The organism is Pseudoalteromonas sp. SG45-1 (assembly GCF_014164135.1).
Lineage (GTDB): Bacteria > Pseudomonadota > Gammaproteobacteria > Enterobacterales > Alteromonadaceae > Pseudoalteromonas > Pseudoalteromonas distincta.
The window spans coordinates 1-57671 of the sequence record NZ_JACJEP010000014.1; the positions used below are offsets into that span (position 1 = coordinate 1).

At 39.7% G+C, this 57671-nt stretch carries 52 protein-coding genes, 5 tRNA genes and 1 riboswitch (1 of these 58 running past the window's edge); of the genes, 13 read left to right on the top strand and 44 right to left on the bottom strand.

The window, feature by feature from the left end:
- Window positions 1-252 precede the first annotated feature (252 nt).
- The 15 genes from H5117_RS12595 to xerD form a co-directional block, all read right to left on the bottom strand.
- The gene (locus H5117_RS12595; protein ID WP_182738198.1) at window positions 253-1995 is read right to left on the bottom strand and encodes a potassium/proton antiporter; all 1743 of its coding nucleotides are present in this window, start codon (window positions 1993-1995) and stop codon (window positions 253-255) included.
- A 237-nt stretch (window positions 1996-2232) separates the two neighbouring features.
- Window positions 2233-3609, bottom strand: coding sequence for a Na+/H+ antiporter NhaC family protein (locus tag H5117_RS12600; protein WP_182737298.1), 1377 nt, complete (start codon window positions 3607-3609; stop codon window positions 2233-2235).
- Window positions 3610-3800: 191 nt separating this feature from the next.
- Complete coding sequence (gene pbp4b, locus H5117_RS12605; RefSeq protein ID WP_182738201.1) at window positions 3801-5459, bottom strand: penicillin binding protein PBP4B; 1659 nt, start codon at window positions 5457-5459, stop codon at window positions 3801-3803.
- A 9-nt stretch (window positions 5460-5468) separates the two neighbouring features.
- A complete protein-coding gene (locus tag H5117_RS12610) occupies window positions 5469-6644 on the bottom strand; it encodes an exo-beta-N-acetylmuramidase NamZ domain-containing protein (protein ID WP_182738203.1) in 1176 nt (391 codons plus the stop codon).
- Between the two features lie 1126 nt (window positions 6645-7770).
- Window positions 7771-7847: transfer RNA gene (locus tag H5117_RS12615), tRNA-Arg, on the bottom strand.
- A gap of 115 nt (window positions 7848-7962) precedes the next feature.
- Window positions 7963-8039: transfer RNA gene (locus H5117_RS12620), tRNA-Arg, on the bottom strand.
- A gap of 78 nt (window positions 8040-8117) precedes the next feature.
- Window positions 8118-8194 (bottom strand) — tRNA-Arg (locus H5117_RS12625).
- Window positions 8195-8239: 45 nt separating this feature from the next.
- A tRNA-Arg gene (locus H5117_RS12630) sits at window positions 8240-8316 on the bottom strand.
- A gap of 38 nt (window positions 8317-8354) precedes the next feature.
- A tRNA-Ser gene (locus tag H5117_RS12635) sits at window positions 8355-8447 on the bottom strand.
- Window positions 8448-8575: 128 nt separating this feature from the next.
- Window positions 8576-8758, bottom strand: coding sequence for a hypothetical protein (locus H5117_RS12640; RefSeq protein ID WP_010553261.1), 183 nt, complete (start codon window positions 8756-8758; stop codon window positions 8576-8578).
- A gap of 322 nt (window positions 8759-9080) precedes the next feature.
- The gene (gene lysS / locus H5117_RS12645) at window positions 9081-10616 is read right to left on the bottom strand and encodes a lysine--tRNA ligase (protein ID WP_002961420.1); all 1536 of its coding nucleotides are present in this window, start codon (window positions 10614-10616) and stop codon (window positions 9081-9083) included.
- Window positions 10617-10642: 26 nt separating this feature from the next.
- A protein-coding gene (gene prfB, locus H5117_RS12650; protein WP_100218355.1) for a peptide chain release factor 2 occupies window positions 10643-11741 on the bottom strand; the annotation gives its coding sequence in 2 pieces (ribosomal slippage) (window positions 10643-11665 and window positions 11667-11741; 1098 coding nt in all).
- A gap of 144 nt (window positions 11742-11885) precedes the next feature.
- Window positions 11886-13607 carry a single-stranded-DNA-specific exonuclease RecJ gene (gene recJ, locus H5117_RS12655; protein WP_182738205.1) on the bottom strand — a complete coding sequence of 574 codons (1722 nt, stop codon included), beginning with the start codon at window positions 13605-13607 and terminating at the stop codon, window positions 11886-11888.
- 78 nt (window positions 13608-13685) lie between these two features.
- Window positions 13686-14414 (bottom strand): bifunctional protein-disulfide isomerase/oxidoreductase DsbC, encoded by a 729-nt coding sequence (dsbC, locus tag H5117_RS12660; protein ID WP_002961417.1) that lies wholly within the window; start codon window positions 14412-14414, stop codon window positions 13686-13688.
- 63 nt (window positions 14415-14477) lie between these two features.
- Window positions 14478-15404, bottom strand: a complete 927-nt coding sequence (gene xerD, locus H5117_RS12665; RefSeq protein ID WP_002961416.1) for a site-specific tyrosine recombinase XerD — start codon at window positions 15402-15404, stop codon at window positions 14478-14480.
- A gap of 94 nt (window positions 15405-15498) precedes the next feature.
- On the opposite strand from xerD, the gene fldB reads away from it, so the two are divergent.
- The gene (fldB, locus tag H5117_RS12670) at window positions 15499-16020 is read left to right on the top strand and encodes a flavodoxin FldB (protein ID WP_024605911.1); all 522 of its coding nucleotides are present in this window, start codon (window positions 15499-15501) and stop codon (window positions 16018-16020) included.
- Window positions 16021-16364: 344 nt separating this feature from the next.
- Here fldB and H5117_RS12675 read toward each other — a convergent pair whose 3' ends face one another.
- From H5117_RS12675 to H5117_RS12690, 4 genes are all read right to left on the bottom strand, one after another.
- Window positions 16365-16832, bottom strand: coding sequence for a YHS domain-containing (seleno)protein (locus tag H5117_RS12675; RefSeq protein WP_182738207.1), 468 nt, complete (start codon window positions 16830-16832; stop codon window positions 16365-16367).
- Between the two features lie 137 nt (window positions 16833-16969).
- Window positions 16970-17416 carry a DUF2147 domain-containing protein gene (locus H5117_RS12680; protein ID WP_182738208.1) on the bottom strand — a complete coding sequence of 149 codons (447 nt, stop codon included), beginning with the start codon at window positions 17414-17416 and terminating at the stop codon, window positions 16970-16972.
- A gap of 155 nt (window positions 17417-17571) precedes the next feature.
- Complete coding sequence (locus H5117_RS12685) at window positions 17572-19281, bottom strand: DUF4153 domain-containing protein (protein WP_182738209.1); 1710 nt, start codon at window positions 19279-19281, stop codon at window positions 17572-17574.
- A gap of 60 nt (window positions 19282-19341) precedes the next feature.
- Entirely contained in the window at window positions 19342-20040 is a 699-nt protein-coding gene (locus H5117_RS12690; RefSeq protein WP_182738210.1) for a tRNA1(Val) (adenine(37)-N6)-methyltransferase, read from the bottom strand.
- A gap of 75 nt (window positions 20041-20115) precedes the next feature.
- On the opposite strand from H5117_RS12690, the gene srmB reads away from it, so the two are divergent.
- Window positions 20116-21342: an ATP-dependent RNA helicase SrmB gene (gene srmB, locus H5117_RS12695; protein ID WP_182738211.1), complete on the top strand. Its 1227-nt coding sequence runs from the start codon at window positions 20116-20118 to the stop codon at window positions 21340-21342.
- A 273-nt stretch (window positions 21343-21615) separates the two neighbouring features.
- Window positions 21616-21936 carry a BON domain-containing protein gene (locus H5117_RS12700; RefSeq protein ID WP_002961403.1) on the top strand — a complete coding sequence of 107 codons (321 nt, stop codon included), beginning with the start codon at window positions 21616-21618 and terminating at the stop codon, window positions 21934-21936.
- A 575-nt stretch (window positions 21937-22511) separates the two neighbouring features.
- Here the strand turns inward: H5117_RS12700 and H5117_RS12705 are convergent.
- Both H5117_RS12705 and yaaA read right to left on the bottom strand, forming a co-directional pair.
- Window positions 22512-23468: a mechanosensitive ion channel family protein gene (locus tag H5117_RS12705; RefSeq protein ID WP_024596180.1), complete on the bottom strand. Its 957-nt coding sequence runs from the start codon at window positions 23466-23468 to the stop codon at window positions 22512-22514.
- 120 nt (window positions 23469-23588) lie between these two features.
- The gene (yaaA, locus tag H5117_RS12710; protein ID WP_002961399.1) at window positions 23589-24368 is read right to left on the bottom strand and encodes a peroxide stress protein YaaA; all 780 of its coding nucleotides are present in this window, start codon (window positions 24366-24368) and stop codon (window positions 23589-23591) included.
- Between the two features lie 225 nt (window positions 24369-24593).
- On the opposite strand from yaaA, the gene tal reads away from it, so the two are divergent.
- Together tal and H5117_RS12720 are read left to right on the top strand one after the other, a co-directional pair.
- Window positions 24594-25544, top strand: a complete 951-nt coding sequence (gene tal, locus H5117_RS12715; RefSeq protein ID WP_182738212.1) for a transaldolase — start codon at window positions 24594-24596, stop codon at window positions 25542-25544.
- A gap of 213 nt (window positions 25545-25757) precedes the next feature.
- Window positions 25758-25946, top strand: a complete 189-nt coding sequence (locus tag H5117_RS12720) for a DUF3545 family protein (RefSeq protein WP_002961395.1) — start codon at window positions 25758-25760, stop codon at window positions 25944-25946.
- An 87-nt stretch (window positions 25947-26033) separates the two neighbouring features.
- Here the strand turns inward: H5117_RS12720 and ung are convergent, their stop codons facing one another.
- From ung to H5117_RS12760, 8 genes are all read right to left on the bottom strand, one after another.
- Window positions 26034-26696, bottom strand: a complete 663-nt coding sequence (ung, locus tag H5117_RS12725; RefSeq protein WP_024604200.1) for a uracil-DNA glycosylase — start codon at window positions 26694-26696, stop codon at window positions 26034-26036.
- Complete coding sequence (locus tag H5117_RS12730) at window positions 26693-27553, bottom strand: cobalamin-binding protein (RefSeq protein WP_182738214.1); 861 nt, start codon at window positions 27551-27553, stop codon at window positions 26693-26695. Before H5117_RS12730 ends, ung begins: the two co-directional genes overlap by 4 nt.
- Window positions 27553-28152, bottom strand: a complete 600-nt coding sequence (gene cobO, locus H5117_RS12735; protein WP_024604202.1) for a cob(I)yrinic acid a,c-diamide adenosyltransferase — start codon at window positions 28150-28152, stop codon at window positions 27553-27555. The genes H5117_RS12730 and cobO overlap by 1 nt, the downstream gene beginning before the upstream one ends.
- On the bottom strand, window positions 28145-29629 hold the full coding sequence (locus H5117_RS12740) for a cobyric acid synthase (RefSeq protein ID WP_182738216.1): 1485 nt from the start codon (window positions 29627-29629) through the stop codon (window positions 28145-28147). Before H5117_RS12740 ends, cobO begins: the two co-directional genes overlap by 8 nt.
- Before the next feature lie 4 nt (window positions 29630-29633).
- Window positions 29634-30638 carry an iron ABC transporter permease gene (locus H5117_RS12745; RefSeq protein ID WP_182738218.1) on the bottom strand — a complete coding sequence of 335 codons (1005 nt, stop codon included), beginning with the start codon at window positions 30636-30638 and terminating at the stop codon, window positions 29634-29636.
- A 1-nt stretch (window position 30639) separates the two neighbouring features.
- The gene (locus tag H5117_RS12750; protein WP_182738221.1) at window positions 30640-31452 is read right to left on the bottom strand and encodes an ABC transporter ATP-binding protein; all 813 of its coding nucleotides are present in this window, start codon (window positions 31450-31452) and stop codon (window positions 30640-30642) included.
- Window positions 31453-31698: 246 nt separating this feature from the next.
- Window positions 31699-31833: riboswitch (cobalamin riboswitch) on the bottom strand.
- A 62-nt stretch (window positions 31834-31895) separates the two neighbouring features.
- Window positions 31896-32828, bottom strand: coding sequence for a porin (locus tag H5117_RS12755; RefSeq protein ID WP_002961381.1), 933 nt, complete (start codon window positions 32826-32828; stop codon window positions 31896-31898).
- 166 nt (window positions 32829-32994) lie between these two features.
- On the bottom strand, window positions 32995-33867 hold the full coding sequence (locus H5117_RS12760) for a LysR family transcriptional regulator (protein WP_024596245.1): 873 nt from the start codon (window positions 33865-33867) through the stop codon (window positions 32995-32997).
- A gap of 91 nt (window positions 33868-33958) precedes the next feature.
- On the opposite strand from H5117_RS12760, the gene H5117_RS12765 reads away from it, so the two are divergent.
- The gene (locus H5117_RS12765; RefSeq protein ID WP_024596244.1) at window positions 33959-34333 is read left to right on the top strand and encodes a DUF413 domain-containing protein; all 375 of its coding nucleotides are present in this window, start codon (window positions 33959-33961) and stop codon (window positions 34331-34333) included.
- 86 nt (window positions 34334-34419) lie between these two features.
- A complete protein-coding gene (locus H5117_RS12770; protein ID WP_024605056.1) occupies window positions 34420-35655 on the top strand; it encodes a response regulator in 1236 nt (411 codons plus the stop codon).
- Window positions 35656-35671: 16 nt separating this feature from the next.
- Here the strand turns inward: H5117_RS12770 and rarD are convergent, their stop codons facing one another.
- Window positions 35672-36589: an EamA family transporter RarD gene (rarD, locus tag H5117_RS12775; protein WP_039488332.1), complete on the bottom strand. Its 918-nt coding sequence runs from the start codon at window positions 36587-36589 to the stop codon at window positions 35672-35674.
- 51 nt (window positions 36590-36640) lie between these two features.
- On the bottom strand, window positions 36641-37096 hold the full coding sequence (locus H5117_RS12780) for a thioesterase family protein (RefSeq protein ID WP_024596241.1): 456 nt from the start codon (window positions 37094-37096) through the stop codon (window positions 36641-36643).
- Window positions 37097-37229: 133 nt separating this feature from the next.
- On the opposite strand from H5117_RS12780, the gene recQ reads away from it, so the two are divergent.
- The 4 genes from recQ (at window position 37230) to H5117_RS12800 (ending at window position 41866) form a co-directional block, all read left to right on the top strand.
- The gene (gene recQ / locus H5117_RS12785; protein WP_024605058.1) at window positions 37230-39053 is read left to right on the top strand and encodes a DNA helicase RecQ; all 1824 of its coding nucleotides are present in this window, start codon (window positions 37230-37232) and stop codon (window positions 39051-39053) included.
- Window positions 39054-39060: 7 nt separating this feature from the next.
- A complete protein-coding gene (locus H5117_RS12790; RefSeq protein ID WP_002961372.1) occupies window positions 39061-39345 on the top strand; it encodes a DUF3630 family protein in 285 nt (94 codons plus the stop codon).
- A gap of 169 nt (window positions 39346-39514) precedes the next feature.
- Window positions 39515-41224, top strand: a complete 1710-nt coding sequence (locus H5117_RS12795; protein ID WP_182738223.1) for a BamA/TamA family outer membrane protein — start codon at window positions 39515-39517, stop codon at window positions 41222-41224.
- Window positions 41225-41293: 69 nt separating this feature from the next.
- On the top strand, window positions 41294-41866 hold the full coding sequence (locus H5117_RS12800) for a mechanosensitive ion channel domain-containing protein (protein WP_002961368.1): 573 nt from the start codon (window positions 41294-41296) through the stop codon (window positions 41864-41866).
- 104 nt (window positions 41867-41970) lie between these two features.
- On the opposite strand, the gene H5117_RS12805 is transcribed toward H5117_RS12800, so the two are convergent.
- From H5117_RS12805 to H5117_RS12815, 3 genes are read right to left on the bottom strand one after another with little or no spacing between them, the layout of a single operon-like run.
- Entirely contained in the window at window positions 41971-43029 is a 1059-nt protein-coding gene (locus tag H5117_RS12805; RefSeq protein WP_002961978.1) for a succinylglutamate desuccinylase/aspartoacylase family protein, read from the bottom strand.
- Entirely contained in the window at window positions 43016-43921 is a 906-nt protein-coding gene (gene rimK, locus H5117_RS12810; RefSeq protein WP_002961977.1) for a 30S ribosomal protein S6--L-glutamate ligase, read from the bottom strand. The genes H5117_RS12805 and rimK overlap by 14 nt, the downstream gene beginning before the upstream one ends.
- 2 nt (window positions 43922-43923) lie before the next feature.
- Window positions 43924-44358: an ATP-dependent zinc protease gene (locus tag H5117_RS12815; protein ID WP_002961974.1), complete on the bottom strand. Its 435-nt coding sequence runs from the start codon at window positions 44356-44358 to the stop codon at window positions 43924-43926.
- A gap of 287 nt (window positions 44359-44645) precedes the next feature.
- On the opposite strand from H5117_RS12815, the gene H5117_RS12820 reads away from it, so the two are divergent.
- On the top strand, window positions 44646-45617 hold the full coding sequence (locus H5117_RS12820) for a zinc transporter ZntB (protein ID WP_024605062.1): 972 nt from the start codon (window positions 44646-44648) through the stop codon (window positions 45615-45617).
- Window positions 45618-45674: 57 nt separating this feature from the next.
- Here the strand turns inward: H5117_RS12820 and H5117_RS12825 are convergent, their stop codons facing one another.
- The 10 genes from H5117_RS12825 to H5117_RS12870 all read right to left on the bottom strand — a co-directional run bounded on the left by H5117_RS12825 (window position 45675) and on the right by H5117_RS12870 (window position 56523).
- Entirely contained in the window at window positions 45675-46847 is a 1173-nt protein-coding gene (locus H5117_RS12825) for a polysaccharide lyase family 7 protein (protein WP_182738226.1), read from the bottom strand.
- A 610-nt stretch (window positions 46848-47457) separates the two neighbouring features.
- Window positions 47458-47793, bottom strand: coding sequence for a ribonuclease E inhibitor RraB (rraB, locus tag H5117_RS12830; RefSeq protein ID WP_002961968.1), 336 nt, complete (start codon window positions 47791-47793; stop codon window positions 47458-47460).
- Window positions 47793-48506, bottom strand: coding sequence for a 1-acylglycerol-3-phosphate O-acyltransferase (locus tag H5117_RS12835; RefSeq protein WP_182738228.1), 714 nt, complete (start codon window positions 48504-48506; stop codon window positions 47793-47795). Before H5117_RS12835 ends, rraB begins: the two co-directional genes overlap by 1 nt.
- A 162-nt stretch (window positions 48507-48668) precedes the next feature.
- Window positions 48669-50963, bottom strand: coding sequence for a DNA topoisomerase IV subunit A (gene parC, locus H5117_RS12840; protein WP_182738230.1), 2295 nt, complete (start codon window positions 50961-50963; stop codon window positions 48669-48671).
- Window positions 50964-50973: 10 nt separating this feature from the next.
- A complete protein-coding gene (locus H5117_RS12845; RefSeq protein ID WP_024605067.1) occupies window positions 50974-52068 on the bottom strand; it encodes a sorbosone dehydrogenase family protein in 1095 nt (364 codons plus the stop codon).
- 29 nt (window positions 52069-52097) lie between these two features.
- The gene (parE, locus tag H5117_RS12850; RefSeq protein WP_002961961.1) at window positions 52098-53987 is read right to left on the bottom strand and encodes a DNA topoisomerase IV subunit B; all 1890 of its coding nucleotides are present in this window, start codon (window positions 53985-53987) and stop codon (window positions 52098-52100) included.
- A gap of 107 nt (window positions 53988-54094) precedes the next feature.
- Entirely contained in the window at window positions 54095-54655 is a 561-nt protein-coding gene (locus H5117_RS12855; RefSeq protein ID WP_002961960.1) for a YqiA/YcfP family alpha/beta fold hydrolase, read from the bottom strand.
- Window positions 54640-55425: a metallophosphoesterase gene (locus H5117_RS12860; protein ID WP_002961959.1), complete on the bottom strand. Its 786-nt coding sequence runs from the start codon at window positions 55423-55425 to the stop codon at window positions 54640-54642. Before H5117_RS12860 ends, H5117_RS12855 begins: the two co-directional genes overlap by 16 nt.
- Entirely contained in the window at window positions 55412-55870 is a 459-nt protein-coding gene (locus H5117_RS12865; protein ID WP_002961958.1) for a DUF1249 domain-containing protein, read from the bottom strand. The genes H5117_RS12860 and H5117_RS12865 overlap by 14 nt, the downstream gene beginning before the upstream one ends.
- 26 nt (window positions 55871-55896) lie before the next feature.
- Entirely contained in the window at window positions 55897-56523 is a 627-nt protein-coding gene (locus H5117_RS12870; protein WP_182738232.1) for an NUDIX domain-containing protein, read from the bottom strand.
- 151 nt (window positions 56524-56674) lie between these two features.
- Here H5117_RS12870 and tolC point away from each other — a divergent pair, with 151 nt between their 5' ends.
- On the top strand, window positions 56675-57671 hold the 5' portion of the coding sequence (tolC, locus tag H5117_RS12875) for an outer membrane channel protein TolC (RefSeq protein WP_002961956.1). The gene runs 359 nt beyond the window's last position; 997 of the gene's 1356 nt are visible here — the first part of the coding sequence; it begins with the start codon at window positions 56675-56677; the stop codon falls past the right edge of the window.

Here is a 57671-nt window from a genome sequence, read left to right on the forward strand (position 1 = left end):
CTGTGTGTGCAAATATGCGAAAGCTAATTCATATATGTTTTGGTGTAATAAAAAACCAAGAAGCGTTTAAGCTCCAAGAAAGTTAAATACGACCTTGAAGCTTAAAATGAGAGATGGTATCTACAATAAACACCACATACAACTAGCTTTGGGGTGCTCATTGCATTGGTGGACCGTTGGGTTTCGTGTCACTCAACCCAACCTACGCAGCTATAAACATGAGCCTAGCGCTAAATAAATCATTGTTCATGATTACTGCTTTAAAAGCCGCTTTTCTGGATTGTTTAAGTACTTTAAGCCAATGGTAACTATGCGTGTATGTACCATTGTTATAACGCGTATTTGCACATTACCAATAACAACAATAGCGCCTTTACTGACTTCTCCTGAAAGCTTTTGGTTGATCACTTCTTCCAAGCTTATCTCTTCTGGGGCGTCTATGTGCATGTGATAAGAGTAAAATATATCGCCTACCAACGTTACCCCTTTCACTTTAAGTTCGTTGTGCGCTAAGTGGCTATCTTGATGGTTTGTTTTATCGGTTGCTGTAAAAACTAAATCAACAAAAGGTCTGTTATCTGGTTTTAAAACAACAAATAAGTGGTCATTTGCTTTTAACTTAGTTGAGCCTCGTGGCGGGATGATTGACGGACCTCGTGTGATCATAGCAACAACCACACTCTCAGGAAGTGCCGCATGTGACAAACTGCGCCCAGAAACCCGAGAAACGTCACTTAAGGTGTATTCTACAATTTCTATATCAATATCGTTTAGCGCTGTGATTTCGAGTGTTGCAGCGGCTAGGTCGGGCGGCGGCTCTACTAAATTTAGTTTTTTAGCCATCCACGGCATTGTTGAGCCCTGTAACGTGGCTGAAATTAATACCACGAAAAAAACGACATTAAAAATAAGCTCAGCCCCTGAAAGGCCAAATAATAATGGGAATATAGCTAAAATAATGGGCACTGAGCCTCTAAGGCCAACCCAAGATACAAATAAGGTTTCGCGATTATTAAAGCCAAACAGTTTTAAAATAGGCGCTACAGCTAATGGGCGAGCAACAAAAATGAGTGCCAATGCAATAAGCAGTCCTTCTAACCATACATCAACCAATGACGACGGATTAATAAGGAGGCCTAATACAACAAACATGGTTATTTGCCCAAGCCATGCTAAGCCGTCATGAAACAGAAAAATACCGCGCTTATATACAAATTTACTGTTACCTAAAATAACACCCGTTATAAATACAGCTAAAAATCCACTGCCGCCGAGCGTTGCAGAAAGGCCAAAAGAAAGCAGTCCAAATGCGGTTACCATCACTAAATACAAACCCGATGCATTTAGTTTAATGCGATTAATAAACCAAACCGATATTTTACCAATTAAAAGACCACAAATAGCGCCAACACCCATTTGTTGAGCAAATAACTGTAATAGACCCAGCCCTACTGGCATGTCATTAACGAGCATTTCGAGCAAACCAACCGTTAGAAAAATAGCCATTGGATCGTTCGATGCACTTTCTATTTCAAGGGTCGATTTAAGCTTTTTGTTTAAGTGAATACCCGCACTTCGTAAAAGTGCAAACACGGCTGCGGCATCTGTAGAGCCAACAATGGCGCCCAGTAATACACCTTGTAATATGGGTAGGTCTAAAATATAAGTGGCCACAAGGCCTGTAATTACAGCGGTAAATAACACCCCGATGGTTGCTAAAGCAGACGCGGGTTTCCACACTTGTTTAATTGAACTGGTGGGCGTTTGTAAGCCACCATCAAATAGAATAATAGCAAGCGCTAGAGTACCCAGAGCATGTGCGGCCTCTGCGTTGTCGAATGAAATACCTGCAATACCATCTTCACCTGCGAGCATACCTACAAGTAAAAATAGCACCAGCACCGGTAAGCCAACGCGTGCAGATAACTTGCTCGAGATCACTCCAAGTAAAATTAAAATGGCACTAACGAGAATGATATTATCAATTACAAACATAGTGTGGGTTTACAGCCTTATATGAGTTAAAAAGTAAGAATTTATAGCTACCAAAAAGCTTAAAGATCATGCTATACAATAACCTAAAAAATATAAATACGGGTACTTAAGTCTATATTTAAATAGTTTATTTAATAGCTAGAGCGTCGTTAAGCTTGGTAGTATTAGCCTCGGTCTTAATTTAAAAACAAAAAAGCCTGCAATAAGCAGGCTTTTGACTATTTAAGCAATCGTATTTTATAAAACAATAATGCTTGTTATTAAGTACGCTATAAACGTAAGGCCGCCACCAAATAAGGCATATGGTAGCTGCGTTTTAACGTGGGTGAGTAAGTCACATCCAGATGCAATAGCCGATACAGCGCTGGTGTCGGATATAGGCGAGCAGTGATCGCCAAATATACCACCACCTAAAATAGCACCTACCACAAGCGATGGCGGTAAACCTAGCGCTTGAATAAGTGGCACGCCAATTGGGATTAATATGGCAAACGTGCCCCACGATGTACCCGTAGTAAACGACATAACTGCGCCGGTTAAAAACAGCACCGGTACTATTAAGTAAATAGGTAGGTAGTCGCCAACAAGCGATGCTACAAATACACCAGTACCAAGCTCTTTAAGACTTGCGCCGAGTGTAAGCGAAAGCAGCACAATGGCGACCAATGGCATTAATTCGCCCATGCCTTTAAAGCCTGTATCAACTAATTGATGGTGCGTAAATTTACGCGAGCCAATCATTAAAAAGTAAGCCACAACAATGGCTAAAACCGTTGCATATAATACTGATTTAGAGCCGCTGCCCTCGGCTAGTACACCATTTCCGGTGTAATACATAAAGCCAACCATGCTGGTAATAAGCGTAATAAGCGGGATTAACATGTAACGCGCTTTAGAGCCTTTTACTTCTTCTTTTAAGTCAGTTGTTTGAAGCTCTAGTTTTTCTTCGGCTTCTTTCATTGGGCCATGCACTTTATCAAACGCGATGGTATAAAAAACAATGGTAAGGGTAATTATGGCGTAAAAGTTATACCCAACGCTGCCCCACAACACCGATACAGCCGACTCACCTAGCTCGTAGTTACCTAACAAACCAAGTACAAATGCACCCCAGCCATTAAGTAGTATTAAAATACACACTGGCGCACTGGTGCTATCAATAATGTACGCTAGGCGCGCTCGGCTCATTTTAAATTTGTCGAATAAGCCACGCGATAAAATCCCTGAGGTAAGTACGCTCAAGTTAGATTCTATAAACACCGCAATGCCGGTAAACATGGTTAAAAATCCCACTTGGCGCTTACTTTTTGCAATACCTTTGTTCATTAGCATATTAACCGTTGCTGCAACGCCGCCAGATTCGCGAATGTAGGCAAGCAAGGCACCTATTAAAATACTAAATATTAATATGCGTGTATTACCTGGCGAGCTGGCAACCGAAATAATACGTTCAATGGTATTTAAAAAAGTGTCAAACAAGCTATTACCTTCGCCCTGAAAGGCGAGTAAAAACTCAGAAGAAGCAACAGCAACAAGTAGCGCCATAATCACTTCTTTTCGCCAAAACACGATAGCAATCGCAATTAGCGGCGGTAAAATAGAATACCAATGCATAAAAAGTTAACCTTAATTATTAGCGAGCCACTCTCGCTTTGTACGCGTTTTATCGCTTATTTGTTAAGCCTAGCAGCATAAACTGGCTTAGATTTGTAAACCGCTTAGCTTAATGGATTGCCTTACTCAAGTCACCTGTAAATAAATCACTTAGAGTAATGCTGTTAGTACGTTTTAACCTATACGATAGCTTATTGATTTAGTAGCGCTTCATAAATAAGCGACACTACCGATCCGTACTGCGCGGTTTCAAATTGTTTACCTGTAAATTCGTAACGTTTTAGCGAGCCTTTAATTGCACTATGGCGAGCATTGGTAAGTAAAACAATAGCTAAATCGTAAGCGGGGTCAACTACGGTCACTGTCCCCGTCCAACCTGTGTGGCCATAAGCCTGCGCGCTTGCATAAGGGCCAAAGTGCCAGCGCCTTGCTTGGTTGTTACCAGCAAGCCTAAAGCCAAGCCCGTAGGTTTCATCGCTTGATTGCGGCGTTAAAAATTGCGCTAAGGCGCTTGAACTAAATAATTGTTGGTCGCCGTAGCCACCATTATTTAGTAATAGCTGGCAAAGCACGGCTAAGTCGTGAGCATTACTAAATAATCCTGCATGCCCTGCTACGCCATCAAGAGAATAGTAAGCGCGCTCATCATGCACTTGGCCTTGTAAAACAGTGGTACGAACATTATCAAACTTAATGCGCCCGTCTCGTGTGTTGCCGCTAAGCTCAGTGGCTGCAAATTGCTGTGGCTTAAAGCCTTTTTTAAGTGGATTAAATAACGTGTTAGTTAATTTTAATGGCGCGTACACTTGCTGCTCTAGGTATTCGTCAAGGGGCTGCCCAGTTATGCGCTCAATGAGTACGCCTAAAATCATGTAATCAATATCTGAGTAAACATGCTGCCCAGATGATTTACTACTAAAAGGCACGCTGGTAAGTAATAGCTGTTTGGTGGTTTTACTGTTTTGCGAATAAAACGTGTCGCCGTAGCTGCCATCTTTACGATGAAAGTCAAATACTGGCGGGTATCCAGCGCTGTGTGTGAGTAAGTCTTTTACTGTGCGCTTTGCTCGCCCTTCGCCTTTATATTCGCTTAGGTAGCTTTGCACGGGTTTATTAATATTTAACAGCCCTTCACTTACTAATTTCATAAGTGCAAAGTTTGTGGCAAATATTTTGGTGTTTGAGGCAAGATCAAACAAAGTATTAGTTTGCATGGGCTCTGGGCGTAGTAGCATTAAATCACTTTGCTGGTATTGCTTTGCATCGCCATAGGCGGTTAATTTTATTAGCTCGCCATTTTTAACAACGGCCAGCACAGCCCCAGGAAAACCTGCTTTAACATCGCGTTCAATTAATGTGTCTACTTCACTAAAATCTATATGCTTTTTTGGTTCATCGCTTAAAGTAGGAAATGCAAAACGCAGCGTTAAACTTGCGCCAGCAGGGAGAATATTTTCAACTTTAAAGGTATTAACACCGTTGTGAGTATTTTTTGCCAAACTGTAATTGTATAAGGTGTTGGCGCTTAGTTGGTTAACGTCGAGCTTGTTATTATTAATGTAAATATCGGCGCTTTGTGCGTTATGGTTTTGTATTAATAATTGCCCGCGTCCTTTGTAAGCTTTAAACGTTCCTCGGTTATTTACATAAAACCGGCTACTTGGATTTACCTCAGGAAACGTTACAACCACTTGTGCATTAGGCAGCTCTACAAGCTGGCTTTTTGTAAGTGGTAGCACCGAGCTAATAGGCTCAGGTGGTGTACTACAACCCACAATAATAAAGCTCAATGCCACTATAAAAGCTTGTTTGATATAACCATACCTTTGATTTTTTAAAGCAATAAACATGCTTAGCCCTTATTTATATAACAAGTAAGGCGCTCTTTGCGCTTTAAATTGCGCAAGTCCCGCCTGCCAGCTTTGTTTTATTTGCGCCTCTGATTGCCCTGCTTCAATAGCTAAGCGCAATTTATTAGTACCCGCTAGCTTATCCATAAAGTCAGCGCGCTCAAAAAACGAGATGTTATTTTTACTAAGCTCCGTGTACGCATTTATTAAGTAAGTTAAATTTAGACCTGTGATATTTGCTTGTCTTAAATCGAGCCCTTGTACGGTTTGGTTTTTAAATTTAGGGTTTAAAGCAGCGCCTTTAATTGCACGCGGTGTAAAATTAAAATCACCTAATGCTACTGGCGAATAGCCAATTACTTGAAATGCAAAGTCGGTGCCTCTACCAATACTGATAGGCGTTGCCTCAAAAAAGCAAAGTGATGGGTAAAGCGCAATGGCTTGATCGTTAGGTAAGTTAGGGCTTGGTTTTACAGGCAAGCTATAAGTACTTTTGCGAGTGTAATGATCAACAGGGATCACCGTTAATTTTAAATCGGCCGCTTTATTGATCCAACCCTCGCCCTTGATCATTTTGGCAAGTTCGCCAACGGTCATGCCGTGTAAAACAGGAATTGGGTGCATGCCTACAAACGATTTAAATTCTGACTCTAATATTGGCCCATCAACGTAGGCAATATTTGGATTGGGCCTATCGAGTACTAAAAATTCTATCCCCTGCTCTGCAGCGGCTTCCATCATGTAGTGCATAGAGCTTATGTAGGTATAAAAACGCACTCCCACATCTTGAATGTCAAAAATAATGACATCAACATCGGCTAAAGCAGCTTGGCTTGGTTTTTTATTTTTACCGTAAATAGAAATAAGCGGAATACCAGTTTTACCATCAACAGCATTTTTCACATGGGCGCCCGCATCGTGATCGCCACGAAAGCCATGCTCAGGTGCAAAAATTTTAGTTATGTTTATGTTTTTAGTCAGTAGAGTATCTACTAAGTGAGTTTCCCCTACGCTTGATGTTTGATTGACTACTAGCCCTACACGTTTATTTTTTAACTGCGGTAAATATTTAGCATATTGCTGCGCACCTACTACAAGTGAGTTATTAACTTCGTTGGCTTGCACACTTGCAATAAAAATGGCGCTAAAAATAAAAAACAACGTAATAAATAGGGTTTTAAACATACTGCAATATCCTTTTAAACAAGGCGTTTAAAATAACATAGGTAATAATAAAGAGCAGCTTTAGAAAAGGGTTAAGTGGGCTTGAGTAGATATAGTGATTAGAAGCTGTCGCTTCTCACGCGAGCAGGCTCAGCGTCTACAACGGATAAATAAACTCGGAGTTTAGATTTAAAGATTAGAGATGGTTTTGCTTGAAAATACCACCTCTCATTTTAAGCTTAAAGATCGTATTTAACCTTCTTAGAGCTAAACGCTTCTAGTTATTTAATTTCTTGGTCAATGAACCACTTAAAGATCTATTATACAAAGAGAAGTAAATGAGAAGACATAAACTCGGGTTTATTAGTTTAGCTTAGCTTTATTACTACCTCTAAAAGCGCAGCGCCTCTTAACCTCTTTGTGAATAAATTACTTATTTCTGGCGTTGCCAACAAATAAAATCTTATAAATTATATTTTTGAGGGGGGATTAGAAGCTGTCGCTTCTCACGCGAGCAAGCTCAACGTCTACAACGGATAAATAAACTCGAAGTTTAGATTTAAAGATTAGGGATAGCTTTACTTGAAAATACCACCTCTCATTTTAAGCTTAAAGACCGTATTTAACCTTCTTAGAGCTAAACGCTTCTAGTTATTTAATTTCTTGGTCAATGAACCACTTAAAGATCTATTATACAAAGAGTAGCGAAAGAGAAGTAAATGAGAAGACATAAGCCCGGGTTTATTAGTTTAGCTTTATTACTACCTCTAAAAGCGCGGCGCCTCTTAACCTCTTTGTGAATAAATTACTTATTTCTGGCGTTGCCAACAAATAAAATCTTATAAATTATATTTTTGAGGGGGGAATAGAAGCTGTCGCTTCTCAAGCGAGCAAGCTCTGCGGCTACAACGGATGAATAAGCGCGGAGTTTAGATTTAACGATTAGCACTGGTTTTACTTTTAGGCGTGCAGCTTGCTGACGCGACGAGCGTAGCTCGTAAATAAAGTATCAGTTATATCGGTGGCAAGTAACTAGAAGCTGGCGCTTCTCACGCGAGCAAGCTCTGCGGCTACAGGAGTGGTAGCTTACATTTCACTTTATTTTAGGCACAAAAAAACCGACTTAATGTCGGCTTGTTTATGAAAGTGGTGGGCGCAGGAGGATTCGAACCTCCGACCGCTCGGTTCGTAGCCGAGTACTCTATCCAGCTGAGCTATGCACCCACTTTCATAGATTGCTTATTTAAACTCTAAGCAGAGCGTATTAATTCAGGCATAAAAAAACCGATTTCCATCGGTTTATTTTTCTTACACTTAAAAGTGTATGAAAACATGAAAGTGGTGGGCGCAGGAGGATTCGAACCTCCGACCGCTCGGTTCGTAGCCGAGTACTCTATCCAGCTGAGCTATGCACCCACTTTCATTTTTACTATTACTTGTTTTTACTCTAAGTGAGAGTTTTACTTATTTATACTCTAAGTAGAGTTTATAAAGTGGTGGGCGCAGGAGGATTCGAACCTCCGACCGCTCGGTTCGTAGCCGAGTACTCTATCCAGCTGAGCTATGCACCCACTTTATAGTTTGCTTATTTAGACTCTAAGCGAGTTATTAAAGTATGGTGGGCGCAGGAGGATTCGAACCTCCGACCGCTCGGTTCGTAGCCGAGTACTCTATCCAGCTGAGCTATGCACCCATACTTTAAAATTTTACAAAACACGCCATTAAAAGAAATGGTGGAGAGGGAGGGATTCGAACCCTCGATAGAGCTACAAACTCTATACTCCCTTAGCAGGGGAGCTCCTTCGGCCACTCGGACACCTCTCCGTCTTGTGGGGCGTATAATAAAGATTTCAGAAAATATGTCAAACACTTTTCTACCAAAAACGACTATATGGTTATAGATTGCACATATGCTTGGTTTAAAAGTGTAATTAGTTTGAAATTTAAGCGGGTTACGTATTTTTATTTGAAGGATTAACACCTAGCACGGGAACTAAGTCATCAGTTAACTGAGCCAAATACTGTTCTTGGTAACCTAATTGTTGAAATTCAGCGATACAAGCACGGTAGTAAGCGTTTCGTTCTTGCTCTGATGTGCATTCTTCTGATAAATCATCTACTCGTTTGTCTTTCATACTATTATTCTAAGTCCTTTAAGAATCTATATTTAACTGCTAAATACTAGCAGTGTAAATTTCGTGCGTATTCTAGCTAAAACCTTTGTACAAACACAACATATGTTTAAAAAACAATCATACTAAAAAGTTATAGCACTGTTAGTTTTAATATTAAAAACTTCCAATAACAATAAGTTAGTGAAGCTGAATTGCACATTAATCAGCACTAATAATTACCTTTAATTTTTAGTGTAGTACTTATTAATTAAAACACTAATTATAAATAAAAAAAACGCCGCTATTAAGCGGCGTTTATTAACTTACTTTGTTTTACTAAAGCTTAGTCAGCTTGTGGACGCATATGCGGGAACAAAATAACGTCTTTAATTGTTGATGAATCAGTAAACAACATTACTAAACGGTCAATACCAATACCTTCACCAGCCGTTGGCGGTAAGCCGTACTCTAGTGCGCGTATGTAGTCTTCGTCGTAGTGCATTGCTTCATCATCGCCTGCGTCTTTCTCTTCAACTTGACGAGTAAAGCGCTCAGCTTGATCCTGTGCATCGTTAAGCTCAGAGAAACCATTTGCAAGTTCACGGCCGCCAACAAAAAACTCAAAACGGTCGGTAACAAATGGGTTTTCGTCGTTACGGCGTGCAAGTGGTGATACTTCCCACGGGTAACCAGTAATAAACGTAGGTTGAATAAGCATGTGCTCTGCTGTTTCTTCAAATATTTCACAAAGAAACTTACCTGGACCCCAAACACAGTTTTCAGGAATTTTAACGTGCACTTGTTTAGCGTACGCTTTTAACTCTTCAAAATGGTTTTCTGGGTCGTTAAATACTGCAGCATCAAACTCAGGGTTATATTTTAAGATAGCATCCGCCATACTTAAACGTGTAAACGGTTGACCAAAGTCGTATTCAACTGAATCGATAACTTCGCCGTTTTCGTCCTTAGTTGTATTAACTACAATTGCACTACCTAGTACGTTTTCTGCAACAGTACGTAGCATATCTTCGGTGATGTTCATCAGGTCGATGTAATCAGCGTATGCTTGGTAAAATTCAATCATTGTAAATTCTGGGTTGTGACGTGTAGATAACCCTTCGTTACGGAAGTTACGGTTAATTTCAAATACACGATCAAAACCACCTACCACTAAGCGCTTTAAGTAAAGCTCTGGCGCTATACGTAGGTACATGTCGATATCAAGCGCGTTATGGTGAGTTACAAACGGACGCGCAGATGCACCACCAGGTATAACCTGTAGCATAGGTGTTTCTACTTCCATAAAGTCACGGTCTGCTAAAAAGCGACGAATGCCTTCAACTACTTGTGAGCGAATGCGGAATGTTTCGCGCGTTGCTTCGTTAGTAATTAAGTCAACATAACGTTGGCGGTACTTTGTTTCTTGATCTGATAAGCCATGGAATTTTTCAGGTAACGGACGAAGTGACTTAGTTAGTAATTGATACTCAGTCATTTCTACATATAAATCGCCTTTGCCCGATTTATTTAGCGCGCCTTTAACACCTATAATATCGCCAGTGTCTAGCTGACCATATTTTTCTTTAAGGTCTTTTTGAACATCTTTAGATGCATACGCTTGTACGCGACCTTTCATGTCTTGAATTACAAAAAACGGTCCACGCTTTGCTAAAATACGTCCAGCAATAGACACAACTTCTTGTAGTTCAACTAATTCTTCTTTGCTCTTATCACCAAACTGGGCTTGCAAATCAGCCGTGTAATGCTCACGACGGAATTGGTTTGGATGACCGTTGGCTGGGCAATTTTCGCGTATCGCGTCTAACTTGCCACGACGCTCAGCGATTAACTTGTTTTCGTCTTGGATTTTATCAGTCATTTTTTAGCTCTTTATTAGCTTGGTGGTTATAGGCCAGATTTAAGGCTGGCTTCAATAAATTTATCTAAGTTACCGTCAAGTACCGATTGGGTATTGCGGTTTTCAACGCCTGTGCGTAAATCTTTAATACGTGCGTCATCAAGTACGTATGAACGTATTTGGCTACCCCAACCTATATCAGATTTAGCGTCTTCTTGCGTTTGTTTCTCAGCATTTTGCTGCTGTAGCTCAAGCTCAAATAATTTAGCTTTTAACTGCTTCATCGCTTGGGCTTTATTTTTATGCTGTGAACGCTCGTTTTGACACTGCACTACGGTATTTGTTGGTACGTGAGTAATACGAACCGCCGATTCGGTGGTATTAACGTGCTGACCACCCGCGCCTGATGCACGGTAAACGTCTATACGTAGGTCTGACGGATTAATATCAATTTCAATATTATCGTCAATCTCTGGGTATACAAACGCAGAAGCAAATGAGGTATGACGACGACCACTTGAGTCAAACGGGCTTTTACGCACTAAACGGTGAACGCCTGTTTCTGTACGTAACCAACCGTAAGCGTATTCGCCAACAAAGCGAACTGTTGCGCCTTTAATACCGGCAACATCACCGTCGGTTGCTTCAACTAGCTCAACTTTAAAGCCTTTAGCCTCGCCCCAACGTAAATACATACGAAGTAGAATATTACACCAGTCTTGTGCTTCAGTGCCGCCAGAACCCGATTGTAAATCAAGGTACGCATCGTTTGAGTCATGAGGACCTGAAAACATACGACGAAACTCTAAACCTTCTAACTGCTCGTTTAGATCGCTAAGTTCGCTTTGTGCTTCATCAAAGGTATCTTGATCTTCGGCTTCTACAGCAAGTTCAAGTAGACCTTCAACGTCGTCAGTACCGGCTACAAGGTTGTCGATTGTTTCAACAACAGCCTCTAATGCTGATTTTTCACGGCCAAGCGCTTGTGCGCGTTCAGGCTCATTCCATACGGCTGAATCTTCAAGTTCGGCGTTAACTTCTTCTAGGCGTTCTTGTTTAAGAGCGTAGTCAAAGGTACCCCCGAAGCAATTCAGTACGTTCGCGAATTTCCTTGATTTGGTTAATCACAGGATTCACTTCAAACATGTACATCACTCCAAAATGGCTAGGTAATTGCGCCCCTTTACATGGGATTTTCGCAACAAATTATCGTCAAATGATAAAAACGCCCGATTTTAACAAAAAACCGCGCGCTTTATTAGCCTTTTATGCATGATTTGTGCATATTTTTTAGTGCACTTTTTCAAGCTCTCTAACTATTAATTGCAGCGTAAATTTACCTCTAAACTCATTTATATCGAGTTGATAGGCTACTTTTACAAACTTCGCTTCTGTGTCGGGCCATTCTTTTACATCAATACCAAAGGCAATGGCGTCAACTAATCGCCCTGATTGATGCTTTAATACAAGCTTTAAATGCTTTTCGCCGACTATGCGCTGCTGTATTACTTCAAATGTGTGCTCAAACACCGGCTCAGGAAATTGCTGCCCCCAAGGGCCCGATTGCTTTAATAGCTGGGCAAACTCCATCGTAAAACAGTCGTTTGGCAGCTCGCCGTCGGTAAATACAATGCAGCGTTTACTTTCTTCACTCAGTTGCGCACTCACGGCAGCATCAAATGCTTTTTTAAAGTCATTAAAGTGTTGCTCGTTAATACTTAAACCAGCAGCCATTGCGTGGCCACCAAATTTATTAATTAAGTGTGGCTCAGCAGTATTAAGCCCTTCGAGTAAGTCGCGCATGTGCAACCCTTCTATAGAGCGGCACGAACCTTTTATTTCACCATTTTCGCCACCAGCAAATATAGCGGTTGGTCGGTGGTATTTTTCTTTTAAGCGACCAGCCAAAATGCCAATAACACCTTGATGCCAATCATCTTGAAACAAGCAGATTGCGTCAGGGACGTTATCGTCGCTAAATGCGAGTCTATCAAGCACGGCTTGCGCCTCGGCTTGCATGCCTTGTTCTATTTCGCGCCTTGCAAAGTTTAAGCTATCGAGCTCGCTGGCAATACTACGTGCTTGGTTTATATCGGTGCTAAGTAGGCATGCTATACCCAAACTCATGTCGTCTAATCGCCCTGCTGCATTTAAACGCGGCGCAAGTGAAAAGCCAAAGTCGCTTGCGCTTAAGCGCGCAGCATTGCGGTTAGCCACTTCAATAAGCGCGGTAATGCCTGGGCGTGTTTTACCACTGCGAATACGTGCTAAACCTTGATGTACTAAGGTGCGATTATTTGCATCAAGTGCGACCACGTCAGCAACCGTACCAAGCGCTACAATGTCGAGCAAGTTAGCTAAATTAGGCGGCGGTTGCTGCTCAAAATAACCAAGGTCTCGCATTACGCATCTCAGTGCTATTAGTAAGTAAAAAGCAACGCCAACGCCTGCTATAGATTTAGACGGGAAGTTACATTCGTGCCTATTTGGATTTACTATTGCATCGGCATTTGGCAGCTGCTCACCTTGTAAGTGATGATCTGTTACCAGCACTTTTATACCAACCGCTTTTAAAATATCAATACCAGCAATACACGATATGCCGTTATCTACGGTGATCACTAAATCAGGCTTTATTTGTACTATTTGCTCTGCAAGTGCGGGGCTTAAACCATAACCTAAGCTAAACCGGTCAGGAATTAAGTAATCTAAATGCTTAAAGCCAAACATCTCAAGGCCTTGCATTAATGTTGCAGTGCTTGTTGCGCCATCAGCATCAAAATCGCCGACTATTAATATTTGGCTTTGCGTCTTTAATGCTTCAATTAATAAATCGCTGGCTTTGTCGATATCTTTAAACAACTTAAAGTCGTGAAGCGTAGCTACGCTGTTATTTAGCTCGTCGGCATTAAATACATTGCGGTTAGCATAAATTTGTTTAATTACAGGGTGTAAATTACTCGGTAGATGCGAGTCGTCAACGTTTTCACGCGCAATGATCAATTTTTTCATGCAGAGTTTTAACTTATTGGGTCGTATTAAAAAGACAAAAAAAGGCCATTAAGGCCTTTTTATTAGCTATAAAACGTATTACGACGCTTTGTTAGCATCTAATGCTGCTTTTAGTGCTGCTGCTGGCTGGTAACCTGGGATCATCGTACCATCTTCTAAAATAATGGCAGGTGTGCCGCTAATACCAAAGCTTTGACCTAATTGGTAATGCTCTGCAACCGGTGCGCTACAGCCTGCAACTACTTTAGTGCTTGTACCCGACTTAGCTTCCGTTAGTGCTTCTTGCTGATCGCGTGCACACCATACGTTCATTAAATCGGCGTAGCCTGAACCTTGTAAGCCACCACGTGGAAACGCAAGGTACTTAACGGTAATACCCGCATCAAGTAAATCGTCTAACTCGCGATGTAATTTACGACAGTAACCACAGCTAATGTCGGTAAATACGGTAATACTGTGTTTTTCGTTTGGTGCTTTGTACACAATCATCGAATCTTCGTATTCTTTAATGCCCTCAACACGCACGCCGTTTAATGCTTGCTCTGTTAAGTTGTTACGATTATTTAAATCGATTAACGTGCCTTGCATTAAAAATTGACCATCTGGACTTGCGTAAAGCACGCCCTTATTAGTGATCAACTCTTTTAAACCCGCTACTGGGCTTGGGTTAATTTGCTTTACAGTTACACCAAGCTCGGCAAATTTAGTAATAATAGGATCATTAGCATCTGGTGTTACAGCAACGCCATTTGCAAATGCACTAATACTTGTGCACAACATGGCACCTGCTAACATTAATTTTTTCATAACTTCTCTCTATCCTAAAAACACTTAATATATTGACCGGCTTAATAATATTTACTTTCAAACTTACGCTCGCGGATGATGCTCTGCGTGTACCGACTTTAACCGTTCATTGGCAACATGGGTATAAATTTGCGTCGTTGATAAATCGCTATGGCCCAACATCATTTGTACCACACGTAAATCTGCCCCATGATTTAATAAGTGCGTAGCAAAAGCATGGCGCATGGTATGGGGCGATAATGGAGACTCAACTGATGCCAAAATAGCATAGTGTTTAATTCTATGCCAAAAGGTTTGTCGCGTCATGCCTACTCCGCGCTTAGATGGGAACACAAAATCGGTGGCGTGTTTTATCATTTGTGCACGCCCACCCTTTAAAAACTGCTCCAGCCAATACATGGCTTCTTCACCCAATGGCACTAAGCGCTCTTTGTTACCCTTGCCTTTTACAAACACAACCGCTTGGCGCAAATTAATTTGCTCCATACGAAGCCCAACAAGCTCACTTACACGCAACCCCGTTGCATAAAGTAGCTCTAGCATGGCTTTGTCGCGCAGTCCCATCGCTTCTTCTGTGTTGGGCGCATTTAACAATGCCTCAACTTCAGCTTCTGAGAGTGTTTTAGGTAACGACTGTCCGGCTTTTGGTTGAGCTATGTTTAGCATGGGCGAATCACTAATTATTTTTTCGCGTACAAAGTACTGATAAAAACGCTTTAGCGCACTAATGCTACGTGCTGTACTGCGTGGTTTTAAACCTAAATCAACTCGATGGGCTAAGTAGCTTTCTATGTCTAGCCCCGTTACCGTCATTAAATTTTCGCCCTTTAAAAATAGGCAAAACTTATCTAAATCACTGCGATAAGCGCTTAATGTATTTTCGCTTACGCCTTGTTCTAAGTACAGGCTATCTAAAAAGGTTTCTAGGTAGTCGCTATTACTGCTCATACTGCTGTTATTTTCAAAAGAATCGTCAGATAGCGTTGTCACATTATGCTCTCATGCTTTGCTAAGGTATCAATTAAAAATACCTTACGGTAAACTTGAGCCTATCATATCAGGCAATTACACAGTGATAAATACGATGCAAATTGGTTTATTTTTTGGTTCTACTACGTGCTACACCGAAATGGCAGCAGAAAAGATTCGCGACATTATTGGTGCCGATATAGTTACCCTGCACAATATTAAAGACGAGCCACTAAAAAATGCAGAGCAGTACGACTTTATCATCTTTGGTATTTCAACATGGGATTTTGGTGAAATACAAGAAGACTGGGAGTCAAAGTGGGACGACATAGCCGACGTAAACCTAAATGGTAAAACCATTGCTTTATTTGGCATGGGCGATCAACAAGGTTACGGGCAGTGGTTTCAAGATGCGCTAGGCATGCTACACGACGAAATAAATACGCAAACATTTACTCAACTTGGTTTTTGGCCAAACGACAGTAGTTACGAGTTTGAAGCTTCAAAAGCATTAACGCCTGATGGTAAACAGTTTGTAGGACTCGCGCTCGACGAAGACAGTCAATACGAGCTAAGCGATGAGCGTATTGCAACATGGGTTGAACAGGTAATGACTGAATATAGCGAAACGCTTTAATTAATTAGCTAATAAGTAAAAAGCAAAAAGCCCGCAACTAGTTTAGTTGCGGGCTTTTTAACTAGGGTCTGTTGATCTTTTAAGGTTAAATTTGCAGCAGTCTGTTTGGTATTTAGGCAAGGCAGAGCCTATGCAGTGTGGTTATTCCCCATAAATGGGCGATAACGTAGCATTAATGCCAAACAGGCGCTGCCCAAAGGGTTCTTCCTAGGGACTACTTACTCTTTGTTGCTCGGTTTTTACTTAGCCCACTAGGTTACAAATCTCGCGCCGCGATTAAATAGCCCCTAGTTTGAACAAATTTTAATCAGCAAAGTTCAACAGCCCCTAATAATATGAGTAATTTATTGAAACGTCATAACATTGGTCGTTTGTGGGTAATATCCATTAGCCATTACAATGTACGGCAATAAATTACTTAACCATTTTTGTTGTACGCTTTGGCTGTAATTTAAGTAAAGCTTACCTTCGTGAATATAAAATGCTTCTGGATCTATCCCTACGGCATTCCCCTCATCAGCCATTGCATAAGCGCACCAGCCACCGTATTGCGGTGCATAACGCTTTGGGTTTTCTGCAAATGCCGTTTTGTTTTCTTCACTCGAAAAATGCCAGTCGGCACCTAAATAACTAAACGTATATTTGTCGCTGCCTTTAACGGCTTTATTTTGGGTAAAATAAGCAACACTGTCATACCCTTTAATAGCCGCGTTATTAAACCAGCCCGTGTTTACAGCATCATCCTTTGCGTTTGCCCCACCGCTTATTAACAGTGTGCTAAGCATTATTAAAGCAACTATGTACTTAATCATATTTTACCCTTTTATTTACTCAAAATTTTATGCCAATTAAATATGGCAGGCTTAGTGAGTAAGAAAGGCAAAGCGCAAAAATGATTTCAGTTAATGCTTAATTATTTAACGTTTAGTAATTAAGTAAGTAGTTAAACTTACTCAACTCTTAGCCAATATTGGTTTCGGTAAAAAAAGCCAATGTAACCGCGCACTTCGAGCTTTTTACCTTCATCTTGCGGGGTTAATTGTAAGGTGTAGGTTTTACCATTTGTTGGGTCGAGTATTTCTCCGTCTCCCCATACGCCATCATCTTGTGCTTTTACATCGGTGATTATGGTCATTCCTAAAATAGGCTGATCTTTTAGCTCATCATCACACTTACTGCATATATCATTTTGTTTTGCAGGGTCTAGAATGGTTTCAACTTTGCCGCTTAATACACCGTTGGTTTGGGTAATACGTACATACGACTTAGCTTGGTTTGTATCCTCATCAATCGTTTTCCAAAGGCCTACTGGCGTAATAGCAGCAAGCACACTTTGGCTTGCAAAAATGGTGGCTGCTAACGTGCTAAGTAATGCTATTTTATTTAACTTTTTCATTATGTTGTCTTTAAATCAAGTGACTAATGACTTAATCATAACAGGTGATTTATAAACACACTACCAAAGCGCCCCACCTAAAATAACAACAAACCTAAACTAATAATCATTAGTTTAGGTTTAAGGATCTGTAGCATAAAAAACAAAGCAACGTATTACCTTACTTTAAAAACAACATCCCCTATTTTTAGATTTGAATATTCAGGCTCAACTAAAGATAATTCGTTATTATCAATCATGCTTTTAAGGTATCTAATCTCTTCAGGATTTTCGACATTCATATACTTTGAGCGCCACTTACCCATGTCGAATAACCAGAAATATGCGGATATATTTTCATTACTTTCGTCAATCACTATAAAATCGAGTTCATCATCTTTGTTTAAATCCATGCCAATGAAATAGTAAGTATGTTCTTTTAAAGAGTTACGATCGTAAAAATGTTGTTCAGAAAATACTGCCTCTATTAAACCTTGAGGTATTAGCACTTGTGATGGCCAAAATACACTGCGCTCAATAAAATCATCGACTGTGTGTTCAAGCGTTAAAGCAAACTCATTATTTACATACATCCTATCGATGATAGCGTATTGCTCTGGGTGACTCGTTTCAATTTTCTGTTTTAATAACTGCATAGCTAAATAACCTTGGCGACCTAAGCTGTGCTCAAAATAGTAATAGTCAAACTTTTCTATTGTTACTTTATCTGCATCTAAACGCGCTATTTGGCTGTTTGTAGATAAGCTTTGAAAATTTAATAAAGGGGAGTTAACAGCAAGCATACTAACGAGCACCACCCACCCCATCACAATATTTATTTTGCTAAGCGGCTCTAGCCAATTGTCTCGCTTTGTTATAATTCCAACAAGATAACTAAACGAAAAACACGCCAATAAAAACCAAATCAAAATGCCCCAACAACGATCTACTGTTAGCCCATGCTGCTCTACCCGTAAGTAAATTCCATAGGCAGAAATAACACTATAAACTGGAAGTAACGCAACACTTATAAAAACGAGTCGGTGCAAGAGCATGTGATAAGGGCGAACTGATGAGTCATCTTTATAAACAGTGTTAACAAAAAACAACGTGAGCACCTGCAGCCACATTACTAATAAACTGCCACTTCCGGTCTCCCATAATTTATTGAGTCCGGTAAAAGGAAGTGTTGCTAAAAAACCGAGAGAAATAACTGATAATACAGGCAATAAAAACTTAATTAAAGTTTGTAGTAAAAAAGCGATATTATCTTCAATGTTCAAAAGCTTTCTAAATATGACACTCGCAAAGGCAAATGCGAGCGTTAAGGTTGGGATCCAAAACCATTCATTTCTTAGTAGCTCAGAGAAAAATTCTATATCTAAAATATCAAATAAAGCCGCACCTAAATTTAGAATTCCCCAAAAAATAAGTACAAACAGCCAGCATTCTCCAAATATTATAAAATTACGCCAAGAGAGCTTAAATAAACGACTGTAACTAACATTTTCTGAGCTACCAAATTGTTGTATGTACATAAGGCCTTTAAAGCCAGCTATTAAACTAGTAAAAATAAAAACTGACATTAAAGTGTTATTACTTACGTACTCTTGAGGCTCTTGCTGAAAGCCAACATACGCCCCCAATAAAGATAACAACAAGGAAAAAGGAAGGATTAAAAGCAACGACGTTTTTATATTATTTTTATTAACGGTCATTAGCATTAATAAAGGAAAGCTCATAGAAAATGTAATAAGTGAGACTAACCATGTAGGGCTTGTTGCTGGCCACACATTATTTTCTATACTGCTATACAAAAGGGTAAGAGCAATAGCCTGTAATACGGCAAGTATAATTATAAAAGATTTTGGTAACTGACTATCCATATCTGTTCTCAACAATGGTTTTAGTCAGTTTGCGTTATTCGTTCCTACTTTACAATTGCTTCACATTTTCAAATAAAATGCTTTGCATAGGGCTATATAATCAGCAGTGTAGGTATTATCTAAGTTTCTAATACACAGAATTGATGTTTCTATATCGCTTTTTACGTAGCTAAATGCCATTAAACTGCGGCTAATATCTTTATTGGGCGTGGCTTTTACTTGGCAATGAGTATTTAAATAAAGCCCATTTTGAGTAGCAAGCTCAATAAATAATGCACCTTCAACGCTTGGGAGTATTAAGCTAAAGCGAGAGCGGCTATGGCTTAAACGTTTAAACGCATTTATTAACTCTTCAAAACTTAAGCCGTCGGTATGGCGTGCGTTATTACGCGCAGCATTATCGCCTTTTAAACTGTGATTAAAATACGGTGGATTAGAGATAACAACATCAAACTTAACTTCGCTACTAAAGCTTTGAATAGTTTGGTGCTTAATACTTATTGTTGGCCACGGACTATTAGCTACATTTTGTAATGCTTGGGTATAGGCGCTTTTGTCAATTTCTACCGCAGTTATATCAAGCTCATTACTGCGCTGCTTACACATTAATGCTAGTAAGCCGGTGCCAGTGCCTATATCAAGTAATGACTTTGCACCGCTTAAATTAGCCCATGCGCCAAGCAAAATGCCATCGGTAGAAACTTTCATTGCACAGTGGTCGTGTTCAACTTTAAATTGTTTAAATACAAAACCAGACATTTTTTCACCTTTTCATTCACCAAGCGCAGCATAGCGCGTATAATCAGGGTAATTGTCCCTTATTTTAGACACTCTATGCAATTTTCTGAATTTGATCTTGATAACAAGCTACTCGATGCCATTAATAAAATGGGCTACGAGACGCCAACCAGCATTCAACAACAAGCTATTCCTGAAGCACTACAGGGGCGCGATATTTTAGCATCTGCGCCTACTGGTACAGGTAAAACAGCGGCATTTTTAATTCCGGCTATTCAGTACTTACTGGATTTCCCACGTCGTGATCCTGGTTTTGCGCGCGTCCTCGTTATGACCCCGACTCGTGAGTTGGCTTATCAAATTCATGAACAATGTGAACTGTTAGCTAAACGCACACACCTAAAAATTGGTGTAGTAACAGGCGGTATTAACTACGGCACGCATAAAGAAATTTTCGAAAAAAATAACGATATTTTAATCGCCACACCAGGTCGATTAATGGAATACCTAGAAACCGAAAACTTTCATGCTGAACACGTAGAAATGCTTATTATCGATGAAGCAGATCGCATGTTAGACATGGGTTTCAAAAAAGAAATGAGCCGTATTTGTGACGAAGCTAAAAATCGTCGCCAATGTTTTTTATTCTCAGCAACACTCGAAGGTGACAGCGTAGAAAGGTTTGCTGAAAAAACATTAAACGACCCTGCACTGCTTGAAGCTGAATCGTCACGTAAAGAAAAAGCTAAAATTCACCAGTGGGTACATTTAGCCGATGACTATCATCATAAACTAGAGCTTTTAGTAAATACCTTAAATGGTCCAGACGTGACTAAAGCAATTGTGTTTGTTAAAACCCGTGAGCGTTTAGAAGCACTGATTGGCGAGCTAACCAATAACGGCGTTAAAGCAGCTTGGTTACGCGGCGAAATGCCACAAGACAAACGTATGAAAGCCATGGAAAACTTTCACAGTGGCAAAACACGTATCTTAATTGCTACCGACGTAGCTGCACGTGGTATTGACGTATCTGACATTAGCCACGTGATTAACTTTGATATGCCGCGCACTGCCGACGTATACGTACACCGTATTGGGCGTACTGGCCGTGCTGGTAAAAAAGGGATTGCAATATCGTTAGTTGAAGCACACGACATTGGTATTTTGTATAAAGTAGAGCGCTACGTTGAACAAAAACTAAAACGCCGTGTAATTAAAGGTGTTGAGCCACAGCATAAAGAAGCTAAGCCGCCGGCTAAAAAGCGTAAAGATCCAGTAAAAATGAAAGCCAAGAAAAAGGCCAAGGTTAAAAAGAAAAAGTAACCTAACATATTTTTATTCTAAGCCGACTTTTGTCGGCTTTTTTAATGCAAGCCTTACAGGCTCTGGCGTTTGTACCTGTTACATATGTAACCCAAGCATGTAACTCATACTCATTTAAATGTAATTTTTGCCCACCTTAATTTCCACTTAATAAAATTATCTTATATTTCATAGCGTTAATATTGGCACCGAAATTGTAACTACAAAGATAACCTAGCCGATGGAATTTCCATTTTGTGGCTGCACTATTCACCGTAATGTAAGGATTAAGTTATGAACCGCTTCAAGTTAACTATCGCTTTAGTATCATTTTGTTGTTTATTTTTATTAGCTTGCGCTACAAAGGTAAGTGCAGCAACCAATATGGCCGTAGTAAGCAGTGTAGCCACTCAACCTAACCTACAACAAACTATCACCAACACCCTACGAACTAACCCTAACCTAGCGTTAAGTGATATTCGTGTGCAGGTAAAAAATGGTGAAGTAGATTTATACGGTGAAGCACAAACTGGTTTTCAGCGCGCACTAGCTCAAAAATTTCTAGAAAATATAGATGGGGTTAAAATCATTCGTAACAAAATTAGCGTTATTTAATACGCACCACAAAACCTATTTGTATAACTAATTCATAAGCGCGGCATGTTACTCCAACACAAGCTGCGCTTTTTTATATTCTGTTTTAAGGCAAATTTTGCAGCTGTGAAGAAGATAAAATAAAGCCTAAGCAATACGATTATTCCTCCCCCTAAAACGATAGCTCACACTTATACTTAAGAAGATAGATTTAGAATTGACGCTAGCGTGTTTGTCTTTGCTCTTTTAACCCTTAAGTTAACCCAATTGATACTGAAAAAGCTTACACAGATTCTTAAGCCGACCTAACGGGCTTAAAAAGGATGATTTATTTAGTTATTGAAATAGATGAGAGCGTTTTTCAGAGTGTGCGGCAAGGCAGTAAAAAAATCGCTGGGTAAACACTAATCTTACTTGTTAATACTCCCATGGCCAAACGCAACTAATTAGAATTGATATTCAATAAACACAAAACTAGGTATTTAAACTTTTAGCTAATAATCCGTTTATAAAAAAAGCGCAATTTTACTCTGTAAAAATGCGCTGTTGGTAAGTAACTATTTCCCAATGCTTTTGCCTAATGAGTTTTAACTAAATTACTCACTTTGGCTAGAGTCAGCACCGTCGCTACTGTCTTTATTGGATGACTGCTGGCTTATTTTATCGCTTATCATGGCATCGAGTTTTTCACCCCCTTTAATGCCAAAGTCGAGCGTACGAATTGGGAAAGGAATACTAATATCAGCTTCGTCTAATGCTTGCTTAACGGCAACAACACCTTTGTGGCGTACCGTCATAAAGTCAGGCTCGCCTGGGTATTTAATCCAAAACCACACCAGTAAGTTAATGCTGCTGTCGCCAAAACCTTCAGCGTATACAGCGGTTTCGTCTTTACGTATTACAAAGTCAAATTCGTTAATTTTATCGACTATAACGTCTTTTGCTTTTTCTATGTCGTCACCGTACGAAATACCTACAGGTACTTCTATGCGCCTTATACCTAGCGTAGTGTAATTTTTTAGTACATTTCTAAATAAGACTTTGTTTGGTACAAGTATTAGTTGCCCGTAAAAGCTCTCTATTAGCGTGTTACGTAGGTTTATAGAATGCACCGAACCAAACACATCATCGGTTTCTATTACATCACCTGTTTTAAATGGCTTACGTACACCCATTGCTATACCTGCAATTAGGTTTTCGGTCATGTCTTGAAACGCAAAACCAATGGCTAAACCCACAATACCCGCACCAGCAAGTAGCGAAGTAACAGTGCCTTTTAAGCCAACAAAATCGAGCGCTATAAATAAACCTATGCACAACACAATAACTTTAAATATTGACGCCATTAAGTCGGCAATTTGCGTTGAATCGAGAGAGCGGCGCAACACGTTTTTCATCAGCTTGCCAGCAAAGCGCGCCAATATTGAAAATACTATGGCAATTACAATTGCCACTATAAAATTAGGGATATGGCTGATAACAACATCAAACCACCCTCCGAGCTTTTCCTCTATTAGTTTTTCGGCTTCGCCAACTGACGGAATACTGATCATTTTGTTTGCACCTATTTAATTAATAATCTCATTAATATTAGATATAGTTGCAAATATAACGCCAGTATCAAAAAAGCCATGCAATGCATGGCTTTTCAATTGTTTATTTAAGCTTATGACCTAATTTTGTTCGTCGCGCATAAATACCGGCTCAAGCTCTTTAACTGTTGCCTCAGGGCTAAAGTAATAACCCGCCACAGTAAACTCTTTAAGCTGACTTAATTGCGTTACTTTATTTTCGATAATGTAGCGCGCCATCATGCCGCGTGCTTTTTTAGCGTAAAAGCTAATTACCTTGTATTGACCGTTTTTACAGTCTTTAAAGTGTGGGGTAATAATTTGTGCATTTAATGCTTTTTTATCTACCGCTTTAAAGTATTCGTTTGAAGCAAGGTTAACGAGGTATTGTGCGTCTTGTGCTTTTAATACGTCGTTTAGTTTGTTCGCTATTACGCTGCCCCAAAACTCGTATAAGTTTTTGCCACGCGAGTTTTCAAGCTTAGTGCCCATTTCAAGACGGTAAGCTTGCATTAAATCAAGTGGTTTTAATAAGCCGTATAAGCCAGAAAGGATACGTAAATGGTTTTGTGCGTAATCAAGCTCGCTAGCTTTAAGCGTGCTTGCATCTAAACCGCCGTATACATCGCCATTAAAGGCAAGCACTGCTTGTTTAGCATTACTTTGTGTAAACGGCTGCGCCCACTCGCTAAAGCGTGCTGCGTTAAGCCCAGATAGCTTATCGCTAATTTTCATTAAACTGCCAATTTGCGCTGGTGTTAGTTCACGGCATACTTTCATGAGCTCTTCGCTGTGCTCTAGTAATTCAGGCTGAGTGAACTTGTCTGTTGCGGGTGGCGTTTCGTAATCAAGATTTTTTGCAGGTGAAATAACAGTGATCATAGTTAGCTATTGACTTGTAATTTATTTAGTGTCAATTTCAACATTAAATGAAACGAAAAGCACGTTTTGTTTAAATAAATCCTCTCTTAATAACCCATGCATTGCCGTTTTTCTATTGATAAGGACATAAGACCTATCAAGCATTGTCACACTGTTGCAGTATGGATTGTATATATTAAGAGTGATTAGATTTTTCTTTTAACTTGCTTGGAATGAGGAAAGCAAATGACTTCAGCTCTACATAGGCTAAAACAACATTCATCTATCGTAGCCGACACTGGTGATATTGAAGCTATTAAAAAGCATCAACCAGAAGATGCAACTACAAACCCGTCGCTTTTATTAAAAGCGAGCGAGATTGAAGCATATAAGCCTTACCTAGATAAAGCTTGGAGCTATGCAAAAGAAACCGAGCAAGAGCCAGCTAAACAACTTGAACTAGCATGTGATTACTTTGCCGTGTTACTTGGTAAAGAAATTAGTGAGATTGTTCCTGGTTATATTTCTACTGAAGTAGATGCACGCCTTTCGTTTAATACACAAGCGACTATTGATAAAGCACATACTCTACTTAGCCTTTACGAAAAAGAAGGTGTAAGCAAAGATAAAATTTTAATCAAAGTAGCGTCTACGTGGGAAGGCATTAAAGCCGCTGAGCAGCTAGAAAAAGAAGGTACTAAATGTAACCTTACTTTATTATTTAGCGATGCCCAAGCTCGCGCATGTGCCGATGCAAACGTATTTCTAATTTCGCCATTTGTTGGTCGTATTTTAGATTGGCATGTTGCTAACGGTATGGAAAAACCAACCGATCCGCTACAAGATCCAGGTGTTCAGTCTGTACGCAGCATTTTTGAATTTTACAAACGCCATGACTACAAAACAGTTGTGATGGGTGCAAGTTTCCGTAATACAGGCGAAATTATTGCACTTACAGGTTGTGACAAGCTAACTATTAGCCCTAATCTTTTAGAAGATTTAGGTAACCTTGAAGGCGCACAGGAATACTTGCTAGAAACAGATATTCCTAAAGAGCCAAAACCAGAACCACTTACAGAAGCGCAGTTCCGTTGGTTACATAACCAAGATGCTATGGCTACTGAAAAACTGGCTGAAGGTATTCGCTCTTTTGCTGATGCACAAGAACAACTAGAAGCGCGTTTTAAAGCAATGTAATTTGCTATAATCGTGTTTTAGAAAACGTCGCAATAGCGGCGTTTTTTTATGCCTAAAATTGGCTACTTCTCTATTTAACCTTCATATAATCTTCGTATAAACCTTCATCAATTAATCACACTTATGTAACATAACTGTCACTTTTTTATTCTATTTTAACTAGGCCTGTGGTATAGGTATTCTTGAGGTCAATAAAATCAATAGGAGAAGTTCATGGATAGCCTAAACGATATATTAGAGATATTAGAAGGACCAGATACAACAAGAAAAACCTCTCAAAAAAATAAAAAAAGAAAATGGCGTGAAATAGAAGCAATAAAAGACAAACAGCGCCTACGTAAAGAACTACAAGAACTAGACTACTTTACAGACAGTATTGCAATTGATGAGCTCGATTTTTAATTCAATACGCCCCAACTAAACAAAAAGGCTTCCAGAATCTGGAAGCCTTTTTTAATGGTTTAAACAATTTGAGTTCTTTAGAATAAATTAGATTTGCCAGTTAATTAGCTTATCTTTTTGGGCTTGCAATAACTCATTCGTTTGTGAGAAATGCTTACAACCAAAAAAGCCTCTATGCGCCGAAAGCGGCGATGGGTGCGGCCCTTTTAAAACATGATGGCGAGCGCTATCTATGCCTTTACCTTTTTTTTGTGCATGTGCCCCCCATAAAATAAATACCACACCTTCGCAGTGCTTATTAATATGGGCAATTACATTATCGGTAAATTGCTCCCATCCTAAATGCTTATGTGAATGCGCTTGCCCTTGCTCCACGGTCAATACTGTATTGAGTAAAAACACGCCCTGATCTGCCCAGCTTTGCAGGTAACCATGCTCAGGAATAATAAACCCGCTGATATCGACAGCTAACTCTTTGTACATATTTTTAAGCGACGGTGGCAGCTTTTTTACATCAGGCAATACCGAAAAACACAAGCCATGCGCTTGCCCTTCCCCGTGATATGGGTCTTGTCCTAAAATTACAACGCGGATGTCATTAAGTGCGGTGGCATCAAAAGCACTAAATACTTGAGCTTCAGGCGGGTAAACAGCAACACCTTCATTGCGGCGATTAGCCACATACTCTAACGTTTGCTGCATGTAAGGTTGCTGTAATTCACTTTCTAAAAATGTAGCCCAATTGCTCATTGTGTACTCTTAATCTGTTTACGTGATGCGTCTATTTTAACACACATATCCGCGAGTCCATCTAGCATGCGCGGAGTAAAACGATGTAATAAATCGGCATTTACGCTAATAAATTGATCATTTTTAACTGCTGGTACTTCTGGCCACTTTTGCCAATTAACAACCGGCTGTGGTGTTTTTGATTTTTCATCAGGGATAATAATAACTTGCGGCTTAGTAACAATAACATTTTCGATACTAATTTGCGGATAATCTGTAACGCTATCGGCAAATACGTTACTTACATGGCATGTTTCAATCAGCTGATTTATCCATGTGTTTTTACTTACTGTCATCATGGGCTCAGCCCATAACTGATAAAATCCGGTAATATCTTTTTTATCTTGCTGGCTTTTAACAATCGCGTTTAGCTTTTGTGTAAATGCATTTGCCGCTTGTTGGCTTTGCTCAATATTCCCTGTAAATTCACCAAAAGTAAGTAACTCGTCGGCTACACCCGCGATTGTGACGGGGTTACTCAAATATACTTTTATACCTAAACGCTCTATTTGGGCCAAATCTTCGCTTTGGTTTCCGTTTTTCCACGCAATTACTAAATCAGGTTTAAGCGCCAACACTTTTTCAAGCGAGATACCGTAATAGCCCCCTATGCGCTCAATACTTTGGGCTTCAGCAGGGTAGTCGGCGTAATCAACCGTGCCCACAATATTATCGCCCGCCCCGATGGCAAATAGGTTTTCGACTATATGTGGTGCAAGCGCGATTATTCGCAGCTTTTTAGAATCCCTGGTCTGCTCTGCAAGTGCACTGCTCGATACACTAAAAAGCAGCAGCCCAATAAAAAACGCTTTAAACATTAGTAATCAAACCCTTCGAGCGCTTTTATGCCTGAGTCGAATGCATGTTTTACATTACGCACTTCACTTACTGTGTCGGCAAGGTCGGTTAAAGTACGATGCGCTGCACGCCCTGTAATAATAACTGACTGCATGGGTGGGCGGTTATTAAGCGCTGTTACTACTTCATCTAAATCAACATAGCCGTATGTCACCATATACGTAAGCTCATCGAGTAATACTAAATCAATACTGCTATCAGCAAGCATGCGTTTTGACTCTTGCCATGTTGCTTGGGCGGCTGCAGTATCGGCTTCTTTATTTTGTGTATCCCAGGTAAAACCGGTGTTCATTACAACAAACTCAACGCCTGCACTTTGTAATAAATTACGCTCGCCACACTCCCACGTACCTTTAATATATTGGCAAACAGCTGCTTTTTTACCATGCCCTACGCAACGTGCTACAACGCCAAAGCCCGAGGTTGATTTGCCTTTACCGTTACCGGTAATTACCTGAAAAATACCTTTTACATCTTGCGCTGCCGCAACACGTGCATCCACTTGTTCTTTTACTTTTTGTTGGCGCTGCTTATGCTTATCGTTGTTTTGTTCAGTCATTATTGTGCCCTTCATAAATCGAGATAATTTGCTGTATGTTTAAATGCGTTTCGCACATGGTTGCTAATCGTTCTAACTGCTGCTCGCGGTGAGCGGCAATACTAATTGGGTTAATTGAGGCGCTTGGTTTTACCCATTTTAAAATTTGCGATGTAGCATCGGCTTCATCAAATAAGCCATGTAAATAAGTGCCCGCAATGGCGTTATCATCGCTAATAAAGCCATCAAACGTAAAGCCATGTGGGTGGCTTTCATCAAAGGTTAAAAATGGCTTATTAAGCGCTGCACCTTGGCTAATCCCTGCATGTATTTCGTAACCACTACAGGGTGTTGATTGGTTATTTAAAAGCAGTGTAGCGGTTATTTTAGTTAATACTTTTTGTGTTATTAGCGTGGTTTCAAAATCGCACAGAGCAAGCCCATTTACTTGCTTTAATGATGACTCAATACCATCTGGATCATTGAGCGTATTGCCCAGCATTTGCATGCCGCCACAAATGCCAAGTACTTTACCACCATAGCGTAAGTGGCGTTTAATTTGAGTGTCCCAACCTTCATTTTTCAAAAAGGTTAAATCGCCCAGCACGTTTTTACTGCCTGGGAGAATTATCAGATCAACGTCTGGGATCGTTTGCGTATGGCGCACGTAATTTATATTAATGTTTGGGTGCAAACGCAGTGCATCAAAATCGGTGTGGTTACTAATGTGGGGAACAAGCAGCACTGCAATATTAATTGAGGCGTTGGTTACGTTATTATCAATTGCGACGGCGTCTTCAGCATCAAGCGCAAGGTCGTGTAAATAAGGTAATACGCCAAGTACGGGTTTGTTTGTGTATTCTTCAAGCCAATCAAGCCCGCCTTGCAGCAAACCTATATCGCCTCTAAAGCGGTTTATAACAAAGCCTTTTACGCGCGCCTGTTCTGACTCGCTTAACAACGCAAGCGTACCTACCAAATGTGCAAACACACCACCTTTATCAATATCAGCAATTATAATTACTGGGCAATCTACCTCTTCGGCGTAACCCATATTGGCAATATCGTTTTCACGCAGATTTATTTCAGCAGGGCTACCTGCCCCTTCAACGAGGAGTAAATCAAAGCGTTTAGCTAAGCGGTTATGTGAGGTAATTACTGCATCCATCGCCACTTTTTTATAGTCGTGATATTTGCCCGCTTCCATATTACTAATGGCTCTTCCGTGAATAATCACTTGTGCGCCAGTATCGCTATTAGGTTTAAGTAATATAGGGTTAAAGTCTATTTCTGGCTCTACTTTAGCTGCTATTGCTTGCAAAGCTTGCGCACGACCAATTTCGCCGCCATCTTTTGTTACTGCGCTATTAAGTGCCATATTTTGTGGTTTAAAAGGTGCAACCTTTACCCCACGCTTAGCAAACACCCTGCAAAGGGCAGCAACTAAAGTGCTTTTACCAGCATCTGATGTAGTGCCTTGCACCATTAAGGTTTTCATGGAATTACACCCTTCGCTTTCTAAAAAACAATAAACTCAAAAAGAACACGCTACCAATAGCTGCAGTAATAACACCTACGGGCAGTTCTTGGTTTTTCAGCAATGAGCGCGAAAGTACATCAACCCACACCATAAATGTACCGCCCACCAAGCTGGTTACCAGTAAGCCAGCGATGGTGCCTTGGGATATAAAAAAGCGCACAATATGCGGTACCATTAATCCTACAAACCCAATACCACCACACATAGCCACCAGCACAGCGGTAATTAATGAGCTTAAAACCAGCATAAGTATTCTAAAGCGCTGAACCCTCACACCTAATGTAATTGCGCTTTCATCGCCCAGTAACATAGCATTTAGCTGCCTTCTAAAGCTCAGCATTACAAACGTACACAATGTAATTACCAATAAAGGCAACCAAAGCGTAGCCCACTGCGCACGCGAAAAGCTGCCCAGTGTCCAAAATAAAATAGCGGCTACCGCCTGAGGGTCGCTCCAATAAAGCAGCAAGCTGGTAAATGCACTAAATAAAAACGACAGAGCAACACCAGCTAATAACATTGATTCTACCTGTGCACTTTGCTGCCTACCTGCAATAAGTATTAATAAACTCATAGCGAGTAAGCTACCTAATAACGCTGCTGCCGATAACATAAAACCTGCGCTAATACCTGCTAATGCCATAAGTAACACCACGCCAAATGAGGCACCCGACGATATACCAAATAAGTAAGGATCGGCTAAAGGGTTACGCGTTACCGTTTGTAAAATAAGCCCCGCAATTGCTAAGCCAGAGCCTGCTAAAAAGGCGAGTAATGTGCGTGGCATTCTTAGTTCAAAAATAATACGCGTATTAAAAGACGCATCATTTGAGAGCAAAAAACTATTAAGTACGTCTTGAAGTGAGGTCTCTGCTGCACCAAAACTAAGTGCTGCAAATAAACTAAATAAAGCAGCCGCAGCACTGATGAATAGCGCAAGTGAGTGGCGAGTATTAACTGCGCTCATATTATTCGTAACCATAAAAGTAAGTGATATGAGGGATGCTATTTCCCGACTTCGATATTTGCGGGTGATTATTTACTTGGGCGCAGACACCAAAAACGTCGCCTAGCATGTTTTCGGTTAATACCTCACTTGGCGTGCCTGTATGTGTAATTTCACCATTTTTAATAACCACTAGTTCATCGCATATTGCAGAAGCTAAGTTTAAATCATGAAACGATGCAAACACCGTTACACCCAACGATTTAGCAAGCTCCATTACCTGTATTTGGTATTTAACATCTAAATGGCTAGTTGGTTCGTCCATTATTAACAACTGAGGTTGCTGAACTATGGCGCGGGCTATCAAGGCACGTTGCTTTTCACCACCCGAAAGTGACTCAAAGCTTTGATCGCTATGATCTGCCAACCCTACAGTGTTGATAGCTTGGGTAATTTTTTGTTTATCAATGTTAGTTACTGAGCTAAATAGCGATTTATGAGGCGTTAGCCCAAGTGCAATAACATCAAATACGCTTAAGTTAAATTGCGACGGGGTTTCTTGTAAAACAACCGCTACTTTTTTTGCGTACTCATCGCTTTTTAGCTGCCAAATATCGGTGCTGTTAAACTCTACAACGCCATCGCTGGGTTTATTAAAACGATATAAACAACGCAATAAGCTCGATTTACCTGCGCCATTGGGGCCAATTAAACCAACAAATTTACCTGTGGTTATTTTAAGGTTTATTTTTTTGAGGATCGTTTTATTGCCAATACCCCACGATACGTTTTTAACGTTTAGTAATGGTATATTTAATGGCGTTTGAGTGTGCAATAGTCAGTCCTAGACGGGATTAAACTCACTAAAAATGCGATAAAAATACTAATGCACTACAAGAAAAAATGAGTAAACCCGCTCGTTAAAAGAATTCATACCAATTGCATTAAATTAGTGATTTATTATAGCGACAAATAAATAGCTTAATAACAAGGCGGAAATTATGACATATACTTGTTCTATATGAATAATTTTTAACGAAGTTAGTAAGTTATTTAATTCGCTAGAAAGATCATGTTTTTAATAAAATTGGTATTATACCATTTGTATCTGACTTAAAGCTTTGCGCTAATTACAGTTGCGGGAACAGTCGAGGACTCGCACCTCATTCCAAATGAAGCTCTATTATGGGCGGCTAAGTAAATAATTTAAAGCAAAAAAAAACCGCACTCAAAAGAGCGCGGTTAAAAAGGGAGTGTTTTAACTAATTTAGCGAATAGTTAAAACTTGTATTCCATACCTAAGCCTACGTAGTCTTGGTCAACGTTGTTGTCCATGTCGAAGCTTGAGTAAAAGCCAAATACTTTAATGTTTTTATTTAATTTGTGATCAAGACCAACTGATATTGCTGACTTATCGTCGCTGTCGTCAAAGTCCATGTCTTGGTATTGTACTTTAAATGTGTTGTTACCCATGCTGTAAGCTGCATTTAATAGATAACCATCCGCTTCTGCGCTGCCGTCAACTTTTTCTTGTGTTTGGTACATTGCACCTAACTTAAAGTTTTCAACTTTACCTTGGATTGACGCGCGTACTACATCGTAGCCATTTACTTCACTATCGGCTGCGATAGAGGCATATACTGCGCTCTTTTTAAGTGCCACGTCACCGTAAGTAACCGCCATTGAGTAACCGTTATCAGCGTCTACATCATCTTCAGCTACAAAAGTAGCAAGTACTTTAAAACCTTCGTATGAGTTTGATGAATAACTAACAGTATTCCCTAAACGGTTTTCACCTTTAAATACATTTTTAATATCGCCTTCAAGGTCGTTAAACAAGTCTAACTTACCTTGAGATTGTTTAAGCGCAGTATCGTTACGACCAATAACCACTTGGCCAAACGCACCTTTTAAACCAACGTATTGGTTACGCGCAGAAATATTGTCGTCGTTATCGCCTTTTGAATCAGCATCAGACACATCAACTTGAAACTCAAACTTATATACCGCTTCTAAACTATCATTTATTTTTTCAGAACCTTTAACACCAAGACGAGATGCATTACTTTTTATCTCAGTAAAAGATCCTTCGCCGTCATCAGATGATTGCACTGTTACATTCGCTTTACCGTAAATGTCTACATCGGCAAGTGCATTAAAAGATAAACCACTTAATAGTGCTAAGCATAAGCTCGATTTTACAAATTTCATGTTATTTCCTTGGATAATCACAAAAGACTAATTTTTAAAACTGCTGCATTTTGTCACCGCTAAATGACAGTAATATTACAATGGAAATATTAATGTCTTTTTTTATTAATAAAAATGCATTAAATTTGAAATCAAAATAACATGAAAGCCTAATAAACGGCCGAACTTACTTACTTTTCTTTAATGACAAGCTTGGGGTCATTTGCGATAGTAAATTAACTAAGGTTTCTATTAACTCTTTTTGCTCGTTGTCTCTGTGATACGCTATAAACACGTCTCGCGAGGTATTTTCTACATCTTTAACATGAAACAGTTCACCTTTTTCTAAATGCCCTTCTACCAATACTTGAGGTATAAATGCACTGCCGCCACATTGCAGTATTAAATCAAGTGCAATACGTCCTGTGCTGGTTCTAAAATAAGGCGGTGTTTTACCGGTAAACTGACGCGCATGCCAAAGTGAGAAAGTAGTTCCCCAATCAACATATACATACTGATTATCAAAAAAGTTTTCGTTCGTTGCAGTGTCGTATCCGCTTACGGGAATGATTGGCAACTCACAGATTCGCTCTACCACTAGCTCGTCTACTTTTGGTGGATCAAACAATATTGCCAAATCAAGCGTGCGTTCTAATAACAGCCGAGTGCTTTCTTGTTGTGCTTTAACTTCTGCGACTAATGACACGCCCGGCATCGCCGATACAATATTTGTTATACCAAACTGTAAAAAAGCATCCCAAATATTAGGCGTTCCTGCTAAGCTAATTTGCTTATGCATATTATCGGCAAGCGCAACATCCACTTTGGCGCGTTGCATGCCCGTAATAATCATTTGTGCATGGGGTAATAAGCGCTCGCCAGGTGCTGTAAGTTGAATGTTATTACGCTGGCGAATAAACAAATTAACACCAAGCCCTTGCTCTAATTGGCGAATTCTAAAGCTCACTGCAGACTGCGTAATATAAAGGTTTTCGGCCGCTTTACCAAAGTGACGCGTACGCACTACCTCAACGAATGTTTTTAATAAATCGATATCCAATTTTTTATCCTCACGATAAAAATAATTTGTTTAATAAATTGCCAAACTTGCATCATACTCCAGCTAATTACTAAGGTATGAGGATAAAGCTATGAGCAATAACATTTCATTACTACGCCAAGCATTTGTTAGCCAACGTCAATTTTATGATGATCAAAACTTTCCACGAGGCTTTAGCCGCAGCGGAAACTTCACCTTATTAGAAGCCAGCATACTTGAACAACACGGAGTTGTTTTAAAAGGCTTATACAGTAAAACAATTGAGCCGCAAAACGAACACCAAGAACAGTTTGTAGCAGTCGTAACTGGCTCACAAGAACCTACCAACCCAATCGAACGAGCTTGGGTAAAATACTTAAAACTAACGACCTGCAAAACTAAGTTTCATACTTTATTTGGCCGTTCAAAAATGTCGAGCCCGGCGCCGATTAGCCAAGAGTATTATTCAGAAGCGGATAATCTGTAAGTATTTAAGTTATTTGCTTTTTTGCGTTTTAACAGTTACAACTTGTATAAGCAAATATTTTTGCAAAATATATATAGGGTTGTTCCGTGACGCGAAAAATACTAATAGTTGAAGATACACCTGCCATGGCGCGAGTGCAAAAGCACATCGCGCTTAAGGCTGGTTATGAAGTTGATATAGCTGAGTCATTAGCGCAAACAAAAGAGCTTATAAGTAAAAATAGCTATTTTTGCGCTGTAGTTGACTTCATATTACCTGATGCCCCATTAGGTGAGGCAATACCTTGTACTATTAATGCAGACATTCCAACTATTGTAATGACGGGCAATATTGATAAAAAAACTCGCGACACTGTAGAAAAATACCCAATCATCGATTACATCATTAAAGAAAATAAACAAGCTTATCAGTACCTCGAAAAACAGTTACAGCGTCTGCCTCGCAACGAAAATGTAAAAGTACTCGTTGTTGACGACTCTAAATCGACCCGACGATACATTTGTAGTTTATTAGTGCGCCATAAGTATCAAATTATTGAAGCACAAGACGGACAAGAAGCGTTAAACCTGCTTGAAGCTTCACCTGATATTTCAGTTATTATTACTGATAATGAAATGCCCAATATGAATGGCGATGAACTATGTAGCGAGATTCGCCGCTTATACAGCAATGATGAAAAAGCTATTATTGGTATTTCGGGTTCTGACTCTGTAGGGCTTTCTAGTTTATTTTTAAAAAATGGCGCAAACGATTATTTGCACAAACCTTTTAATAGCGAAGAGTTTTACTGCAGGCTTAGTCAAAACGTCGATATGTTAGACCTTATAGCCACCATAAGGCGACAAGCCAACACGGATTATTTAACTAATTTACCAAATCGTCGTTACTTTTTTGAAGAAGCTGAAAAATCATTAAAGCAAATAAAACATACTAAAGGTGACGGTGCTTTAGCTATGCTTGATATTGATCACTTTAAATCAATTAACGATACATACGGACACGATGTTGGCGACGAAGTATTAAAAGGGCTCTCTATTTGCTTCAGTAAATACTTCAAAAAGCACTTAGTAGCGCGCTTAGGTGGTGAAGAGTTTGCAGTTTATTTTATAGATGCAGATAAACAAGAAGCCCTTAAACGCCTTGAAGGCTTTAGGTATTTTATAGAAATGAATAGCCAAGAGTTTAGTAAAGCTAAAATAAAATTCACCATTTCTATTGGCTTTGCAAACGGGCCTGTTTATCAAATTGATGAACTTTTAAAACAGGCCGACTTAAAGCTTTACGACGCTAAAGAATCTGGTCGTAATAAAGTAGTTAGTTAACCATTTTATTAGTTAATTATACTTCTGCGGCTGTAATAGCCGCTTTTTTACGTTTGCGTGATTGATGATAAGAGTCCCAACTAAAAATAGCCAGTGCACTCCAAATACATGCAAATGTTACTACACGCTCTGCATCAAACACTTCACCATAAAACACCACAGCTAGTATAAACATTAAGCTTGGCCCAATGTATTGAAAAAAGCCAAGTGTAGTATATTGCAAACGCTTAGCTGCACCGGTAAAACACAGCAGTGGTAATGTAGTTACAATACCTGCACTAATCAGTAGTACATTAGTATGCCAATCATTAGCTGGCAGGCTTGATGTTGCTGTAGGCACCATTAACCACCAATAAATAAGTGCGACAGGCAGTAATATAAGTGCTTCGAGTAAAATGCCAGGCAAGGCTTCAACCGGTAACTTTTTACGTAATAAACCATAAAGTGCAAATGATATAGCCAGTGAAAAGGCAACTACCGGAAACGAGCCAAAACTAATTAGCTGCAGCACTACACCGCTAAAGGCAAGGGCTACTGCTACGCCTTGGAACTTACGCAGGCGTTCGCCTAAAAAAAGCATACCCAGTAATACATTTAAAAGAGGATTTATGTAATAGCCCAAGCTTGCATCAAGCATGTGGTTATTATTTATAGCCCATATAAATAAACCCCAATTAAACCCAAGCAGTGCAGAGGTTATAACAAGCATAAGCAAAAGCTTAGGTTGAACGATAATGCGTTTAATTTTACCCCAATACCGTAAAACACTTACTACCAATACTAAAAACACAACCGACCAAATAACCCGATGCATTAAAATTTCAAAAGCAGAAACATGCTGAATCAACTTAAAGTATATTGGCGCAAGGCCCCACATTAAAAAAGCAAGACAAGCAAAAATAGCACCTTTACGCTGCTCAGTATCAATCGACATAATACACACTTAGTGATTTAAAAGGCCGCTAGTTTACTTGCCATACGCGTTTTATCCAACTAAATACGTGCCGGTTCCAAAAGCAATTTGAACAGACTGTTCGTTATGTAATTCCATTCTGCATACACATACTTTATTACCTGAACGAATAAGTGTTGCGCTGGCAGTAAAGCTCTCTCCTTTACCAGGGCGCAGATAATCAGTACGTAAGTCGATAGTCCCAAGTGTGGCTAATTTTGTTTGCACGCTTGTAATATCTAAATCGGTGAGTTTATCAATTACACTTGCTGCAGCAAGCATACCGCCTACATTATCAAGTACGGCTGAAATAACACCACCATGGAGTATTTTTTGCGCAGGATTACCAATTAGTACATCCTGCCACGGGAACGTAATTTTGGCCTGTTCAGGGCTTAACGACTCAACCGATATTTGTAAAAACTGGTTAAACGGCATGCCATTTACAAATAACGCGCCCACTTGTTCAATTAACATTTCTTTATTCATTATTATTCTCTATGTCAAAACAGGTAAGATGAGTAAAACATACATAGTGTAAAACTACGAGACTTCACTTAAATAATTTATCAAGTAACTCAGCTAAAGACATCTCACTAAAAAACCACTAAAATACCCGCCAATGAATACATCAACTCCACCTTCTAGCACCCTTGTGCGTAAACCCGAAACTGTCCTCAAACAAGTGTTTGGCTACAGTGAATTTCGCGACGGTCAAAAAGCAGTTATTGATGCCGCTATTAACGGTCAAGACTCGCTTGTATTGCTTCCTACTGGCGGCGGAAAATCGGTGTGCTACCAAATCCCTGCTTTAGTACTCGAAGGCGTAACCATTGTTATATCTCCGCTTATATCGCTAATGCAAGATCAGGTAACGCAACTGCAAGCTCTTGGGGTAAAAGCCGCTTACGTTAATAACAGCTTAGCACGAGAAGAACAGCAATTGGTGTATCAACAGCTTCATCAGGGGCAAATTAAGCTCTTATATGTGGCGCCTGAAAAAGTATTACAACACGAATTTTTAGAGCGTTTATCGCATTTAAATGTGAGTTTATTTGCTATTGACGAAGCGCACTGTGTGTCGCATTGGGGTCATGACTTTAGACCTCATTACTTTCGCTTAAACGAATTAAAGCAACGTTTTGCACATGTCCCAATGATGGCATTAACCGCCACCGCCGATAAAGCCACACGGTTTGATATAGTTGAGCAATTAAAACTACAACAGCCTTATATTCATACTGGCAGCTTTGATCGCCCCAATATTCGTTACACCATAGAAGAAAAATTTAAACCTATGGTGCAATTGCTTCGCTACCTAAAGGAGCAAAAAAGCCAAAGCGGTATCATTTATTGCACCAGCCGTAAACGCGTAGACGACATTGCTGAAAAGCTTGCAGATGCAGGACTAAACGCTGCCGCTTATCATGCTGGTATGAGTAACGAGCAACGACAATTTGTACAAACCGGGTTTGCCCGTGACGATATACAAATAGTGGTCGCAACCGTTGCTTTTGGTATGGGCATAAACAAGCCTAATGTGCGTTTTGTACTGCATTACGATATTCCAAAAAGTATAGAGTCGTACTATCAAGAAACTGGTCGAGCTGGGCGAGATGGACTTGCCGCAGAAGCTATAATGTATTTTGATCCAGCTGATATAGGTCGCGTAAGGCGCTTTTTTGAAGACATAGACGACGAACAACGCCGCCGCGTAGAAGAACAACGCTTTAACGCAATGGCAAGCTTTGCCGAAGCGCAAACATGTCGTCGTCAAATATTACTTAACTACTTTAGTGAATATCAACGCGAACCTTGTGGCAACTGCGATATTTGCTTAAATCCGCCAAAAAGTTTTGATGGTACGTTAGTCGCTCAGCAAGCACTTTCGTGTGTGTACAGAGCGGGACAACGTTTTGGACTTGGTTATATTGTTGAATTACTTCGCGGTGCAAACACGAGCCGCATCCGCGATAATAATCATCATGAGTTAAGTACCTACGGCATAGGTAAAGATAAAAGCAGTGAGTTTTGGCTCAGTATTTTACGCCAACTTATTCATCAAGGCTTACTTAGCCAAGATATAACACAAGGTGCGTCACTTAGATTAACCGAAGCCGCGCGTGTAATTTTAAAAGGTGAATACGCACTGCAATTAGCCGAGCCACGCCTGCAAGCCAAACACGTTTATCAAGATAAGTTAGCGCAATTTAATTACGACAAAAAACTGTTTGCTCGCCTGCGCGCACTTCGTAAAGAACTTGCTGATGCCGACGATGTGCCACCTTATGTAGTATTTAATGATAAAACGTTAGCCGAAATGGCGCAGCTTATGCCAACAAACGACAGTGAATTTTTAAAGGTCTCAGGTGTTGGTTTTACTAAGTTAAATAAGTACGGCGGCGAATTTTTAACGGCAATTCGACATTACCTAGCTACTAATTAAGAGCATTATGACCCAAATAGAATATGACCATACACACAAATGTATTTTGATTAATCCCATTGAGCTACCAAACGATGAAGACTTTGAGCTGTGGAGTACATTATTTTTACACTCAGACGAAGTAACACTCAATGAGTACTCTGCTGGCGCCGATCGACATCAAGTTCGCTTTACCTATAATCATCAAACCTTTAATTTAAACTATGAGCATTACAGCCAAAGCATCTGGATTAATGCCGAAGGTCATGAAGCTGAACACTTACTCGCCGCTTTAGCATTTTATTTAAGCTAGCTTTTAATGCCTAGCGCATAGGTCGCTGCAAACCAGCTAGCTATTAACAAAAGTGAATATGGGTAACAATTAATTAATTTCAAAATCCATACCTTTTACTTACATTATAATAACAATGATGTAAGCTGATATTACGATAGTCATTTGCTACGTAGCAGTAAGAGGTTTAATGGTGAGCAAGAAATGGATAGCACAATGTTGTATTAGTTTAACGGTTTTAAGCTTTTATGTGCCTAATACGTTCGCACAACAATCTTCAATGAAAACTGATAACTGCCTTGTAGAACAGACAGATTTAAGCACAAATAAAAACCTACGCCGAGAAGTTCAAGACAAAACAACCCTCACGCACAGTAATAGTAACGCTAAAATAGCCTCAATAAAGCTCAAGCAACTTAATGTATTTAATACTGAGCTTGAAGAGGAAAATATTGCCCTATTCCGTTTTGCTAATCGCGCTCACATTCAAACAGAGCCCGATGTCATTAATAACCTTTTATTATTCTCCCCAGGTGACAAGTACGACGCTAAAAAGCTCGCAGAATCTGAGCGTTTACTTCGCAAAGAAAGCTACTTATATGATGCACAAATTAGTGCTACCGAAAACTGCGACGGCGACGTTAATGTAGAAGTGGTTACCCGTGATTTATGGACACTTTTACCTGAAGTGAACTTTAGTCGAAGCGGTGGAGAAAACAAATCGAGTATAGGTTTTAGAGAATCTAACCTGCTTGGGTGGGGTAAGCGCCTTTCTTTTTCGCGTACCACTGACAGCGATCGCAGCGGTTACTTATTTGTTTACGACGATCCTAATATTTTATCTACTCGCTACCGAGGCCGTTTAGAGTACGCCGATAACAGCGACGGCAAGCGCCATTTGCTTGAGCTAACCTATCCATTTTACGCAATTGACACCCCCTTTAGTTACGGTATTTTAAGCTATTCTGAGCAGCGCGAAGAGTCACTATATAAACGCGGCGAAGAGTTTAGCGAATTTGATCAAACTACCGATTTAAACCGTGTATTTATAGGACACTCTAAAGCGCTTAATAATAATTGGACCCAGCGTCTAACGTTAGGCTATACCGACGAGCAGCATACCTTTGAAGCTATAGACACTACATTTGCACCACTTGCCGATGACAGAAGTTTAAGTTACCCCTTTATAAGCGGCCATTGGTTTGAAGATAACTACATCAAGGTACGCAATTTTGACAGTATATCTCGCACTGAGGATTTAAATTTAGGTTGGAATATTAAAAGCTTAATTGGCTATTCAGATGAGTCCTTAAGTAATAACGACAGCCGCGCGGTGTATTCTTTTAACTTTAAAAAAGCCCACTTTACTAACGATAATACTTTATGGCGTTTTAGTGCTGATATTGATGGCTATTGGAATAAAGAACAGAAAAAACTCGAAAACTTTATGGCCACCAGCCAAGTACAATATTATTTAAATACCAGTGAAGACCAATCTTGGTATGTTAAAGCCCGCGTGCAATACGCCAAAAACCTGACTGCTGATCAACAGCTTACTTTAGGTGGCGAAACAGGCCTGCGTGGTTACCCGATGGATTATCAACATGGCGATCGCAGCTTTTTAGTTAATTTAGAAAAGCGCTATTACTGGGAGTACGATTTACTGCAACTATTTAAAGTGGGTGGCGCAGCTTTTGTAGATGTAGGCAGAGCATGGTTTAACGATGAAGATAACGGTGAAAATGCACATGTATTGAAAAATGTAGGCGTTGGTCTGCGTTTGGCACCGAGTCGCGCAAACTCAGGAACCATGATCCACATTGATATTGCCGCCCCTGTTGATAGCTACGATGATGTAGACTCAGTACAGTGGCTCGTGAGCGTTAAAAACACTTTTTAAATAATACAAACGCGTTAAACTAATATCAATTGCATTAAATTAAATTTTTATAAAAGCTCAGGGCCTAAAGTGAAAATAATAGAAGTTTTAGAATTGTTTGCATCACAATATAAGTTAGTTGTAACTATAATCGCTATTTTGGTTTTCCCTCTTCTATTAAAAATAACCAAAAAACTACTCGAAAAAGCGATTAAAGGCAAAGTAGATTTGCACCGAAAATACCGTGCAGAGCTTTTACTAAAAATTATACTTGCCTTTGTAGTACTGTGTTTGGTTTTAGTATTTTGGGGTATAGAGCTGCGTGGTTTATTGGTTTTAGGCTCTTCTTTATTTGCCATGTTAGGGGTAGCGCTTTTTGCCGCTTGGTCATTATTGAGTAACCTCACCGCATTTTTACTGATGTTTATTCAAAACGATTGCCGCGTTGGTTATTGGGTACGAATTATTGATGGTGCGAATCATGTTGAAGGGCGCATTGTTGAAATGGGCTTAATGAATGTAGTACTTGAACATATTGATGGGCACCGTGTAATTTACCCTAACAATTTATTTGTGACCCGTCCTGTCATGGTTTTAAATAAAGAACCAAAGCCAACTAAAACCCCTGTTATAAAGCGTATTATTGGTCCTAAAAAAACATAGTTTAAAAAGCATCGTTGATAAAGCAATGTCCACAAAAAAGCCGCAGTAAGTAATTACCTACTGCGGCTTTTTAATGCTTAGCTAAACAGAATTTAGTTTAGCTATTAGTTATTTAGTTCAGCTGTTTTAAGCTCGTCATCTAAATCATTTATCTCATCAATAAAGTTCTCTAGTTGCTGCTCTACTAAACTATTGTCGTTTGCAAAGTAAGCAAGGTGGAATACCGCATCACCTTCATTTACCAATGGCATCGTTTGCTGACCAATAACAATACCGCCTTTAGGCGCTAAAAGCTCAAGCTCAGAATCCCCTAGAGGGCTACTTATATATGCAAGCACTTGCCCTTTAGTTACATGCTCCCCTAGTGATACTTGTGCACGCACAATGCCATCAACCTCTGCACGTATCCAACTAGTCGAACCTGCAATAATAGGATCTGGTAACTTTTTAGGGCGCTTGCCACGGATCATTTTTAAATGGCGCATAACATAATCAACGCCCTGCACACCTGCCGCAATAGCGATAGGATCAAAGCGTAGCGCTTCGCCTGCTTCATAAGTAATAACAGGTATACCTAAATTTGCGGCTTCACTGCGTAATGAACCATTACGAAGGGATGCATTTATAACCGCCGGCGTACCAAATGCTTTAGCCATTTCAGCGGTTGCTTCATCTTCTAAATTAGCGCGAATTTGCGGCAAATTAGTACGATGAATAGCGCCAGTATGCAAATCAATAATGTGAGTACAATGTACTGCCACTTGATTAAAAAACATATAAGCCATACGCCCAGCTAATGAACCACGTTCAGAACCTGGGAAGCTGCGATTCATATCGCGTCTATCTGGTAAATAACGCGATTTGTGAATAAAGCCAAACACATTCACAATAGGCACAGCGATTATTGTTCCGCGCAATTGGCTTGGATCTATTTTAGCAAGTAACTGACGCACAACTTCTACACCATTTAGCTCATCACCATGAATAGCCGCACACACCATAAGCACAGGGCCTTCCATTACACCATTAACCACTTCAATAGGAATATTAAGTGGTGAATGGGTGTAAAGCTTAGCTGCTTCTAAGGCAAGCGTTTTACGCTCGCCTACGCCTACATTTTCTCCTAATAAGGAAAAAGGACGGTTAATTTTAACCTTTGCCACGTGTTGCTGTTCCTTTACTTGAGGCATTTTTTTCGATGAAATCAATTACCATACCTGCAATATCTTTACCTGTTGCTATTTCAATGCCCTCTAAACCTGGTGATGAGTTAACTTCCATCACAAGTGGCCCACGAGATGAGCGAAGTAAATCAACTCCCGCTACATTTAAGCCCATTGATTTAGCCGCTGCTACTGCCGTTTTACGTTCCTCTGGAGTAATGCGAACTAATGTAGCGCTACCACCACGGTGAAGGTTAGAGCGGAACTCACCTTCTTGTGCTTGGCGCTTCATTGCTGCGATTACTTTATCGCCTAGTACAAAACAACGTATGTCTGCACCACCCGCTTCTTTAATATATTCTTGAACCATAATATTGGCTTTTAAGCCCATAAACGCTTCAATAACACTTTCAGCTGCTTTGCGTGTTTCAGCAAGTACAACACCAATGCCTTGTGTGCCTTCAAGTAATTTAATTACAACAGGTGCACCGCCTACCATTTCTAGTAAGTCTTTTACGTCATCGGGTTTGCTGGCAAAACCTGTTACTGGCATACCAACGCCTTTGCGCGAAAGTAACTGAAGTGAACGTAATTTATCGCGCGAACGAGAAATAGCGACTGATTCGTTTACAGGATAAACACCCATCATTTCAAACTGACGAAGTACCGAACAGCCATAAAATGTAACCGATGCACCAATACGCGGGACAATTGCGTCAAATTCTTTTAAGTTTTCACCGCGATAGTGAATTTCTGGTTGCTCAGAGTTGATATTCATATAACAACGCAATGCATCAATCACTTTAACTTCGTGGCCGCGTGCTTCTGCTGCCTCAATTAAGCGACGTGTTGAATATAGCTTTCTGTTACGAGATAAAATACCGATTTTCATAGTTAAACCTTACGACCTAATAGTTGAGATAAAGCCGGGTCAACGACTATACGATTTTCCATGGCTGTACGCCCTAATAACATTCTAAACTTCATTGTTGCACGGCTTGTTAAAGTAAGCTCGATAGGCCAGCTATGCTCGCCTGCATGTAATGTCGTTTCTATAAAGTAGCGTAGCTCTTTTTGCCCACTTGAGCTGGTTACGTACTTCATTTTTTTAACTTTTGCATTGCAAGTGACTTGCGTTTGCTCATCATCTTGCAGTGGTTGGGCCGTAAATTTAACCCATTTTTCTGAGTCAACTTCGTATTCTTCAATGTTAATTGCATGAATACATGAAGTGCGAGCGCCAGTATCAATTTTTGCTTTTATCTCGTTAATACCAAGCTCAGGTAAACTTAACCACTCACGCCAACCAACTGTGATCTTTGCTGTCATAAATGTGCCCTTAATAAAAAAGTGACTTATACGCTACAGGTCAAAAAACACCAACGAAATAAATTTATCTAGTCGATTAGTAAATTAAATTGATCTTTTTAAGCAACTGGTCACACAATGCACGCCTTGCTAAGCCGTACTTTAATACCACTTTGCTCAACATAGAGGCTCTGCATATATTTTGCTATTTAAGCTTAACTTATTAAAAGTAAAGGTAAGCCTGTAAGCAACTAAGTAGATACACTATAGTTAACAGTATTAAAAATACACTATTATGAGAACTAATTATGATTAATGGTTTACTACATGCACTTGTACTTGATGGACAAGGCGGCGCTCGTCCTATTGGAAGCACTAATGAGCTAAATAGCTGGCAACCAAGCCAAGGTAAACTTTGGGTGCACATGGATTATAGCCAAAGTGAGGCAGTTGAATGGCTCAAGGCACAGCCTCATTTAAACGATTACGAACTAGAGTCTTTAATTGCTGATGAAACACGCCCACGTATTACGGCTACAACTAACGGGCACATGTTATTTTTACGTGGTGTAAATTTAAATCCAGCACAAAGCCCTGAAGACATGGTTTCAATTCGTTTATTTATTAGCGAAGACATTCTTATTACTACCCGTAAGCGCCGTTTATTATCGGTGCAAGATACGCTCGCCTGTTTAAATGAAAATAAAGGCCCATGCAACATTTCTGAATTAGTGTGCTCTATTACACAAAAATTAACCTCACGTATGCAAAGCGTTATTGACTCACTAGATGAAACACTCGACGAGTTTGAAGAAGAAATAGATGAACCAAGTAAAAAGTTTGACAACCAAGGCTTATCACAATTGCGACGCCAAACTATTGCCTTAAAACGTTATTTAAAACCGCAAAAAGAAGCCCTTAGCTCAATGGTAAATAACCACTACCTATGGTTATTAGATGACGATAAAGCAAAACTTAATGAAACCACCAACTTATTAATTCGTTATCTTGAAGAGCTAGATAGTTCAATTGAGCGTGCGCAAATTATTCAGCAAACAATCACTAACCAAGTTTCTGAGCAGTTAAACCAGCGAATGTATGTTATGTCTGTAGTGGCAGCACTTTTTTTACCACTGGGCTTTTTAACGGGGCTTTTAGGTGTAAACGTAGGAGGCATTCCTGGTACAGAGAGCCCTTATGCGTTTAGTGCTTTTGTCATATTTTTAATTGTGCTCACTGGCGGTATTGGTGTGTATTTTAAAAATAAAAAATGGCTGTAAATTAAAACGCATATTTAATATGGCCACTCAATTGAGTGGCCATAATTAAGTGGCTACTTAGTTTGTTTGACGGGTATAAGTAACATTAGTCATTGTTACTTTTGACTGGGTAATGCCTAAATCTTCAAAGCAATTTTTGAATGAATTAGAGTTACCTGCTTCACCGCATTTATCTAGAGTATTTGGATCTTGAGACTGTAAGTAGTTACCAAACTTAAAGTAAGATTCAGAATCATCTTCTACAGGAATACCAAACGAATTACCTAGTGCACTTACATCTACATCGCCGTAATTATTTACCACTCGCAAGTTAAATGACTCACCGCTTGTAATAGTACCTAGCGCAAATTTTTCTTCATTGCCACTGGTATTACGCAAACGAACATAGACATCAAAAATGCCATTACCCGCTACGCTGTCGTTAAAACCTGATTCATCAGTATCTGAAACATACACTTTAGAAATAGTCCCAGTATCGCTGGCGTGGTGCTGTGAAATAATTGTTTTACCGCCATCAGACATTTCAACTTTTACAGTTGCTTCAAATACTTCGTAAGACTGTGTCATGGCAACACGCAAGCTTTCTTTTACCTTGTACTCATGACGCCAGCCATTCCCGTTAGGCGTAATATGCTGTGCCTCCAAAGGTACAAACACTAACGTACTATCGTTAACTAACGGGTTAGGGCTATCCCCTTCTAAATCAAAAACACTACCACTTGTAATGCTGCTTGGAATCGTTGTACCGTCTCCAGATCCTGCACCATCATCAGTGCCACCGCCATTATTACTGCCCTCAACTAATGTAAAATTATCAAAGCGTACATCACTTGAGCTATTGTAATGCTTAGCAAATACTTGCAGTGAATTGGTATTCGCTGAAGTAAACGTTTTAGTTACCTTAGTCCAAGACGATACATCAAAGGTTTTGTTTTTAAATAAACCGTTTAAGTCGTTAACCCCAATCTGCCCTTTACCAAGTACATAAGCACTTAACGTATATTCAGTGTTTGGCTGAATATTTACTAATTGATAAACACGTGCAGGACTACCCTGAATTTTTAACGATTTAGATCCGCTATATGCATTAGATGAAATAGCCGCTGGCTCAGTTTCGTTCCAACTACTAAAACCGCTTTCAAAGCCAGGGTTATTAATAGTTGCAGCGTGAGATAACGCTGAGGTTGCAGTAATTGCAGTGCAAATAAACAATTTCTTGTGGTTAATCATTATCTTTATTCCTTTAAACCTGAACATAAAAACAACCTAACTACTTAGGTTAGTGAAATTCACTAACACTTAGATCTTACCGCTATACAGGTTTTTAATTGTGTATGAATAGTAATGGTAATTTAAATGGCAAATAAAACTTACCAATTAACATTACCAAAAAGCATGCCCGAAGGCGGGGTAAAGGTTATATTTATTCTTACCAATATGTCAACACAGTGTGGTACAGCAAATAAGTATTACTTACATCTTTATTACCACTTAAAAACAAATTTAATTTTCAATTTAATCAACACATTAGATTTTATTAAGTAACGAATTAATTTTTAAAAATAAATTTTAATTTCAGACATAAGTACTAAAAAATAAATAACACTGCTTACCAATAATTATGGACAATATTAATTTAGTATGAATAAAAAATAAAAATAGAGATAAATTAAAGACTAATTTCAAATTGGTAATAACCAGATTTAAATTGGTAATGTACATTTTTGATTTATATAGAGGCTAATGAGTGTATTTAAAGCTTAAACAGGGAGTAAAACTAAAAAAAGGCGAGCATTGTTAAATGCTCGCCTTTACTATTTTTCTAATGCTGGGTAATTAATTACTCTTGAAAGTAAGTGCCCCAACCGTCGTATTCAACATCGCACTCAACGGCTAGTTGCGCTAGCTTATCAACGTCTTCCATAATAACGTCTACGTCTAGCTCAGCTTCAACTACAATGTCAAAGCTCCAAATTTTACTGCCATCTTCAAGCTCAAGCTCTGCTGGCTCTTCAACATCGTAGCCTAATTTAAAAGCAGCCAATGCAGCTTGCTCTAGTTTAGGGAAGTCTTCACACACAAAATGGTGTTCTACTTCATAAAGTATTTCAGGATCTGATCCATCTTCTAGTAGTGAACTTACGATGTCTTCACTTATTTCACGCCAGTTTTCCATTATTTTTCTCTCACTTGAGCATCTAATTCAGTTATTTTAGCAGCCATAATGCTATGCACGCTTTTAGCATGCTCACGCGCGCTAATTTCTTTATCAAGCGGTATAGGCGCTAACATTTCGATGTAAATTGTACCATTATCCCAACGATTTAGCTTAATGGTTTTATGTGTTGTATTCATACATACCGGAATTATGGGTACATCTGCGCTCATTGCGGTGTGAAAAGCACCTGTTTTGAACGGTAGCAACCCTCTTCCATAGCTTCGTGTGCCTTCTGGAAACATCCATACAGATAAGCCATTATTTTTAATTTTTTCGGCTGCTTTGGAGATAGTTCCCGCTGCTTTGGAGCGATTCGATCTGTCTATTAATATATTACCCGACAACCAATAAAGCTGACCGAAAAATGGGATCCACTTTAAGCTCTTTTTCCCCAAACTTACGCAGTTTTTAGGCACCATTGCAGGCACTGTAAATAAGTCGTAGCTATTTTGATGATTAGCAACATAAACTGCAGGGCCTGCATCAATTGCATCTTTATGACGTGTTAAAACTAATTTAACGCCAATCATTTTAGCCATTGAGCCAAACCAGCCAGCTATAATATGTACATTATTGGGATGAAATGGTCTTATAATCGAAAGTAATAAACCAAAAATACAACTGAATAATATAAACATCAGCATAATAAAAACGCGTATAACAGCTAGCAAATGAGTTTCTCCAAAGATCAATTATGATTATTATAGCGTTATTTTGTGACACAGACGAGTCAATAGCGCACAAGTGTACGCTGAAATATGCAAGCTCTTTATTTTAAAACAAAAACGGCCTGCAAATGCAGACCGTTTTTATTTATACAAAAAAGTAATTGGTTACTCTTCGTTAATGGCTTCTATTGGTTCATCATCTTGTAGGGTTAGCTCAACAACGGCTTCGTCAACACGCTGTAAGCCGCGCGGTAGTTTATTACCCCTACGCCCTCGCTCACCATGATAATGCTCTAAATCACTTGGTTTAAGCGTTAGTTTACGCTTACCAGCATGAAGCGTAACACTGCTTCCTTGTGGTACAACAGCAAGCACTTTTACAAACTCTTCACGGGCTTGTACTTTAGCACCTGGTATAGAGATGATTTTATTACCTTTACCTTTGCCTAACTTTGGTAAGTCTCGCAGCGGGAATAAAAGCATTCGACCTTCGTTAGAAATAGCCATACAGTAATCGCTAGCAACATCGTTCACTCTAATAGGAGAAAGTAATATTCCACCTTTAGGGACACTTACCAGCGCTTTACCGTTTTTATTTTTACTCACTAAGTCTTTAAAGTCGGTAATAAAGCCGTAACCTGCATCTGACGCCATAAGCAATACTTGCTCGTCTTCACTCATTACCACGTGCTCAAAATTAGCGCCTGGTGTTAAGTTAAAACGACCTGTCATTGGCTCCCCTTGGCTACGCGCCGAAGGTAGACTGTGCGCATCAGTTGCAAACGCCCGCCCTGCTGAATCTAAAAATACCGCAGGTTGATTACTCTTACCACGAGCAGAGGCTCTAAAGCCGTCACCTGAGCGATAATTTAAGCCTTGTACATCTAAGTCATGACCTTTACCAACGCGTGCCCAGCCTTTGTCTGATAGCACAACAGTAACTGACTCTGACGGAATTAAATCTTTTTCGTTAAGTGCTTTCGCTTCTGAGCGCTCAATCACTGGCGAGCGACGATCGTCACCGTACATTTCAGCGGCTTCTTGAATTTCTTTTTTAAGCAGTGTCGACATACGACGTTCTGAGCCCAAAATTTGCGCTAATTTATCACGCTCTTTGGCTAGTTCATCTTGCTCACCGCGAATTTTAAACTCTTCAAGTTTTGCTAAATGACGAAGTTTTAATTCTAAAATAGCTTCTGCTTGCGTATCAGTTAAATCAAAGCGCTCCATTAATACAGGCTTTGGTTTGTCTTCGCTGCGGATGATTTCAATCACTTCATCGATATTTAAAAAGGCTGCTAATAAACCTTCTAAAATATGCAAACGTGCTAATACTTTATCTAAACGATACTGCAAACGACGACGCACTGTTTCGCGTCTAAATGTTAGCCACTCACTTAAAATACAGCGCAAGTCTTTAACTTGCGGGCGACCATCTAGGCCTAGCATGTTTAAGTTTACGCGGTAATTTTTTTCAAGATCGGTGGTTGCAAATAAGTGCGCCATTAATGGCTCAGCTTTAATGCGGTTTGAGCGCGGAATAATTACAATACGCGTTGGATTTTCGTGATCTGACTCGTCACGTAAATCAGCAATCATAGGTAATTTTTTAGCGTTCATTTGCGCTGCAATTTGCTCAAGTACTTTACCACCTGAACATTGATGCGGCAGCGCTGTAATAACAATATCGCCATGCTCTTCGGTGTAAACCGCACGCATTTTGATAGACCCACGACCGGTTTTATATATTTTATGAATATCGGCTTTTGGGGTAATTATTTCAGCATCTGTTGGGTAATCTGGTGCATGTACAAGCTCAAGTAATTCTTCAAGCTCTGTTTTTGGTTTATCAAGTAATAAACAACATGCGCTAGCCACTTCACGTACGTTATGTGGCGGAATATCTGTTGCCATACCTACGGCGATACCCGTTATACCATTGAGTAAAATATGCGGTAAACGAGAAGGCAATACTACAGGTTCATCCATGGTGCCATCAAAGTTTGGTGTCCAATCAACGGTGCCTTGGCCAAGCTCTTTAAGCAGTACTTCTGAAAACTTAGATAAACGCGCTTCGGTATAACGCATTGCTGCAAACGATTTAGGGTCATCTGCCGCCCCCCAGTTTCCTTGTCCATCTACCAAAGGGTAGCGATAAGAAAACGGCTGCGCCATTAATACCATAGCTTCGTAACAGGCACTGTCGCCGTGTGGATGGTACTTACCAAGTACGTCACCCACTGTACGGGCTGATTTTTTGTACTTAGCGTTAGCCGACAAACCCAGTTCGCTCATCGCATAAATAATACGACGCTGCACTGGTTTTAAGCCGTCACCTACATGCGGTAGGGCACGATCCATGATTACGTACATGGAATAATTTAAATAGGCGTCTTCGGTAAAACGCCCCATTGTTTGTTGCTCAATTCCTTGCATTAGCAAGGTATCTGTATCACTCATTAAAGCTTACCTAGTTTTTCTTATAGCTTACACGGTAGATTACATTGGCGTAATCATCGCTTACTAACAGACTGCCGTCACCTAATTCTGCAAATGCAACAGGGCGTCCAAATGTTGTTTCGTCTTTCATAAAGCCAGTAATAAATGGCGTATATTTAGTTACGCGACCTACTTCGATTGTTGCTAGGCCTACTTTATAGCCTGACTTTTTAGAACGGTTCCATGAGCCATGTTCAGCAACAAATAATTGTTGCTTATAACTTGCTGGAAATTGCTTACCGTTATAAAAATGAATACCTAGTGGCGCTACATGCGCTGGAAGTGCAAGTGCTGGCGATGTGTAATCGGCAATGTTTTTACCTTCCCCAAACTCAGGGTCAATAATTGCGCCGGCATGAACATATGGAAAGCCAAAATGCTCACCTTCTTGCGTTGCACGGTTTAACTCATCAGGCGGAATATCATCGCCCATCATATCGCGACCGTTATCACTAAACCATAAAGCTTGAGTAGCAGGATGAAAATCAAAACCCACTGTGTTTCTAACGCCTTTAGCTATTGTTTTTATTTGTTTTGTTTCTACATTAAGGGCAAAAATACGACCAAAACGCTCATCCTCAGCACAAATATTACACGGTACACCCACCGGAATGATTAATTCTCCCGTTGGTGCAAAACGTAAAAATTTCCAACCATGATGACGCTCACTCGGTAGTTTGTTATAGACCACATCAAATTTTGGATCTTTTAATTGGGTATCAATATTTTTAAAGCGAATAATACGATGCACTTCGCCTACATATAAATCGCCATCTTTAATTGCTATGCCAGAGGGCATGTTTAAGCCTTTAGCCACAACAATTTTTTTATCTGCTACGCCGTCGCTATTGTGATCAATAAGCGCATATACGTTGCCCGCTTTACGAGAGCCAACATACACAATACCTTTTTTTGAAACGGCTATTTGACGTGCATTTTCTACATCATTTGCAAATAAACTAATTTCAAACCCAGGTGCTACGGTGAGCTTATCAAGTATATTTTTAGCCATTGCAGGAGCGCTAGTCAGCCCAAGTAACAGCAAACTTCCTAGTAATTTTTTCATTCGTCTCTCCTAGTGTTAGGCACAAGCAATTAAACGAGCGCCTTGTTACCATGATCTTCTAACCATTGACGACGATCAGGCGATCGTTTTTTAGCAAGTAGCATATCCATCATTTCCATGGTTTCTACTTCTTCATCAAGCGTAAGCTGCACTAAGCGTCGTGTATTAGGATCCATAGTGGTTTCACGAAGCTGTAACGGATTCATTTCACCCAGACCTTTGAATCGTTGTACGTTTACTTTTCCGCGTTTTTTCTCGGCTTCTATGCGCGCCAAAATAGCGGTTTTCTCTTCTTCATCTAGGGCGTAATAAACTTCTTTGCCAATATCTATTCTAAATAATGGCGGCATTGCAACATACACATGCCCTGTTTTTACTAACTCTGGAAAATGACGAACAAACAGTGCACATAACAGTGTTGCAATGTGTAATCCATCCGAGTCAGCATCGGCCAGTATACAAATCTTATTGTAACGCAGTCCCGACATATCTGTTGATTCTGGGTCAATACCCAGTGCCACTGAAATATCATGTACTTCTTGTGATGCTAGTATTTGCCCCGACTCTACTTCCCAGGTATTTAAAATTTTACCACGTAGCGGCATAATTGCCTGAAATTCACGGTCTCGCGCTTGTTTAGCAGAACCACCAGCAGAATCACCTTCCACTAAAAACAGCTCGGTTCGGTCATTATCGGCAGCACTACAATCGGTCAATTTACCTGGTAATGCAGGCCCTGCAGTAACTCGTTTACGTACAACTTTTTTAGCTGCACGCAAACGGCTTTGCGCGTTTGAAATACATAACTCAGCTAATAATTCTGCGGTATCGGTATGTTCATTTAGCCATAAACTAAACGAATCTTTTACAACACCCGATACAAATGCGGCACATGAACGTGATGAAAGTTTTTCTTTGGTTTGCCCTGCAAATTGTGGATCTTGCATTTTAACCGACAATACGTAACTACAACGTTCCCAAATATCATCCGGTGTTAGCTTTACGCCACGAGGTAGTAAATTTCTAAACTCACAAAACTCTCGCATTGCTTCAAGCAAGCCTTGGCGCAGACCATTTACATGTGTACCACCTTGCGCGGTAGGAATTAAATTTACGTAGCTTTCCGCTATTGATTCGCCACCTTCAGGTAGCCATACAACAGCCCAATCAGCGCCTTCAATTGAGCTTTTAAATTCACCTACAAATGGGTCTTGCGGTAATGTTTCAAACCCTTTAACGGCTTCAATTAGGTAGTCTTTTAAGCCAGTTTCGTAAAACCATTCTTTGGTTTCTTTCGTTTGCTTATTAACAAACTTAATACGCAGTCCTGGGCATAAGACCGCTTTGGCTTTTAATAAATGATTAAGCTTGGTAATTGAGTAGTTTGGTGAATCAAAGTAGCTAACATCAGCCCAAAAACGAACGGTGGTACCTGTATTGCGCTTACCAACAGTACCAATTACGCTCAAATCTTCTACTTTATCGCCATTTTCAAATGCCATTCTGTATTGTTGAGCGTCGCGCCTTACGGTTACTTCTACACGTGTAGATAAGGCATTTACTACAGAGATACCTACACCGTGTAAACCACCCGAAAATTGGTAGTTTTTATTAGAAAACTTACCACCGGCGTGTAACTTAGTGAAGATTAGTTCAACCCCAGGGATACCTTCCTCAGGGTGAATATCAATAGGCATACCACGTCCGTCATCGCTCACTTCGAGCGAGTTATCTTCGTGGAGAATTACGTCGATACGAGTAGCGTGGCCCGCCATAGCTTCATCGACACTGTTATCGATAACCTCTTGGCCTAAATGGTTTGGGCGTACGGTATCGGTGTACATCCCTGGGCGTCGTTTTACCGGATCTAATCCATTAAGTACTTCAATGGCTTCGGCGTTATAATTTTGATCACTCATAGTTTTTGTCTTTATATCCGCTAAGGCTCTAATACGTTTACTAGTTTTATTGTTATATGCGCTAAAGCGTTAATATAGTAACTAACCTCAGTTCAGGCTAACTAGTTTTACGTGATTTTAAGAAAATCTACAATACTTGCAAAGGTGCGTTCAAATTCAACGTAGCTATGATCGCCACCAAACTCTATCAATTGCTTGCATTGCGAATAATATTTTACTGCGTGTTGAAAGTTCAACACTTCATCTCCTGTTTGCTGTAATAAATACAGTAACTCAGGATGTGCTAATTTATCTACAGCGAGTAATTTCAGCGCCTCAATATGACTGTTATTTAAATCGTAATGATAATCTTGATACGGATTATAATTAGGCCCAAGTAACGACTGTAATAAATTATAGGGTGCGACCGCGGGATTAATGACCACTGCAGGAATTTGATAACGCTGCGATAAATACGTGGCAAAAAAACCACCTAACGAGCTACCTAATAAAACGGTATCTGGCGTTAGTAATTGTTCAAGCTCAATTATAGCTTGTAGGGGCTCGTGGTTTAAGTTCGGTACACAATAATCAACGTCATAGTTTGCCATAAGCTCACCAAAGCGCACAGCTTTATATGATTTTTGTGAACTATTAAAGCCATGAATATAAATTACGCGCTTAGCCATACCACTTCCGTTTTTACTTCGACTTTATCTTTTTTACTCTTTATATTTAGCATTCTGTAAGCAGGCCCTGCATTTTTTTGCTCCCACTTTGGAGTGTATTTTACAAACTGGACTGAACTGGCAGGACTTGCATATATAGGCAAGCCTCTAAAGTTTTGTTCATAATCGTTGTGTACATGACCATGAAAAAGCGCAGATACATTATTACTATTAACTAAAATATTTAAAAGCTGTGGACCATTTTCTAATAAGTGCTTATCAAGATAGCCATTTATTGGCAGCGGATTATGATGACAAAAGATAACTTTACTATTATTCGAGTTGACTAAAGTATCAGTTATTTCATCTAAATGCGCGCCAGTAACCCATCCTGCGGGCGTGGGCCCTTTAGAATTAATAAGAAGCAGCTCAACCCCGTTAGCAATAATATGTTTAGCCGAATTTATTTTTCCGCCACTTATGCGATTAAGCATTACTAGTTCATCATGATTACCTGGTACCCAAAATACAGGGCAAGTGATGTCACTGGCATTTATAAGTTCACTAAATAATAAGTACGATTCGAAACTATGGTCTTGTGTTAAATCACCACCAAAAATTACGCAATCTACTGGCTGCTCAGCGATGTGTGCCAAAGCTTGTTCAAAATGAGCTGCAGTATTTGCATTAAAATATTCACCATTTTTATCTGCAAATAAATGGCTGTCGGTAATATGCGCAATGCACAAAGATGATTTATCAAATGTATATGTATCATCAAACCAAGCCATTATTTACATCCCAATTTAATGTTGCTTGCCCGTGCTCTACACAGGCCACTAACCAGTCGTATAAAAAAGCATTAAGTTGATACTTTTCATCTTTTTGATGCATTTTAGGGTTGGGGTATCCGTACGATGGTTTTATGCGTTGATGGTAATCGTGATGAATAATTTCAGCTACTTTCGCATCATGATACAAGCGAGCCGTTAAATACAGCGGCGCTATCCCTTTAACCATTCCTGTTAGCTGCTTAATTGAAATATCCATAGTGTATTTTGCGCTGCCATCAATTTTTGTAGCAAATTCACTGTTGCCAAGTTTTACTTCACGAATGCTTCCTATATTGCGCTCGCTCGGTAACAACTTTAATAGTCGCACATAGTTATGCTCACAAAGTGTTAAATACTTTGGGAGGCTTTGAATATATCGATTTGTTGCTAATTGTGCTGTCAAAGTTCCGCCATAATATTAGTAAGAGTTTATGCCCATTTGCTTGCCATTTTTTCGCGATTTAGCGCAAGCCACTGCATACAAATAACCGTTGCCGCATTATCCATTTCACCGTTATTGAGGCGCATTAGCGCATCATCAACCGATAAAATATGAGTTTTTATATCCTCGCCTTCAGTTTCAAGACCATATACACCTGATTTCACTTGGCTTAAATCAGCACGCGCTAAATATAAATGTAAGCGCTCAGTTGTACCACCAGGGCTTGATAGGTATGAAAGCATAAATTCAAGTTCAGTTAATCCAAGCCCAGCTTCTTCATACGCTTCTTTTTTTACAACTGATTCGTAATCCGTACTGCCGTCAGTCATTCCGGCTATACATTCTAGTAGCCACGGCGAGTGCTTACTTTTAATAGCGCCAATACGTATTTGCTCAATTAAAAGAACAGTATCTGATATTGGGTCATAAGGGAGTACTGCAATTGCATCGCCACGTTCTAATATTTCTCGGCTAATTAGCTCTGATTTTCCACCCGCAAAAAGAGCATGTTCAAACTGGTATAAATCAACCTGAAAAAAACCTTTATAAAGGTTTTTTATTGGCTTTAAATTTACATCTTTATGTGTAAATTGAACGAGCTTTTTATCAACCACGTGCCTACCTCCTACTTATCTAAAGCTTTAAAATGCGTTAATATATTCTGTTACACTTGAACATACTGTTTTACTAATTATTTTTTTTGTTATGCAGTAAAACAGGTTAACATGCTTTTAGTACAAAAATTGTCTAAGGACCGAACCCCACATGAAAAAGAACATTCTTGCGGCGCTAGTTAGTTTATCATGCGCATTAGGTGCAACAGCAGTGAAAGCTGAAGATTTACTACAAGTTTTTGAAATAGCGACAGCTAACGATCCTACTGTTTTAAAAGCAAAAGCCCAAGCCGATGCGCAGTCTTACCAAAGCGATTTGGCGATGAGTGCACTATTACCTCAAATTGGTTTAACTATGGGTTATACGAAAAGCGATGCAACGTCGTACCAAAGCGTTGGCGACTTATCTAACCAAGTAAAAGTTGAAAGTGATACAGACCAATTCTCTCGCGGTGTAAGTTTAAGCCAAACATTATTTGATTTAGGTGCTTGGAACACTTTAGATATTGCCGATAAGCAAGCTCTACAAGCAAGCGGCCTATATGATGCAGCTAAACAAAATTTAATTGTACGCGTTGCTGAAGGTTATTTTAACGTATTAAGTGCCAGTGATAACCTTGAATTTGTCGAAGCTGAAAAACGTGCCATTGCACGTCAACTTGAGCAAACAAAACAACGTTATGCAGTAGGTTTAACAGCTATAACAGACGTACACGAAGCACAAGCTCAGTTTGATAACTCAGTAGCCCAAGAAATTATTGCCAGTAATGCTGTAGAAACTGCACGCGAGCAACTTCGTGAGATAACTGGTAAATATCACGAAAAATTAGACTTTTTAAATACAGATACTTTCTCAACAACTAAGCCAACTAAGCGCTCAAGCGACTTTGTTAAAGTAGCTGAAGATAAAAATATCAACTTACAAGTCTCTAAAGTAACGGTTGATATTGCAAAAGATCAAATTGAATTAGCAAAAGCAGGTCATTATCCAAAACTAACTCTAAGTGCAAGTTATGGTGACTCTCTTACAGACACTCAAATAAATGGCGCTAATTTTGATGACCAACCGCGTTCAGACTCTAGTTCTGTTGGGCTTAACTTTAGCGTACCTTTATATTCAGGCGGCGCAACGGTTGCTGCAACTAACC

What these genes read in the sequence shown, in the direction of transcription:
- parE (WP_002961961.1), bottom strand. Translation starts at nt 53,987, where the DNA reads ATGAGTGATCAAAATTATAACGCCGAAGCCATTGAAGTACTTAATGGA.
- parC (WP_182738230.1), bottom strand. Translation starts at nt 50,963, where the DNA reads ATGAGTGATACAGATACCTTGCTAATGCAAGGAATTGAGCAACAAACA.
- H5117_RS12855 (WP_002961960.1), bottom strand. Translation starts at nt 54,655, where the DNA reads ATGGCTAAGCGCGTAATTTATATTCATGGCTTTAATAGTTCACAAAAA.
- rarD (WP_039488332.1), bottom strand. Translation starts at nt 36,589, where the DNA reads ATGTCGATTGATACTGAGCAGCGTAAAGGTGCTATTTTTGCTTGTCTT.
- H5117_RS12820 (WP_024605062.1), top strand. Translation starts at nt 44,646, where the DNA reads ATGATTAATGGTTTACTACATGCACTTGTACTTGATGGACAAGGCGGC.
- H5117_RS12795 (WP_182738223.1), top strand. Translation starts at nt 39,515, where the DNA reads ATGGTGAGCAAGAAATGGATAGCACAATGTTGTATTAGTTTAACGGTT.
- fldB (WP_024605911.1), top strand. Translation starts at nt 15,499, where the DNA reads ATGCAAATTGGTTTATTTTTTGGTTCTACTACGTGCTACACCGAAATG.
- H5117_RS12700 (WP_002961403.1), top strand. Translation starts at nt 21,616, where the DNA reads ATGAACCGCTTCAAGTTAACTATCGCTTTAGTATCATTTTGTTGTTTA.
- H5117_RS12730 (WP_182738214.1), bottom strand. Translation starts at nt 27,553, where the DNA reads ATGTTTAAAGCGTTTTTTATTGGGCTGCTGCTTTTTAGTGTATCGAGC.
- H5117_RS12740 (WP_182738216.1), bottom strand. Translation starts at nt 29,629, where the DNA reads ATGAAAACCTTAATGGTGCAAGGCACTACATCAGATGCTGGTAAAAGC.
- H5117_RS12595 (WP_182738198.1), bottom strand. Translation starts at nt 1,995, where the DNA reads ATGTTTGTAATTGATAATATCATTCTCGTTAGTGCCATTTTAATTTTA.
- H5117_RS12680 (WP_182738208.1), bottom strand. Translation starts at nt 17,416, where the DNA reads ATGAAAAAGTTAAATAAAATAGCATTACTTAGCACGTTAGCAGCCACC.
- H5117_RS12780 (WP_024596241.1), bottom strand. Translation starts at nt 37,096, where the DNA reads ATGAATAAAGAAATGTTAATTGAACAAGTGGGCGCGTTATTTGTAAAT.
- H5117_RS12705 (WP_024596180.1), bottom strand. Translation starts at nt 23,468, where the DNA reads ATGATCAGTATTCCGTCAGTTGGCGAAGCCGAAAAACTAATAGAGGAA.
- tal (WP_182738212.1), top strand. Translation starts at nt 24,594, where the DNA reads ATGACTTCAGCTCTACATAGGCTAAAACAACATTCATCTATCGTAGCC.
- H5117_RS12765 (WP_024596244.1), top strand. Translation starts at nt 33,959, where the DNA reads ATGAGCAATAACATTTCATTACTACGCCAAGCATTTGTTAGCCAACGT.
- dsbC (WP_002961417.1), bottom strand. Translation starts at nt 14,414, where the DNA reads ATGAAAAAATTAATGTTAGCAGGTGCCATGTTGTGCACAAGTATTAGT.
- H5117_RS12845 (WP_024605067.1), bottom strand. Translation starts at nt 52,068, where the DNA reads ATGAAAAAATTACTAGGAAGTTTGCTGTTACTTGGGCTGACTAGCGCT.
- H5117_RS12790 (WP_002961372.1), top strand. Translation starts at nt 39,061, where the DNA reads ATGACCCAAATAGAATATGACCATACACACAAATGTATTTTGATTAAT.
- H5117_RS12685 (WP_182738209.1), bottom strand. Translation starts at nt 19,281, where the DNA reads ATGGATAGTCAGTTACCAAAATCTTTTATAATTATACTTGCCGTATTA.
- H5117_RS12720 (WP_002961395.1), top strand. Translation starts at nt 25,758, where the DNA reads ATGGATAGCCTAAACGATATATTAGAGATATTAGAAGGACCAGATACA.
- H5117_RS12690 (WP_182738210.1), bottom strand. Translation starts at nt 20,040, where the DNA reads ATGTCTGGTTTTGTATTTAAACAATTTAAAGTTGAACACGACCACTGT.
- H5117_RS12815 (WP_002961974.1), bottom strand. Translation starts at nt 44,358, where the DNA reads ATGACAGCAAAGATCACAGTTGGTTGGCGTGAGTGGTTAAGTTTACCT.
- pbp4b (WP_182738201.1), bottom strand. Translation starts at nt 5,459, where the DNA reads ATGTTTATTGCTTTAAAAAATCAAAGGTATGGTTATATCAAACAAGCT.
- H5117_RS12745 (WP_182738218.1), bottom strand. Translation starts at nt 30,638, where the DNA reads ATGAGCGCAGTTAATACTCGCCACTCACTTGCGCTATTCATCAGTGCT.
- H5117_RS12755 (WP_002961381.1), bottom strand. Translation starts at nt 32,828, where the DNA reads ATGAAATTTGTAAAATCGAGCTTATGCTTAGCACTATTAAGTGGTTTA.
- ung (WP_024604200.1), bottom strand. Translation starts at nt 26,696, where the DNA reads ATGAGCAATTGGGCTACATTTTTAGAAAGTGAATTACAGCAACCTTAC.
- recQ (WP_024605058.1), top strand. Translation starts at nt 37,230, where the DNA reads ATGAATACATCAACTCCACCTTCTAGCACCCTTGTGCGTAAACCCGAA.
- H5117_RS12600 (WP_182737298.1), bottom strand. Translation starts at nt 3,609, where the DNA reads ATGCATTGGTATTCTATTTTACCGCCGCTAATTGCGATTGCTATCGTG.
- yaaA (WP_002961399.1), bottom strand. Translation starts at nt 24,368, where the DNA reads ATGATCACTGTTATTTCACCTGCAAAAAATCTTGATTACGAAACGCCA.
- rraB (WP_002961968.1), bottom strand. Translation starts at nt 47,793, where the DNA reads ATGGAAAACTGGCGTGAAATAAGTGAAGACATCGTAAGTTCACTACTA.
- lysS (WP_002961420.1), bottom strand. Translation starts at nt 10,616, where the DNA reads ATGACTGATAAAATCCAAGACGAAAACAAGTTAATCGCTGAGCGTCGT.
- srmB (WP_182738211.1), top strand. Translation starts at nt 20,116, where the DNA reads ATGCAATTTTCTGAATTTGATCTTGATAACAAGCTACTCGATGCCATT.
- rimK (WP_002961977.1), bottom strand. Translation starts at nt 43,921, where the DNA reads ATGAAAATCGGTATTTTATCTCGTAACAGAAAGCTATATTCAACACGT.
- H5117_RS12860 (WP_002961959.1), bottom strand. Translation starts at nt 55,425, where the DNA reads ATGGCTTGGTTTGATGATACATATACATTTGATAAATCATCTTTGTGC.
- H5117_RS12610 (WP_182738203.1), bottom strand. Translation starts at nt 6,644, where the DNA reads ATGTTTAAAACCCTATTTATTACGTTGTTTTTTATTTTTAGCGCCATT.
- H5117_RS12640 (WP_010553261.1), bottom strand. Translation starts at nt 8,758, where the DNA reads ATGAAAGACAAACGAGTAGATGATTTATCAGAAGAATGCACATCAGAG.
- H5117_RS12675 (WP_182738207.1), bottom strand. Translation starts at nt 16,832, where the DNA reads ATGATTAAGTACATAGTTGCTTTAATAATGCTTAGCACACTGTTAATA.
- H5117_RS12825 (WP_182738226.1), bottom strand. Translation starts at nt 46,847, where the DNA reads ATGATTAACCACAAGAAATTGTTTATTTGCACTGCAATTACTGCAACC.
- cobO (WP_024604202.1), bottom strand. Translation starts at nt 28,152, where the DNA reads ATGACTGAACAAAACAACGATAAGCATAAGCAGCGCCAACAAAAAGTA.
- recJ (WP_182738205.1), bottom strand. Translation starts at nt 13,607, where the DNA reads ATGAAAAAATTGATCATTGCGCGTGAAAACGTTGACGACTCGCATCTA.